Origin of the sequence: Thermoplasma sp. Kam2015, from assembly GCF_003205235.1 — an archaeon.
GTDB lineage: Archaea > Thermoplasmatota > Thermoplasmata > Thermoplasmatales > Thermoplasmataceae > Thermoplasma.
In genome coordinates this window covers 1-54,849 of record NZ_QJSM01000036.1, presented here as the reverse complement: position 1 = coordinate 54,849, position 54,849 = coordinate 1, and the positions used below count along the sequence as shown (strand labels likewise).

Below are 54,849 nucleotides of genomic sequence, written 5' to 3'. Positions count from 1 at the left end.
AAAGCAAGATAGACCATGTTCCATCTCGCGGAACTGGCCAGCTATAATATCTGCAGCAGATGCGCTGGTAGGATCTTCGCCTACCATGGGCATGGCCTGACAAACGTGGAAAGAGGCCGTTATCTGCAGTTTGCGATTGGCTGCGAACTTGGAAATCCTGATTTTTCTTTCTGCGACGAAGATAAATGCAAATTATGCCATGGTATTTTTAAAAAATTTGATGATATTTACAGTCTTGTGATGAAAAAGGTGGGCGATGCACAGTTCAGCACCTTTCTCGTCGGATCGGTATTCCCTGAAGATACTATGATGATGGAAGAAGAGATGCAGAGGAAATTCGGTTCGTCTGGCGAAAGCATAAAGAAGGAATTCAACAGGGAGTTCGGCAAGTTTTTCTCGATGAAGACAGGCACGGAATACAGGCAGGACGATCCTGATCTCTCTATCCTTGTCAATGCAGAGTATCTCTTTGTGGAGATAAAGCTGAGAAGCATTTACGTATATGGAAAATACAGGAAGTTCAGGAGGGATATGCCACAGACCAGATGGATACACAGACCAGACGGCGATACTGTGGAGAGCATCATAGGTTCCGTCATGATCAGGCATTCCGGAGGCACAAATTATTATCTCCATGGATCTGGAAGGGAGGATGTGGACGTCAGGATGCTTGGAAACGGGAGAGAATTTGTGCTTGAACTGGAGAATCCAGCACGAAGGGAATTTGATCTGGATCAGGTGGCCAGAGAAGTGAATGAGTACCATAGGGGTATAGAAATATTCGATCTTTCATTCTCCGACAAGGATACAGTTTCAAGAATAAAACTTGAAAATCACAAAAAGGTGTATGATGCACTCATCGTTTCCGACGGTTTAATAGATGAAGAGAGGATCAGAAAGGCATGCGCCGAACTCAACGGAAAAAATATTTATCAGAGAACACCATTAAGAGTTGCCCAGCGCAGATCTGATCTGATAAGGACAAGACGCATAGATAGCATCGATCTCGTTGGAGTATCTGGAAATGAAGCGGAGATAATCATTTCGGCTGATGCCGGAACGTATATCAAGGAACTCGTGAGCGGGGATGATGGGCGAACAAAGCCGTCTTTGAGCGAGATGTACGGTGCGCCGCTGAATGTGAAGGAGCTGGATGTGATAAAGATCTGCAGAGGTGAAGATTAATGGTTAAGATGTCGCATGGTCCGAGATCCGGATCACGAAGGAAGCTGACAAGATCGGCAGAAGAAAGGAAAAGATCACTGATCGGTAGGTTCATGCAGGAATTCGAACCCGGTGATCGCGTAGCAATAGATATAGAGCCATCCGTTCATTCTGGTATGCCATACCACAGGTTCCAGGGATACACCGGTATCGTTGAGGGAGAACAGGGTGATTGCTACAAGGTTGCGGTGAAGGTAGACAGCCTTACAAAATATGTGATTGCTTCGCCGGTTCACCTCAAAAAGATTAAAGGATGATCATGGAGAAGAGATACATCAGCATACCTGAGGTAATAGACCTTTTATCGAGTAGGGAAGGACTTACGGATCTCGAAAAGGAAAATTTGAGCTATGCGGAAAAATTTGCCAAAATAGATCCGAAGGAGGTAAAGAAGGTCAAAGAGGATATTCTATCGATAGTGGATATTCCTGAGAAGGCTTTGGTGAAGATTCTTGACCTGAAGCCGGAAACTCCCGGCGAACTCACCGCCATTCTGTCGACCTATGGCGTGATGATAACCGACGAAAATTTAAATGCCCTTACCGACTACCTTAAGAAGCTAAGGTTCTGAAGGGAGTGATCTTTTGGAAGAGTATGCATATGTTCTGGATTATTTACCTCAGGGTAGACCTGATGACAGGTCATACAGATCCAGCCCTGTTGTTCTCGCCATAGGTGAGACAGAATTCAAACTTCTAGAGCTGATCCCAAAACCAAACGAGATCATAACTGTGGGCGAGAAGGTTTACATTGGCAAGAATCCTGAGATGAGGAAAAAGATACTCTCTGTCAGAAGGCGCATAATGTATAAGGACCTCACGAGCGCCGCGCAGAGCGAACTGCCCTATGTGCTTGAGGATATAGTCTCGAAGCAGGAGGGCAGGTTCATAGAGTTTTTCAACAAGGCGGAGCCTATCAATGCCAGGCTTCATAGTCTTGAGCTTTTACCCGGTCTGGGTAATAAGACGATGTGGGCAATACTCGAAGAAAGAAAAAAGAAACCTTTTACTTCATTTGCCGATCTCACAGAAAGGGTGAAGAGCATCCACAATCCACAGAAGATGATCGTGAACAGGATCATCGATGAGCTGAAGGATAGATTCGAAAAATACAAGCTCTTTGTTGCAAAATGAGGTACAGCAAAAGGATGGGGCAGGTCTTCCTGCAGAGCAGGCGTATCGCCAGCTATGAGGTTGATCTGCTTGGAGAACCCGGAACGGTTCTTGAGATAGGCCCAGGTCATGGCGTACTGACCAAGATTTTGGTTGAACGTGGGTTTAACGTCACGGCCGTGGAGAAGGATCGTTATATATACGGCGAACTGCAGGCTCTAAAGGCAAACAATCTGAATCTGATAAATATGGATTTTCTTGATATGGCCCCTGGATCCTACGACTACATAATCGGCAACATCCCATACAGCATATCTTCACCGATAATATTCAAGATCTATGAATTCAACTTTAAAAGATCAGTCATAATGGTGCAGAAGGAATTCGCTGAAAAGATAGCATTGCCTGACGACATGTCAAGACTCTATGTCAACGCTTATGTCAGATACAGGATCGAACTGAAGAGATATGTAAGCAAGAGAAATTTCAATCCACAGCCGGAAGTGGATTCTGCCATACTCGTACTGGAAAAGAAAAAATACGAAGAGCCATATCCAATGGACTTTCTGGACGGTGTTCTTATAGAAATGTTCTCAAAGAAGAGGAAAAAATTATCGAATATTTTTGATGTTTATCCGCCTGGAATGGGAGATAAGAGACCATCAAATCTCACTGTTTCTGAGATTCTTGATCTTGTCCGGCTGTTATATGAGTCCGGCTTTTCAACACGTCGTTGATGCCGAACATTGAAAACGTGGAACCAGCAACCGGAACCTCCGAAGGCACCATGATCATGGATGATTTACCCTCGAGGCCAACCTCGTATATGATCTGCATCCACCTCAACTGAAGCCCTATCGGATTTTCCACATATTGGCGAGAAGCCTCAACCATCTTCTGCGCTGCCTCCACCTCAGCCTGAGCAAGCGTAACTCTTGATCTGCGTTCCCTCTCGGCAGAAGCCTGTCTGGACATGGCCTCCTGAAGCTGCGATGGGACGAGCACGTCCCTGATCTCAACCGATGCGACCTTGACGCCCCAGGCCTCAGTCTTCTGATCTATGATCTCTCTGGCCGTTTCACCTATCTTTTCCCTCTCAGACAGAAGTTCATCGAACATGGACTTTCCTATGACCTCCCTAAGAGTGGTCTGCGCAGCATAATTTGTACCCACTGAATAGTTCTCTATGTTCAGCACAGCCTTCTGCGGATCGACCACCTGATAGTACATTATTGCATCTACATTTACAGGCACATTATCTCTGGTAAACGTTGCCTCCGTCTTAAACTGAACAGGCTGAATACGGGTTGAAACATACATTCCTTTACTGACTATGGGCGTTATGAATATTATCCCCGGGCCCCTGATACCTGTATACCTGCCCAGAGTCAAAACTATGGCTCTTTCCCACTCCTTGAGGACATGAATTCCGGAAAGGAGTATTATCAATGCTATTATGATTATTATGATCAGTAATATGTCTAATCCGGTCATGTGTTAGTATATTAAATGTAATATATAGACTTTCGTAATTTTTCAAAGATAATATAAACATTCATAGTATGCCCAGGCTCAAATTTATTAATACATTTATTATTCAGACGTTAAGGGGCCGTGGGGTAGCTTGGTATCCTACGGGCTTTGGGAGCCTGAGACTCCGGTTCAAATCCGGACGGCCCCATAAATAATTCGTTGAGAGGAGAAAGCAGTAAAGTAATGAAACCAAGAAGGAGATATAATATTATGTCATCATGAAAATTGAACGGTATTAGGATCGAATTCACACATCATGGATATGCTGTGTGTTTAAGAGTTATGATTAAGAAGAATCATGGCGTCCTCTCTTCAGGATTCTCTGCAATAGATAAGAGATTTACCGATGATATGGTCAAGGGATTTCCAGTAATACATTCAGATATTGTATTTGAAGGCCCTGGCTATGAGGCCATGTTTGGATGGTTCCAAGTAATATCGCACGATGTGGGCGGTGGTGAGACCGATTTTTCAGTTGACATTGCAAAACAATTCCAGGAATTCTCAAATCCATTCTGTTATTATGGATATAAACCAGAATTTTATGATGCACCTAGCATGAATGATCCACGTATCATAAGATGGAACGCATATACCTTTCTTTGTCCTCTGGCACTATCAAACACTGAAGAATATAGGATGATCATACCATTAGCAGGCTTCAAATGGGGATACGCAATGTCAAGAGGAAGACCCTCCAGCATTATGAATCCAGTGCCTGCCAGCAGAGACGATTGGAATTTAGTTCGAATGAAAGTCTATTCACAATATCCGCAATGGCAATTTATGGATATGTCCAATATGAATCTTTGAAAATATAAAACAATGGATTAGATCGGATAAGAGTATTCATCATAAAAGAGGCTATAAGTCCTGTGTAATGATAATGTAAAAATTGAAAAGATAAGTTCGTGTCCGTGCCATTCTCGATCTGAAAATTCTTGTACAAGATCAGTATATCTTAGTCAGATGAAGACCTGGAGTGGGCATATAATCTTTGACGATAAATTCGAATGGAGCAAACTAGAAAAGGCTTTTCCCGATATTTATTCTATGGTTGTTGAAAATAAGAAAAACCCCGAGGATCAGCAGTTCGATCAGGTTATGCTTCAGTTGAATTTGGAGGAGATGCATAAGAACAAAAAGCCTCTGGGTTATATCAAGGACGATGCAAAGTATAAGCTGGTTTTTCCACTCGACAGGAAGGAAATGATACTTTATCGTGGTGTCGTGAGCGATGAAGTAAGGGAAAAAACAGAAGAAATAGAGAAAATATTGAAATCCAAAAAGATAAGATATACGGTGGATTACGACAAGATGATCCTGTATCAGATCAAGAAGGCTAAGAAATAAAGCCGTATAATTCGATAGAGTTAAATATTCATTTCTGATCTTGAGGAGGATCGCTGATGGCGTCAGATAGGAAAACTGAGGGTTTTCAGTCCGGTGCTGGACTTATTAGATACTTTGAGGAGGAAGAGATAAAGGGTCCTGCACTTGATCCGAAGCTGGTTGTGTATATGGGTATAGCCGTTGCGATCATAGTTGAACTGGCAAAAATATTCTGGCCACCATGATCATGTCTTTGTCCATAGTAACAATCAGTATACGTCTTTGAAAATTTTCATCTTGGATTTTGAAAAGATATGGACGATCATTGTCATCCTTCCATATACGAAATTAATATTGGTCAATCAAAAATTTAGAATTTGTTCATATTTATTCTTACTTTGAAGTGGAAGAGAGATCTGAAAGAATGCTCTCCTCACCCTGGCTCAGATTCAGTTTGTCATTAATGAGATTTCTCAGCGTATCATTCTTCTGATAGATCAGGCTATAGAACCAGAGATAATCCATTGTTCTCTCTGCGCTCATGTGAACCAGAAGTCCAAGCTTAAGTGCGAGAGAAGTCATGTTATGCCTCTTTTCCTTTGTTCTCGACATCTGGCTGATGTAAGACGGGCTTTGATATTTGACGTATTCATGCCTCATGTTCTCTATGTAGTATGCCACTCCACCAGCTATTTCCATTGGAAATGCCATTAGCTCATAATGTCTCTTTCTTTCCATTGCCCACAGTATGTGATCAGCATAAGATATCAGATCATAGGCAGATGCAAGATCTTTCATATCCGCGGTCTTCATCGGCAAATTTTCATCTATCCAGCTTACATAATATGAATCATCGATATCAGATCCATAGATCGATCTAAGTGTTTCATCGTAATTTCTCTTGAAGGCCTTATCTACCATGTAATAAACTATCTCAGGTACATCCCTCGCACTCTGATCACTTATGTTTGTACCGGACACAGCGGAAGCCTCGAGATCATTTATCATGCTACGTATGTCAGGCATGTTTCTATCTATTATTCTGTCAACAACCTGATCTGGAAGTGTATATCCCTCATTCTTCAGTATGAACAGCAATCTTGCCTTTATGTTTCTGCGGAATTCATTGTAATTCCTATCGAGTCTTCTGGCGTACTGTTTCATCTCTATCACAAGGGAATTCGATACAACATCAGACGCATAGTTCTTCTTTCTGAATTCAAAGATATCATTCATCGTTATTACGATCGGATTCGCTGAATTCTTTATTATTCTGGAAAGTTCGTATATGCCTCCGGTATCGCCGCCTCTCTCGAACATGTTGTCTGCTTCATCTATCAGAATCACCTTTGATGGCCTCCTCTCTGAGTCCACGAAAAGATCGCCGTAGAGAGAGGCCATGAGTGCGGTACTCTTCATGCTGTCTCTATTTCTCTGATCAGATGCGTTCATCTCCACCACGGGAACACCCAGTGTACCCGCTATGGCATAGGCTGTTGTTGTCTTGCCGGTACCCTGAGATCCATAGAGTATCAGCGATCTCTTCTTCGGTATGCCCTCTTTCCAGGACTCTATCCAGTCTATTATCTGCTTTCTTATTTCAGAATTAAGTATCAGATCATCTATATTCCTGGGTCTATATTTATCTGCCCACGACATCAGGATACCTTCGATCCGGGTTTTACCTCGCCATCAACTGTCAGCAGTTTCACTCCTTCTTCGTTATCCACTGCCAGAAGCATACCCTGACTTTCAAGGCCCATGAACTTTGCTGGTTTTAAATTGTTCAGTATTATTATCGTCTTACCCACAAGATCTGATGGATTGTAGTAATCTGCTATGCTGGATATTATCTGCTTCTGCTCTCCCCCAAGATCGACGATCAGACGAAGCAGGCTTCTGGATTTTTCCACCTTTTCAGCAGAAACAACCTTAACGGCCCTTATATCGAGCTGTCTGAAATAATTGATATCTATTTCCATTGTGCCCCTAATTTATTATCAATCTTAATTTTTGCTATGGCATATATGAGGCATATAGCATCAAGATAAATATCATCTATCAGCATTATTTAGAACAATCATATTAATATTGTAATAATTGAACTGCCAGTCTATACGTTTCATGTCGAATCAACATTCGGCAATTCTATATACAACCTGATGTTAGCATGATCATGGATATTGAACTAAGAGAGAAGATAGCAGGAGAAATAACGCTTTCTGATTCTCCAGCTGAGACGATCAGGAAATGGCGGGAAGAGTTTAAGATATCCCAGCATGAGCTTTCCAATTTTCTTCACCAGTCTCCATCGGTCATAAGTGATTATGAAACCGGAAGAAGAAAGTTCCCGAGCATCGCCTCTGTGAGGAAGATAGTCGACGCTCTGATAACGATAGATGAACGGAGAGGCGGCTACATCATAAAGAAATACAAGAGTGGGGTGCCTTCAGAGGCACTTATCGATATAAAGGATTATGATAGGGACGTTCCACTGGAGAAGGCGATAAGGACCATAAATGGAACAAATGTATCGCATGTATCGATAGACCGCGATATACGCGGATACACGATAGTGGATGGCGTAAAGGCGATACTTGCCTTTTCTTATTATGAATACAGCAGACTATACGGTTGGTCATCGGAGAGAGCCATATTTTTCACGGACGTAAAATTCGGAAGGAGCCCAATGATAGCCATTAGAGTGCATCCACTGAAGCCGGCAGCCGTAGTTTACATACAGCCAGATAACGTGGATGATCTTGCCATAAAACTTGCAGATATTGAAAATATTCCGCTATTGGTTACTAACATGAGCCCGGAGGCCGTCTCCCACGTAATGGGACAGCTCAGATAGGGCTTCGCCATTATGTAATCATGAACATGAAAAACATGCATTTTTAGGTTATGCTGTATTTAACTAAATATGATACCACATGCACTCACCGTTGCGGGTTCAGATAGCGGTGGTGGCGCTGGGATTCAGGCGGATCTCAAAACATTCAACTCGCTCTCCGTATTTGGAATGTCCGTTATAGTTGCACTCACGGCACAGAACTCATATGAGGTATCCGGAATAATGCCTGTGCCACCAGATTTTGTGAAGCTGCAGTTTGAGACCGTTGCCAAGGACATAAGGGTAGATGGATCCAAAACAGGCATGCTCTTCTCATCCGAAATTATAGAGGTAGTGGCGAAGGAATTTTCTGAATTCGGCGTACCGGTTATAGTCGTTGATCCTGTGATGGTTTCCAAGAGTAATGCCAGGCTTCTGAGGGAGGATGCAATAGAGACGCTCATAAAGAAGCTTCTTCCAATATCAACCATGGTCACACCAAACATACCCGAGGCTGAGATTCTCTCTGGCATCAGCATAAGAGATTCAAACGATATGTATTCTGCAGCAGATAAGATCTACAATGAAACAGGATCTCATGTCTTAGTGAAGGGAGGGCATCTTCAATCAGCGCCTCTGGATGTGCTGTATGATGGAAGCTCTTTCCATGAATTCCCGGGTTCAAGGATTAGAACAAAGAACACGCATGGAACTGGAGATACTCTTTCTTCAGCCATAGTTTCATACATGATCAGGGGCTACAGTGAAATAGAGGCGGTTCGTATGGCAAAGGAATATGTTGAAGGGGCCATAAGAAATTCATTTGAAACAGGACAGGGATACGGTTCACTGTGTCACTGGTGGCAGTACGGGTCAAAATGAAACATCTTTCAGTTGAGGCATTGGATATTTCTACCTAAGCGATATGAACGATGACTTATTCGAGCATTCAATAATTTTTATCCATTCTTATTTATTCATATCGCGAGATTAGATAATGATACGTGGCAACATGTCATATATTTAAGCGCGAGGATATCGATCTGCTCGCATCCATCAGCTTCCTTACGTACTCTGTTTTCGGCTTCCTGAATATGGAATAAGTATCACCGTCTTCTATGATATTCCCATGATCAAAGGCGATGACATGATCGCAGAGATATGCTACTCTGTCTAGATTGTGATCTATGTAGATTACAGTGCTTCCTTTCAGATATTTTTTCATGACGGAGAAGAGCACCATGCTGTTGGGTGGGTCTATCATGGAGAATGGCTCATCAAGTATCAGAACATCAGGGCGTTGCGCCACTACCATTGCAAATGCCAGTCTCTGACGCTGTCCTCCAGACAGCTTTTCTACCTCCATGTTTCCGAATCTTTCAGGATCAAGCCCGACGGTGTAAAGTAAATTTTCCATTATATGCCGATCTGATACTATCTTCGATACGCTTTCTATATACCAATCCACGGAATTCAGAGGGTTAAGAAATTTGAAGGTATCCTGAAAGATATTTCTTATACTTTTGTTTGAATGGCCTGCGGGTTTTCCGAAATAAAGCAGAGATCCAGAATCAGGTTTATCAAAACCAGCAAGAATATTCGCAAGGGTCGTCTTTCCAGATCCGGATGCGCCTATTATTCCATATATTACTCCGGATATGAAATCATAGGAAAAATTCTTTATTATATCCCTTCTCTTCCACCTCATCATCGAAGCTCTATCAAGATATGTTTTGTTTATGCCTTCTGCCGAAATGGCTATCTCTTCCAAATGACGCACCTCACGGACCTTGACTGATATTGAAACATATTTACCGGTGATCTACACTCGTCACGGACATGCGGGCAATAGTTCAAGAATGGGCATCCACCATCACCGCATTCAGAGATGAATCGGAATGAGGTGAGATTTTTGGTGTTCAACGAAGGCCTTCTCCTGAGAATCATCTGGGTATAGGGATGAAGCGGATCACGGGCAAGATCATCTGCCGAAGAATATTCCAAGATCATACCGCACATCATGACGTATATGAAATCGGAAACATAGGTTATCACCTCGGGCGAAGTTCCGGATATGATAAATGATATGTGGTAGTCATGCGCCATTCTCTTAACAATATTCAGAAATTCAAGCGCCTCAACGCTGTCGAGAGAGGTGGTGGGCTCATCCATCATTATAAGGCTGGGGCGCATCATGATCGCCATCAGAAGGACGGAAAGGTGTCTCTCCCCCTGACTGAGAAATTGTGGTTTCTTTTTTAACATGGTGACGTCCTTTCCCATCATGTTAAGATACTGATCCAGAAGATCTTGATCCATTACTATATTCCTCTGCTTCAATACCTTCCCGATCTGATCAATCACGTTGCTTATGGTATCAAGAGAATCGGCTGCTGACTGCGGTACATAGACGAAATTTGGCATTCTTCTGTTCAGAACATCGATGTAGTATCCGCCATTCCATGTCAATTCTCCGTTCCCATGCTTAAGGCCTGCGTTCAAGACCTTAAGCAGCGTTGTCTTACCACATCCAGTTATACCCAGAATTCCATATATACGCCCTTCATGGACGCTGATATTTATATCTCTCAATGAAAAATCAGGATAGGAAAAATTAAGATGTCTTGCATCCAATATGATATTTTCATTTTGCATCGAGTTCCTCTTCTCTTATCAGGTTGATGCGTCTTCCCGCATTTTCTACCACATCGGGATGCTTTCTGGAAAGCCACATTATGTAGAACACCATGAATATTATGTATACGGCCACGGCCGCAACCGCCTGAGTTATTGGAAATACCGGTGGCACAACAGATTCATACAGTACGAATATGAAAACCGCAGTGGCAATAGCCGGTAGTATATAGTGTTCAATTGGATGCGTTATCTTGTGGAAGCCGAAATGGGTCTCCTTTAGCCTTCTGAAGAGCGTCATCACGCTCGTGTTCAGCATCAGGTGAACGGATATCAGACCAACAAGAGCCATCGTAGAGAGCAGATCGAAGGAGTCTTCAAGTATGTTATCAATATTCTGCAAATTCCTGCCGCTTATCAGGTAAAACGGCCCGAATCCCATTGCAATTTCCACAAGAAACGGTGCTAGCAGGCTCATAACGACAGAAATGAACGCAATGAAGATCAGCGAGACGTATGGCGTTCCGAATCTTTTGCTTATCTTTGCAAATGCCTGAGGTATTACCCGGTCGCGTGCCATGGAGAAGTACACTCTACCCGCGTTAGCCTGCATGGCCACCGCATCGGAAAACGCGGAGTTGAAGGCGGTAAGAGATAGGAGCAGTCCGCCAATTATACCTGCATACAGTGTTGCGACGATGACACCAGGGATCTCAGCATTAGCAAAGGAGGCCATGTTGTTTACGCCCCATCCGACTGTGAGCGCATATGCAACCTCAGTGAGCACAGCTCCCACTATCAGCAGCCCCAACACAAGCGATCTGGTTATTGAGCTCTTTACCCTCACCTCTTCTCCCAGTGGTGCAGATCCACCATAGCCTATGAAGCTGGTGAGACCGAAGATCATCCCAAGTCCAAGCCCGGCGAATGGACCGCCATACGGTCTGAACTCAGCATTATATGATGACCAGGCAAATGGATCGAACACCTTGAGCGTATTGTCCGGAGCGTGCATTATTATTATGATACCAAGTATCGCAAGGAATGCAACCTCATAGGCAGCTGCATATCTGACGTATTTCATCTGCGGTCTTATCCCTGCTATGGCCAGTATTATGGGTGCAACTATGAATATAGCCACAAATGGAAGCCATATCCATACTGGTAGCACTATATGGAAGAAGTATTGAACCACGCCTGGAAGCAGAATACCAGCTACGTACACCGGAATCGCCGCAGTGCTTACACCCTGATAGAGGACGTAAAGAAAGCCTGAGAGAATGGCACTCTTGGAACCAAGTGCCGTTGAAATGTAGCCGTAATAACCTCCTGCACTGGCATGATGCTTGGAAAGGTGGTAGAGCGTGTTTACCTCGAGATACATCGTAAGCGTTGCTATGAGAAAGGCCAGAGGGGTCAATACAAATGCGAACATGGCGGCGGACGTCATGAAGGCCACAGTATCACAGGCCGGTGCCATCGCAGATATTTCCTCAGCTATAGCACCCCATGTGCCAACATCTCCGTGCAATCTAATTGCTGTATCGTTTGCGGTTCCATCAATGCCATTCATTGTGCCAGTTATCTTTTAATATTATTTAGTATTTACTGAATACTAAAATTATTAGCATATTGCTAATAATTCAGACAACCGTTTTATCATGGTCTGCAATGTACAGACATGGAACCACCAGGAAAGCTCGATAGGGAATTCTTCACATCAAGGATACTGTCCAGAACTGGTGCAAGGCATGATGTAGACGTTGTTCCGCCAGCGAACGGCGTAGATGTGGGCATAATAAGGATCGGCGATGGCAGGGTTCTCTCGATTACGACGGATCCATTCTATTTCGATCCCATATTCGGTTATGAGGATTCCGCCTGGTTTGCATACCATATCCTGGCATCGGACCTACTGACGTCTGGGGCAAATCCTGATTACATGACCGTGGATCTTAATTTACCGCTTTCCATGACCGACGATGAAATCGAAAGAATGTGGTCAGCATTCACCAGTGAAGCATCAAAATTCGGCACATCTATCATAACGGGCCATACCGCAAGGTATGCTGGAACATCGTTTCCCATGATAGGCGGTATAACAGCCATGGGATTCATAGGCGAAGATGAGTACGTGACAAGCTCAATGGCGGAGCCGGGAGACAGAATAGTGCTGACCAAGTCGCCGGGGATTGAGGCTGCAGCTCTGCTAACAAGGTTGTTCCCGGAAACCATAAAATCCAGACTTGGGGAGGATTCTTACTCATATGGCTTCGGTCTGTTCAGGAAATTAACGACGGTCTACGAAAGTAAGGTTGCCAGAAATGTCGGTCTCAGAAGTAGGGTAACGGCAATGCACGACGTGACTGAAGGAGGCCTTCTCGGTGCACTTTTCGAGATTGCAGATTCATCTGGTAATGGCATCAGAGTATATGAGGAAAGCATACATGTAGACGATTATATAGATGACTTATGTTCAATCTTCGGAATAGATCCCCTGAAGGCGATCAGTGAGGGCGCGCTCCTCATGACCGTAAGGGAAAATTTTGCACAGGATCTGATCTCTGCATTGAAGGGTGAGGGGATCGAAGCAAGCATCATCGGTGAGATGACTGATGATAAAAAGGAGAGGATACTCACAGGCAAGGAGAAGAAGCTGATCGGTCCGCCGGAGAAGGACCCGTTCTGGGCTGCTGTTGAATACGGTATGAAGAAGGGCTGGAAATGAGGGATAAAAGCAAGAAACTGAGCGGTCTATACCTCGTCACTCAGGATTATTTCGGTGAGGAATTCTACAGGATAATAGAGGAAGCCATAATTGGTGGTGTAGATATAGTTCAATACAGGGATAAAACTAATCCAATGGAGCTAAGGAGGAATGTTGCCAGAAAGGTCAAGGATATATGTTCAAGGTATGATATACCATTCTTCATAGATGATGACGTTAGTCTTGCAATCGAGATAGATTCTGATGGCGTTCACATAGGTAAGGATGACATGCCGTTGCCGGAGGCCAGAAGGCTTTTCAGCGGTTTCATAGGTTATTCAACATATGGTGACAGAGAGATGGCCATATACGCTGAGCAGAACGGAGCCGATTATGTGGCGTTCGGACCATTCTTTCACACAGGAACAAAGAAGGATGCAGGTATTTACGATATTGGCGTCCTGAAGGATATTCACAGATACGTTGACATACCCGTGTTCGTAATAGGCGGTATCAGCAGATCGAACGTCTCTGCATTCTCTGGATATGATATTGATGGAATCGCAGTGGTGTCAGCCATTTTTTCATCTCCAGATCCCAGGTCTGCAGCTAGAGATCTGAAGGAGGCGTTTCAAAACTCGGTGATACGATCTAGCAGATCCGATGATCGAACCAATTAGAAATGCTTATATAGAAGTTTATTTTTACTCCATTGGATAGCCATGATAGCTGGACAACCTATATTCATTCTTAAGGAAGGTACTAAGAGAGAAAGCGGAAAAGACGCAATGAAGGAGAATATCGAAGCTGCAATTGCAATTTCAAATTCTGTCAGATCTAGTCTTGGCCCGAGGGGTATGGACAAGATGCTCGTAGACTCGCTCGGTGATATCGTCATCACCAACGATGGTGTAACGATACTAAAGGAGATGGACGTCGAGCACCCAGCCGCCAAGATGATGGTTGAGGTATCAAAGACGCAGGATTCATTCGTTGGTGATGGTACAACCACCGCCGTGATCATAGCGGGCGGCCTGCTCCAGCAGGCTCAGGGTCTGATAAATCAGAACGTTCACCCGACAGTTATATCAGAAGGATACAGGATGGCCTCTGAAGAGGCAAAGAGGGTGATCGATGAGGTATCGACAAAGATCGATAAGGATGAAAAGGCGCTCCTCATCAAGATGGCACAGACCTCACTGAACAGCAAGAGCGCATCAGTGGCCAAGGACAAGCTGGCTGAGATATCGTACGAGGCAGTCAAATCCGTAGCTGAGCTAAGGGACGGAAAATACTATGTGGACTTCGACAACATACAGGTAGTCAAGAAACAGGGTGGCGCAATAGATGACACACAGCTCATAAACGGTATAATAGTCGACAAGGAGAAGGTCCACCCAGGAATGCCTGATGTTGTGAAGGATGCCAAGATAGCACTGCTCGACGCACCTCTCGAGATAAAGAAGCCGGAGTTCGACACAAACCTCAGAATAGAGGACCCATCAATGATTCAGAAGTTCCTGGCTCAGGAAGAGAACATGCTCAGGGAGATGGTCGATAAGATCAAATCAGTTGGCGCAAACGTTGTGATTACCCAGAAGGGAATAGATGACATGGCACAGCACTATCTCTCAAGAGCCGGCATATACGCTGTACGCAGGGTAAAGAAGAGCGATATGGACAAGCTCGCCAAGGCAACGGGTGCATCCATAGTTTCAACCATAGATGAGATATCATCATCCGATCTCGGTTCAGCAGAGAAGGTGGAGCAGGTCAAGGTTGGCGAGGACTACATGACCTTCGTCACAGGCTGCAAGAATCCAAAGGCTGTGAGCATACTGGTAAGGGGAGAGACTGAACATGTCGTTGATGAGATGGAGAGATCCATTACCGACTCTCTGCACGTTGTGGCGAGCGCCCTCGAGGATGGAGCTTACACCGCAGGCGGAGGTGCAACGGCCGCAGAGATAGCTTTCAGGCTTAGATCATATGCGCAGAAGATAGGCGGAAGGCAGCAGCTTGCCATAGAGAAATTTGCAGATGCCATCGAGGAGATACCTAGGGCTCTGGCTGAGAACGCTGGACTTGACCCAATAGACATACTGCTGAAGCTCAGAGCGGAGCACGCCAAGGGTAACAAGACCTACGGTATCAACGTCTTCACCGGAGAGATAGAGGACATGGTGAAGAACGGCGTAATAGAGCCGATAAGGGTCGGAAAGCAGGCCATAGAGTCTGCCACAGAGGCCGCCATAATGATACTGCGCATAGATGATGTTATAGCGACCAAGTCAAGCGGTTCGTCAAGCAATCCGTCAAAGAGCGGAAGCGGCAGCAGTGAGTCATCCGAAGACTGAAAATCTTTAAGATATTTTTAAAAATTATTTATTACGAACGTGTTAAATATCTGTTTTTCATGCGTATTCTGTGCAGAACCTTTATGCGGATATCTATCGTAAGGAACATTACGGGCTCGTGGGCAATCATTCTGCCGTGAAAGTTTGCCACTGGACAAAAGATGAGCTCCTCGGCGGTCCCGGTTGTTATAAGAATACATTCTATGGAATAAAATCACATCAGTGTATACAGATGACACCGGCTTTGAACGCCTGCACCGAAAATTGTGCATTTTGCTGGCGTTTTCAGGGCTTCGACTCAATGCACATATCCAATGAAGACGATCCAGAATACATACTGGAGGAGAGCATCAAGCAGCATCTGAAGCTGATCTCTGGATTCAAGGGCAATCCAAAGGTTTCAAAGGAGATATGGGAGGAAGCAACTCATCCAAAGCATATGGCAATATCGCTGACTGGCGAGCCAACTCTCTACTCGAGATTGGGCGAACTGATAGCTGCAGCCAAAAAGCGTGGCATCAGTACTTTCCTGGTCACCAATGGAACGCTGCCATCCGTACTTGAGAGGCTGGATCCTCTTCCGACGCAGCTTTATGTGACTGTTGCAGCTCCCAATAAGAAGATATTCAATGAACTTCTGAATCCATCGATAGGAAATGGGTGGGAGAATCTGATGAGAACGCTTGAACTTCTGCCAAGCCTTGACACAAGGATCGTCATCAGGCATACCCTCGTACATGGTGTCAATATGCCGTACCTGGATGAATATGAAATGCTTGATAAAAAGGCCGATCCGGATTTCATAGAGGCAAAGGGCTACGTACATGTTGGTTCGTCGATGACAAAACTTATGGCATCCAATATGCCGTCACATACAGAGATCCTTGAATTCTCACACGATCTTGCGGACAGAATGGGATACACCTTTGTTGCAGACAGGGTTGAAAGCAGGGTAGCTATGATCGCAAAGGATCCATCAAAGGCAAAGATAGATTTCAGCAGCGTTTAAGGAAAATCTTTGAATATTTTTGATTTATAAAAAAGTTAGGAGTTTGAGGGAAACAGTAAAACTCTTTCTTCGGACAGGAGATACACGGACTTTTCCCCCATAGAATTATATCTAGGTAGGATCGTTGCGAACCGAATACACGCCTGTGGTTATAGCGATATATGGCTTTTACGTATGTCCGGAAAGGTAGAGACATCTTTGATGAAAGGAAGCTCCGATGCTTCAGCTGAGGAGTAGCTCACTCTATTTATGATCGAAGCCAAAGAGATTTCATCAGGTGTATAGAATTATTTCAGGTGTCTGCATCTAAAGGTCAACAGTGCAGATCACAGGATCCATAGATTGATATGAAAAGATTATTAAAGAAAAATGGGATTCACCTCGGAAGCCCTGTGGTGTAGTGGCCAAGCATTATGGGCTCTGGACCCATCGACGGCAGTTCGAATCTGCCCAGGGCTATTATATTATCCTCGGTATTATGAGCTCCCACATTATGAGGAACAGGACAAGGAAGCTCATCAAATACATCACCTGATTCACTACCTTTTCACTGGACAGGGCTTTGAATCTTCTACCTAAAATTATCAGAGTGTCTTTGAAAAACTGCCCACCATCGAAGAAGGCAAAGGGAAGTGCGTTGGTTATGCCGAGAAGTATGTTTATCCAGAAAAACCAGTAGAATGTATTTACCATTCCCCAGAAGATAAGCGGACTGAAAGGAACAGAAAACAGATCCGCCATTGCTGAGGGCACAGGATTGAATCCGTAGAACGGTAGACCTATGGCTTCTATGAAGCCCTCAACTGGATTCGAATAGAAGCCGCGCATGAAGATCAGATCTCTTATCTCACCCATTTGGTAGCCCGTTATGCCCATATAGGAGATCGAGATCCCGATGAAGCTGTATCCCTTATATGCGGGATTATTGGCACTTGGATCGTACTGTGCGTAATATCTGTATGCCGATGTTGTGGTCATATTATAGGTTTTTACAGTGTGGGAGGGCATCACCAAAACCTTCATCGAGATAGTATTTCCCGGTGGTATGGCGTCCAGAACATCGGCAAGAACGGTTTCATTCCTTATCTCTGTATTGTTTATTGAGAGAAGTATAGAGTTTGATGGTACGCTCACATTTGCTGCTGGATAACCGGGCAGAGTTGAAATTATCACTATACCGGCCATGGCCTGGACATGTTCCACTGTTTTTCCATTGAACAGACTGACTGAGACGTTCGTGCCCGGAGGAAGATTGGAGTTTATGAGAGCGTTGGTAACATTATTTCCTGTATAATTGCCTATGGCTATTATCTCATTGCCAGGGATTATCGATGGATTGACAGTCGTATCTGAGCTCTGCACGTAGACACCCTGATGCATCGGTACAGCAGAGGAGAACATTATGGTGGAGATTATGATGGCCAGCAGGACACCAATTATTATATTTATGCCCGGACCGGCCGCGAATATTCTCCTTCTCACAACCGGATCGGCCTGCATCATCTCTGATTCATCCGGTTCCACAAACGCACCAACCGGGACTATGAAGAATAGTACTCCAACGGAGTCAACCTTGAGCCCATGTCTCTTGGCCGTGACTCCATGCATCAGCTCATGGATGACCACAGAGATAACCAGCGCTACAATACCATATCCTATGGGTATAACAGGGTTTATGCCAGGTATACCAAGAAATTCGGTTACGGGTGGGGCCTGGCTCGGTCTGATGAACGAGGCAAGATATGCGCTATACGCCAGGCTTATGAGCGCAACTATTCCAGCCAAAATCACAATTATAACTGAAACCCTTGAGAACATTTTTGCTGGAAATTTCTTGGATATACTCTCTATAACTCCTCTGTTTTTTACAAATTTCAGCATTATTGCAGGACCAAAGAGAGAAAAATGCTTTGATTTTCTGATATATGGTGAAAGAAAATAAACCGCAGCTATCCATGAGAAGAGGAGTATTACAAATAAGTATATCCCATTCATTCTTGTCTATATTAAATCAGGAGTTATAACATTTCTCCAAAGACTGCATGATCACCCTTTCATCCTTTTTGTTCTGCTGGCTATTATCCTGTTTGCCTTGTTGATCAGGTACGCTATGAGATAGAGCAGTGAAATTACACCCAATATCGCTATGGCCAATCTATGTTCGTAATCAAAGGACGGGGTCAGCACATATATCCCTGAATATCCTATGTATATAAGAAGGCCAAACCTTATGGCGAAACCGGCAAAGTTTGAAAGAAAGAACCAGGGTGCATTCATCTTCAGCGTTCCAGCTGCCAGCGAAGTCACATTTTTGAAATAGGGTATGAAGGTGGCAACGAATATTGAAAAAGGGCCATGATCTTGTATCCATTTATCTGCGGCCTCAAGATCCTTTTCGGTTATCTTGAAATAAGAGAGTGCCTTGAGCAGTATTGCCCTGCCAGCAAGTCTTCCACCAGCATATTCTATACCCATCTCAAAGAGCATTGCGAGAACTGAGACAAAGAATGCCGCAAATATGTTGAACTCGCCTATGGACGACAGGTATCCGTAGAATGGTATTATGAGATAATCTGGAAGAGGGGCAAAGGCCACAACAAAGAACATACCTTCATATCCCGTTAAAGAGAAGGGGGACAGTATCCTTCTCTCATAGGAGTAATAAGACGAGATGTTGACATAATGTATGTATGCGTTGGTTAGAGCCACAACCGATGCAAACAGTATCAGCAGGGAAAAGATAAATCCGTAATAGGCATATTTCCCAAGTTCCTGATCGCCAGTAGGATTGACCTTCAGTATCAAGGATCTCGCACTTACTACAACTTTTTCCTTCAACGCGTCTTTTCTTGTCCTCTCTGTTGTACTCATCGTGGCCTCTTCGTCTCACAATTCAGGACATGGCTGTTATTAATTCTTTCCCTGAAGTTTTCATTGTTAGATCTGGGTTCTGCCCATATTGACAGTTCTATTTAGAAGTATTACAGCATACATCCCTATGCTTTTGCAAAGCGGCGCAGTCCTATTCAACGCTTAAAAAGAGAAATATTTTCATAGCTAAGAAAGTATTTAATAGTGAAAAGACTTGATTCCCTAATGGACATAGTGGTATCAGGTGGCACTGGGCTCATAGGAAAGGCGATAACAGAGATCCCTGGGAATAATTATTTCATAATAACGCGTGGAGGATCCAAAACAGAGGGGAACATAAGCTTTGTGAACTGGAACGAACTCGAAAGGATAAGAAGATGCGATGTGGTGATAAATCTCTCTGGGTTCAACATAGGTTCAAAACGTTGGAATCACAAGATCAAGGAAGAAATAATAAGGAGCAGAATAGAAAGTACAAGGTCCATGGTTAAATTCATAGCATCCCTTGAAGAGAAGCCTGATGTTTTCCTCTCTGGATCGGCTATAGGCTACTATGGATATGATGATAACAGCACATTCGATGAAAGCTCACCGCCGGGAACAGGATTCCTGGCTGAGCTTGCGAATGCATGGGAGGATGAGGCGCTTAAAGCCTCAAAACTAACCAGAACGGTACTGCTGAGGACTTCTAACGTACTGAGCAGTCGTGGAGGATTTTTATCCAGAATAATGAATACACGTTCCAGAAGAGTATACTATTTTGGTTCAGGGGTCCAGCCAGTTTCATGGATTCATCTTGAAGATTATGTCAGCGCAGTCAGCTTCCTTATAGAGAATGAGACCATAAGTGGACCGGTAAATATGGCTTCGCCTTCGCCAGTTTCGTTCAGCGAACTAGCAGGCGTCATATCAAAAGAGAAAGGCTATAAGACCATGCGCATTCCGGATCTGATAGGCCGCATTATCCTTGGATCCGAGATGTACAGGGAATTGATGAGTGGGCAAAAGGTGATCCCGAAGAAGCTTCTGGACTCAGGATTCCAATTCAAATATCCGGATATAGAATCTGCAGTAAGAAATCTCTAGATCAATCCCCGTTAAAGAATAGATCTTAACTGCGTTGATGATGAAACCAAATAAGCCTAGATGTAGAGCCATATTTTTAAGAGATTTTTTCTTTATCTTTTGTTTCTATACCAGTACCGTAGAGAGGAATGTCAGGGGTACCTTGATTTTCACCTTGTTTCAAATGTAATAACTAAACATCTTCAAGAAATATTAATAACCATGTTTGCATTAGGGCTGTAAGTGCTCGATAGAGCTGTCTTTACGGTGCTTTGAAAGCGCCATAAAGCCATACACGTTTGGGCAACTCCTGAGAGAGTCCCAGAGTGGTCGATCTATTATTTTAGATCGGCATACAACGTGTAACGGTATAAGGTGGTGAATTAGATGGCGACGCCTCATCATTCGAGAAGGGGGTCAATGGCATATTACCCCAGAGTAAGAGCGAAGAGTTTAGATCCAAAGATCCGTAGCTGGCCTGAGATAAAGGGAGAGGTAAAGGTACAGGGGTTCGCTGGATTCAAGGTTGGAATGACGCATGTGGAGATGATAGATTACAGGAAGAAGAGCGTCACAGCCGGACAGCCGATCCTTGTGCCTGTAACGGTTGTGGAAGTTCCGCCTCTCGATGTTATCGGTTATCGTCTTTATGACGAAGATCCGGAGGGGAATCTGGTCGTTACCTATGAAACATGGGCCAAGGATCTGGATAAGGAGATATTCAGGAAAATTCCTGAAGTCAAGAAAAATGTTGAAAGAGAACCGCCTGAATCATATGCTGATGTTAGGATAATAGTTGCTACAAGGAACAAGGATGTAGCTGGCATACCATCAAAGAAGCCGGAGATATTCGAATTGAGGATCGGCGGTGGCAATTCACTTAAGGATCGCCTGGACTACGCTAGGAATCATCTGGGTAAACAGATAATTTTCAGCGATTTCTCCAAGGCTGGAAAGTTTGTTGACGTGGTTTCAGTGACGAAAGGCAAGGGATTTACAGGCCACGTTAAGAGATTTGGAGTAAAACTGCTTCCAAGAAAGAACAGAAAGCACAGGAGGATGATAGGTACACTTGGTCCATGGCATCCTGACTGGGTAAGAAACACGGTCCCTCAGGCAGGTCAGATGGGATTCCAGCAGAGAACCATAAGCAACGTAAGAGTCATCAAATATGGGAGCAAGGATGACGTAGATGCTATAAATGTCCGTGGCGGTTTCCTCCATTACGGCATGGTGAAGAATGACTACGTTCTTCTGTTCGGTTCAATACCAGGACCTGCAAAGAGACTAATAAAGATGAGAGACCCAGCAAGGCAGAAGGTGCCAGACATAGAGGAAGTCAAACTTGAGTATGTATCATTGGAATCAAAACAGGGTGATTGAATACGAAGGTACCAATTTATTCAATTTCTGGTGAAACTAAGGGAGAGATCGATCTTCCAGAGATATTCGATACAGAGGTTAGAGAGGATCTCATAAGGAAGGCCTTCAGAGCTATTTCGCTTTCTATGAGGCAACCCTATGGCTCGTCACCTCTAGCTGGAATGAGGAGAGTGGGCCATACCACCAGACCAGGACTTGGCATTTCGAGAATGCCAAGGATAGCAGGTGGATCCAGGGTGGTCGGCATAGCCAGTGCTGTAGGTGGAAAAAGTGCGCATTCACCAAGGGTCACCAAGAATCTCTACGTCAAGATAAATGACAAGGAAAGAAAGATCGCAAAGTATTCTGCAATTGCACTCACAGCATCATCCGAAGCTGTCAAAAGGAGGGGACACAGGTTCAAGGAAGATCTTAAACTTCCAATCGTGGTGGAAGATGGTCTCGAAGGTATAGCAAAAACGAAGGATGCTATAGCACTGCTGAAGAATATAGGGGTGTACGAGGATATTGAAAGATCCAGTGAGGGAAAGCATATCAGAGCGGGTCGTGGAAAGATGAGAGGAAGAAAATACAGGCAGCCGAAGAGTGTGCTTATAGTTGCAAAGAACTCTTCCGCCCTGAAGGCATTCAGATCTCTGCCTGGGGTTGATGTGGCATCTCCGAACTCGCTCAGCATAAGGAAACTTGCCCCGGGTGGCGTGGGCGGCAGGCTTACCATATTCACTGAAGGTGCGATTGAATCACTGAAGGAGGTGAATCCATGAAGGGCGATGTGATAATATCACCTCTTTCCACAGAAAAAACTGCTTTAATGGCTGAAAAGGAGAATAAGCTGACGCTGATAGTCAGGAGAGAAGCAAACAAGGAAATGATAAAGAAAGAGGTAGAGGAAAGGTTCGGAGTGAAGGTTGAAGAGATCAACGTACTCATAACGAAAAAAGGAAAGAAGGCAATAGTAAAGCTGGCAAAGGAGTTCTCGGCTGAAGAGATAGCCGAGCGTATTGGTGTATTCTGAGGTGTATTATGGGTAAACATATAATTCCGCAGAGAAGAGGACATGGAAGCCTGGTTTACAGGAGTCCAAGTCACAGGCATCTAGCAGATATAAAACATGTTGCACCAGGATCATATGTGGTAAGGGACATAGTCCATGCGCCGGGCAGGAACGCCCCCCTCTTGGAATTGATGAGCAACGATGGAAAGAAGGCATACCAGATAGCTTTCACCGGAGCCTATGTTGGGCAGAACATAGTCGCTGGAAATGTGGATAACGTTGCGCCTGGCACAACGACGGTTCTCGCAAATATACCTGATGGAAGCTATGTATACAATATAGAGAGCAGTCCGGGAGATGGGGGAGAATTCTGCAGAAGTGCAGGTACGTTTGCACTAGTTGTTTCACACGGACAGCATGTGACATTGAAGCTGCCGTCCGGTAGAATGAGAGATTTCGATCCAAGATGCAGAGCAACGGTTGGTGTGGTGGCAGCTTCAGGTCTTAAGGATCCACCGATCCTCAAGGCAGGTACGCATGTTCATTACCTTAGGAGCAAGGCGAAGCGTCCGTATACGGTAAGGGGTGTTGCTATGAATGCTGTGAATCATCCGCATGGAGGCGGAAACCACCAGCATGTAGGTAGGCCAAGTACCGTTGGAAGGAACGCTCCGCCAGGAAGGAAGGTAGGAAGGCTTTCACCGAAGAGGAGGAGAGTAAATGGTCGTTAATAAACAGGGCTCTGTTAAATCAATAAAGAGAAAGGCAAGGAAGTCAAGGAAGGTAGTGAGTGGCAGGGCTAAAGAGTTCAGCTATAAGGGTTATTCCCTTGAGGATCTCCAGAAGATGAGTCTAGAGGAACTCATTAAGATCCTGCCAGCAAGAGCAAGGAGAACTCTTTCCAGGGAGCCGAACTACGAGCAGAAGAAACTCATGGAAAAGCTCGAAGGAGACGAGGAGGACATAAAAACCCATGTCAGAGACGTCATAATCCTTCCAAACTATGTTGGCAAGATAGTTGAAGTTTACAACGGGAACAGTTACTTCAAGTTCGAAATTAAGCCAGAGATGATTGGGCACTATCTGGGAGAATTCGTGATGACAAGAAAGGAGGTAAAGCACTCTGGGCCTGGTGTAGGTGCTACTCGTTCGTCTAAATTCATGCCGCTGAAGTGATCAACATGAAAGGATATTCAATGGAAATTGAAGGAAATCATGCAAGGGCAAGGATAAGAGAGGCGGAAATTTCGTTAAAGGATTCCGTCAATATCGCACATCATCTTAGAGGTATGCCACTCTCAAGGGCGAAGGAAATAATCGATGGTGTCATAAATAAAACATATGCAATACCCTATTTCAGATATCTAGACTCGGTTTCCCATAGACCGGGGATCGGCCCTGGGAGATATCCAGTCAAGGCGGCAAAGGCATTCAAGCAGTTGCTGGAAAATGTCGAGAACAACGCTGAGTTCAAGGGAATGAACACGGATAATCTTATCATCCGACACATAGCAGCAAACAAGGGCAGGATGATCAAGAAGTACACGCCAAAAGCCTATGGAAGGGCGGGTGCAAATTTCAAAGATCTAATCAACTTGGAGGTAATAGTCACGGAGGGATCAGAATGAAGGAGAGAAAATTCATCAATGAAGCGGTTAAGAGGCTACTCGTTTACGAGTATGTTGTCAAGGAAACTGAAAACGCTGGCTTCGGAAACATGATAATGAAGAGAACTCCGTTTGGCACAAATATAACGCTTTACGTTAACAGACCAGGCCTTGTTATAGGAAGACGCGGCAGCAAAGTACAGCAGATGACCGAGACTCTTGAAAAGAAGTACGGTATTGAGACGCCTCAGATCGAGGTAAAGGATGTGAAGGACCCTGATCTGAATCCATCAGTCATCGCGAAGAAGATCGCACTTTCTCTCGAGAAAGGTTGGTCCTACAGAAAGGCAGGCAATACGTCTCTGAACAGAACGATACAGGCAGGTGCAAGAGGAGTATTGATAAAGATATCAGGGAAGATATCCGGAGAAAGAGCAAGGTACCAGAAGTTCATATATGGAAACGTTAAATATTCAGGAGAACCGGGAAGCAAGGGTATGATAACGGGATTCTCTACAGCAAAGCTCAAGGTAGGTATATTGGGCGTGACGGTCAAGATACTGAATCCAGATTACAAGCTTCCAGATGTGTTCAGCATAGAAAATATAACAGGAGGTGAAGAGGTTGGAACTGAGAGCAAAGCAGATAAGGCAGATGTCGAAGGAAGAGAGGCAGGAGACGCTGAAGAATCTTAAGGAGAGCCTTCTTCATGAGAGGGCCCTGATATCAATGGGAGGTTCTTCTCCCAGTCCTGGCAAGGTACGTGCAATAAGACGTCAGATAGCCAGGCTATTGACAGTTGAGAGGGAGGAAAAAAGGTAAATGAAGGATAAAAATTTCACCGGCATGCCCAAGGAGTTACAGCCTTGGGAAGGATTCGGAAGAGAAACGCAGGCCGTTAAGATAATGGTTGACAAGAGAAGGTATGGAAAATTCGTCACCATAATAGAAGGCATAGATCCAAAGACAGAGGACATTGAAAAGATAGCCAAAGAGCTAAAGAAGAAGGTAGCCTCAGGCGGTACAGTGAAAGAGGGAAAGATAATTGAACTCCAGGGAGACCATAGGCAAGAGGTCAAAAAATACCTCGAAGACATGGGATTCAAAGCGAGCGTGGAATGAGATGATCTATTTCGACGAATTCACTGGAATGGATATTTCGGTGATCGACAGCCCTAACAGGACTGAAATAGGAAAGAAAGGCCTGGTCAGTTTCGAAACTAAGAACATGTTGGAAATAGATACCGGCGGGAGAAGAATAAAGATAGCGAAGCATCTGAGGAGATTCAAGATTAATGATCGGTATGTTGATGGAGATCTGATAAATATGCGGCCTGAAGACAGGCTGAAGGAATATCGAAGAATATTGAGAGATCTTAGGAGGTAAGAAGATGTATACACGTAATATAGGACTCGACGTCAAAGCGCCAGAAAATGAATGCAACGATCCGCACTGCCCATATCATGGGAAGCTGTCTGTAAGGGGTCAGGTACTAGTAGGCAGAGTTGTGTCAGCAAATATGACCAAGAGTGCGGTCGTTGCCAGGGAATACCAGCAGTACATTCCAAAATATGAAAGAAAGGCAACAAAGATAAAAAAATATCACGTTCATGTTCCTGACTGCATTAAGATCAAACCGGGAGACACCGTGAGGTTTGCCGAATGCAGGAAATTGGCCAAAACGATTTCTTTCGTAATTGTTGAGAAGGTGAACCAATGAAGGGAATAGCAGGCAGACAGACAAGGGGATTGCCGCTTGGTGCGAATATAACATGCGCTGACAATACGGGAGCCAGATCTATAAGCCTTATAGATGTCAAGGCATGGCACGGAAAGGCAAGAAGGATACCTGCAGCTGGTGTGGGCGATATGTTCATGGCTAGCGTTAAGAAGGGCACTCCTGAGATGAGATCAAAGGTTGTGTACGCAGTTGTCATCAGGCAGAAGCGTCCCTATCGGAGACCTGATGGTACGATGGTGCAGTTTGAGGATAATGCGGCTGTTCTGGTGACGCCTGATGGCGAGGTACGTGGTTCTGAGATCAAGGGGCCTGTGGCCAGGGAAGCAGCCGAAAGATGGCCAAGAATAGCGGCCATAGCATCCATTATAGTTTAAGGTGATCGCTAATGTACAGAAAGATGGAGGTATCTCTCAGCAAGGATCTGAGAAAGAAATATGGAATCCGTTCGTTCCCTGTGATTAAGGGCGATGTTGTCAAGGTCATTAGTGGATCAAAGAGGGGGGAGGGCGGCAAGGTCGCAGAGGTGGATCATGCCGCCGGCTTGGTTGTGGTTGAAGGCATAACCATAGCAAAGGCTGATGGAAAACAGAAGGGCTTCGGTATCCAGCCAGAAAAGCTTCAGATCACTCATCTGGATCTGTCTCGCGGTGACAGATTCGATAAGATCAAATCGCTGGCTGCCAGGAAGAACATAGTGGTAGAGACGCCAGAACCGGAACCTGCCGAGACCAAGCAGGAGGAGAAGGCTGAACCGGAGGAAACCGGAGAAGAGCCAGTAGCGGAGGAAAAAGCGGAGGTTGATGAGGATGATAAACAGAACTAAGAGGCTGATGGTATCAAGGCAGGTGAAGATCCCTAGGAAGATCTTCTTCTGGGGTCCAACCCCAAATCCGGGCATGCATCCCAAGGACCAGTCGGTAACCTTGCTATCGATAATTAGAGACTATCTCGGTCTATCAGACAAGGAACGTGAAGCTGCCAGAATACTGGCGAACGGACTTGTCAAGGTGGACGGAAAGGTGGTTAGGCAGAAGAAATTCGCAGTCGGATTCATGGATGTCGTGGAGATCAATAACGAATTCTTCAGAGTGATATACAATGATCAGGGCGCGCTTGTACTGATGAAGGAGGATAAGGAAAGATCTGGAATCAAGCTGCTCAAAGTGAAGACCAAGGTCGTAGCTCCTGGAAACAGGATACAGATAGGAACTCACGATGGAAGGACGATAATGACAGATGATAAGAGCATCAAGGTAGGGGACGTGCTGGTAGTTTCCATTCCGGACATACAGATAAAGGAAATAATAAAGATGCAGCCAGGTAACAAGGCCTATCTTACGGCTGGATCCCATGTCAACCAGATAGGTACAATAAGCAAGATAGAGGTCAAGGAGGGATCTTCTGCGAATCTGGTACACTTCCAGGAAGGCTTCTCCACCATAAAGGATCATGTATTCATGGTGAGCAGTTCGAAGTTCTCCTTCGCAATAAATCCTGAAGAGGTGATCCCATGAATCCTATGGAGGAGATCATCATAGACAAGGTCGTCGTAAACATAGGTGTCGGACAGGCAGGTGATCGCCTTACGAAGGCTGCAAAGGTCCTGGAGATGCTTACAGGCCATAAGGCAACTAACACTCTTGCAAAGAAGAGCGTACGTGATTTCAACATAAGAAAGAGATTGCCCATAGGTGTAAAGGTGACGCTCAGGAAGAAGGATGCAATGGAATTCCTGAACAGGGCTTTCTATGTGAAGGACTACAAGATAACAGATTACTCATTCGACAAACACGGAAATGCGTACTTTGGTATATCTGATTATACTGATTTCAAGGGAATGAAGTACGATCCTGATATAGGTATATTTGGAATGGATGTCGCCATCGTATTCAAGAGACGGGGCGGATACAGAATAGAGAGAAGAAGGATCGCTGCAAGAACGGTACCGAACAGCATAAGGATAAAGAAGGAAGAAGCACAGGAGTTCCTGCAGAAGAACTTCAAGGTTACAGTGGTGAGGTGAAATTTTGTCTCAGGTAAAACTTAAACCAAAGAAAAAGTACGGGCATATTGATGGTTGTGTCAGATGCGGTAGGAAGAGAGGCATTGTAAGAAGGTATGGCCTGCACCTGTGCAGACAGTGCTTTAGGGAGACGGCAAGACAGTTGGGATTTGAGAAATATAGCTGAGGTGTCCAGATGAAAAATGATACATTGAACGATGTCATAAATTCGATAAAGAACGCTTCGAGGCTGGGAAAGAGAGAGATAGTTGCTGAACCCGCAGCGAAGTTGATAGGCAAGGTACTCAAGGTTATGCAGGATTACAACTACATCAAGAGCTTCGAGGTCATAGATGAAAGCAGGGGCGGTAAATTCAGAATTGTTCTGAACACAACTATAAATAACTGTGGTGTCATTAAGCCAAGGTTCCCAGTTAAGAACAAGAATCTTGAGAAGTATGAGGCCAGATACCTACCTGCCGAGGATTTCGGTATACTCATACTCACCACAACCAAAGGTGTGATGAGCAATATCGAGGCAAGAAAGCTTGGAATCGGGGGTAAACTTCTGGCCTACGTATACTGAGGTGTAAAAAATGATAAACTGGAAGGAAGCTAGATCCATAGATATCCCAGAAGGCTTTACGGCAACTGTTTCTGGGACAAACATCACGATGTCTTATGGTGGTAAAACCATTTCGAAAGACTTTGCAAACAATTACGTCAGAATAGCAAAGGAAGGAAATGCCATAAAGATATATTCAAGCAAGGATAATTCAATGGTAAGAGGAATAGTAGGAACATGGGCTTCTGAGATCAAAAACATGATAAAGGGGTTGAAGGATGGCTTCCAGTATGAGATGAAGATCGATTACAGCCATTTCCCTATGAGAGTCTCCGTTAAAGGAAAGACAGTGGTCATAGAAAACTTCTTCGGAGAACGATCTCCGAGAACTGCTGAGATAGTCGGCGACACAACGGTCACGGTCAAAGGAGATCGCGTCTACATTTCAGGAGTATCAAAGAAGGATGTCGGTGAGACAGCAGCAAATATAGAAAGATCAACCATAATCAAGGGTTTTGACCCAAGGGTTTTTCAGGATGGTATATACCTCATTTCCAAGGGTGAATGAGATGAACAGATCACTTGATGAGAATCAGCGCAGATTGCTAAAGATCAAGAATTTGATGGCCAGAAAGAGAGTGGAGTTCCACCGGCAGGAATGGTTCAGGTACAAGAAGCTCGGTGATGCATGGCGGAAACCCAGGGGAAAACACTCAAAATTGAGAGAGCATCTTGCAAGAAGGCCACCCGTCGTTGATGCTGGATTCAGATCTCCCGCTGCAGTCAGGGGCATGCATCCATCAGGATACCATGAGGTGCTGGTGCACAACGTTAAAGAACTGGAGGCCATAGACCCCAAGTATCAGGCAGTAAGGATAGCATCAAGCGTTGGCTCCCGCAAGAGGCAGGAAATAATGAAAAGGTCGGAAGAGCTCAACCTTAAGGTGCTCAACGGAAGGTGAAATTCATGAGATCAGACAGTGTGAAGAGAATTGTGGCCGATATGAAAGGTGTCGGTGTTTCCAGGGTATACATCGATACAAATAAGGTTGACAGAGTGATGGAAGCTGCCACAAGGCAGGATATAATGGCCCTGATGAAGCAGGATGTTATAAAGATCAAGCAGAAGAAAGGAATATCCAATGGAAGACTGAAGAAGAGGATAAAGCAACTATCCAAGGACAGGAGAAGAGGTCCAGGTTCCATCAGGGGAACGAGGTACGCAAGATATCCACGCAAGGAGCGCTGGATAGACACGATAAGGGCCCTCAGGGATGAACTCAGAACCCTCAAGAATGATGGAAAAATAACAAAAGAAACCTACAGGAAGTACTACAGATTCATAAAGAGCGGATCTATAAGATCCAGATCTCAGCTTCTGTCCCATCTTAAAAGTGCAGGTTTAGTTGGTGAGTGATATCCATGGTGTTCAAGAGAAAAGAGGCAGGAATTACAGATTATTCGAAGAGGCTCAAGTTACTCAAATCAAGGGAGAGGAGGTTCATAGTTCGAATAACCGGAAAGGGTGTCATAGCCCAGCTTGCAGAGTATTCTGATGTTGGAGACAGAATACTGTTCACAGTTACAGACAAATCGCTGGCCAAGTACGGTGTCGATCTCAGGGGAAACAATATTCAGGTATGCTACCTGGTCGGTTACATAGCTGGTATTGAAGCTGAGAAGAACGGCGTTGAGACAGCTGTACTGGACACCGGCAGAAGAAAATTCAGAAAAGGTGGAAGGATCTCCGCCTGTCTGAAAGGCTTCATAGACGCAGGCGTAGAGGTTCCGCATGGAGAGGACGTTTTTCCAGACAAGAAGAGGATCGATGGAAAGCACCTCAAGTCTCCGTTGAAGATGTCAGAAGTTGTTAAGAACTTCAAGAAAATGGAGGAAAAAGCATGAGTGATGAATGGATTCCTAAGACACAGCTGGGTAAGCTTGTGGCATCTGGTCAAATAAAGACCATGGGGGAAGCCCTCAGGAGCAAGCTTCCGCTGAAGGAGTACGAGATAGTAGACTATCTGCTCCCTAACCTTAAGGATGAGGTTATAGATATCAAAAGGGCGCAGAGGATGACCGACTCCGGAAGAAGGATGACTTATTCGATAACCGTTGTTGTGGGCAACGGAGATGGATACGTTGGCCTTGGAATAGGAAGGTCCAAGGAGGCTGCTCCGGCAATCAGAAAGGCGCTGATCAATGCGAAGCTCAATATAATGGAGATAAGGAGGGGTTGCGGTTCCTGGGAATGTGGATGCGGTAGAGCGCACACCTTGCCATTTCTGGTTCAGGGCAAATCAGGATCCGTCAGGATAACGCTGAAACCTGCTCCGAGAGGCGTCGGGCTTGCGGTTGGCGATGTTGCAAGAACTATACTCAGCATCGCAGGCATAGAGGACGCATGGGGGTTCGCGTCCGGTCACACCAAGACAACGGTGAATTATGCTCTAGCGGTATATAACGCGCTGAAGGAAACGTCAAAGGTCAGAATCAATCCTGGCATTGTATTGTCGACACCTATATATTCGGGGAGTGTTATAAATGTTAGCGGCCATAAGGATTAGAGGCAGAACTGGAATAAAGCAGGATATTGCCGATACTGCGCATCTGATGCGGCTTAACCGGATAAATCACCTTGTCCTGCTGAATGAGGATGAGGTGGTCAAGGGTATGCTTCAGAAGGTCAAGGATTACGTTACATGGGGCGAGATAGACGTTGATACGCTAGAGATTCTGCTGAAGAACAGACTTCTCTTTAAAGGGCGCAGACATCTCACGGAAGAGGAACTTAAAGAGAAGACTGGATTTGCATCCTACAGGGATCTGGCACAGGCGCTCATAGATGGGAAGGTAAAGCCATCCGATATAGCGGATGCTGTCCCTGTCATCAGATTGAATCCACCAAAGGGTGGATATGAGGCCATAAGGAAGTCATACAGAAGTGGTGGGTCTTCTGGATACAGGGGATCCGATATCAACAGGTTGATCAGAAAGATGATAGTATCAGGGGTGGATCTGAATGGTAAGAGAGAGAACTAAGAAGCTCCGTGGCGGCCATTACGGACGCGGATTCAAGGCAGGTCGTGGAAAGGGAAAGAAGGGAGGAAGCGGAAACGCAGGTATGGGAAAGCATAAATGGATATGGATGGTGAAATACGATCCACTTCACTTTGGAGGAAAGGGTTTCACTAGCCATCACATATCTCAGGTAGAGGTACCAATCAACCTTGGTGACATAGAATACATGTACGAGAGTCTTAAGAGAGACGGTTTCGTCAGGGAAGAAAATGGCGAAGTGATAGTCGATCTTAAGTCCGCAGGTTACGATAAATTGCTTGGTAACGGCAATTTCACGGTCAAGTCAACGATCATCATTGACAAGGCAACCGAAAAAGCAATAAGTAAGCTTTCAGCTATAGGTTCGAAGATCGAAAATGACGGAAGCTCAGCGTAATAACTCAGTTGTTTTCCCCCTCATAGTCGTATATGCGATCATAATGGTCGCATTCTGGTACTTCGGTCATCTGGGGTACATCAAGCTTGCAATAGCTGGATTTATAATAGCACCACTCTTCTATATAACGTATCTGGTTGCAAGCTATACCGGCCCAAAGAAGAGCAAGTTATATGGGCTGGAAGACCTCACCGCAAAGCTACCTGCGGTCAAGAAGGCCAAGGGCCATGTAGAGTTCAAATATAAGATGGCATGGACAGCGCTCATAGTTGTCCTATACTTTGCGTTGAGCAATATATACATATACGGTTTGAACACAGCACAGACTATAGACGTCTTTGCATCATTCAGAGAGATATTTGCCGGAGCTTCTGGTTCTCTGATGGATCTAGGTATTGGCCCGATAGTTACCGCAAGCATAGTGATGCAGCTTTTCGTGGGAGCTAAGATATTCAATCTTGATCTTCAGAATGCCGAGGATAAGGCCATATATCAGGGCGTACAGAAACTCCTTGTAATAATAATGATCTTCGTAGAGGCCATCCCGCAGGCATTTGGTTATCTGGTTCCTGACACAAAGGTAGTGAACTCAATAAACGCCGTGTTCCCGGGATATGGTGAGTTTCTTGCTCAGACCATAATCATACTTCAGCTCTTCTTCGGTTCATACCTTGTATTCCTCATGGATGAGGTCGTTTCCAAATACGGGATAGGATCTGGTATATCGCTCTTCATAGCCGCTGACGTTTCAGAGCAGCTATTCATCGGCGCGTTCAACTGGCAGGCACTTAACAACGCTCTTACATACTCTCTCACCAATCCACCAGCCGGTGCTTTTCCAAAGATGTTCTACATAATAATGCATTCATCCTCATCTTATCTGCTTACAAACGGCGTAGTGCAGATCCTGTTCTCACCTCCGAACCCAATGATAGCTGTTCTGGGCACGCTGCTGATATTCTTCCTAGTGGCCTATTTCCAGAGCAGCAAGATCGAACTTCCGATATCGCATGAGAGGGTCAGGGGAGCAAGAGGAAGATACCCACTTCAGCTTCTCTATGCGTCGAATATACCGGTGATACTTGCTACAGCACTCCTGGCCAACGTATCAATGTGGACCCTGCTGTTCTGGAGCAGCCCGGTACTGAGCAAGGTGCCAATACTTGGTCACAATCCGTTGCTAGGTTCCTATCCTACAACTGCGCAGGCCACTGCGCTGAATATATCGGCAACAACCCCAACGGGTGGGCTTGCATACTATCTCTTCTCGCCTAACGGCCTATCCGACTGGCTGTTTCCAATTCTTCAGCCGTCAGGATATCAGAATATTCTGCTTGGGCACACCCCTCTGCAGGAGGCAATACACATAATAGTGTTCACAGCCTTCATGGTTGGCTTCAGCGTATTGTTTGCCATATTCTGGATCGAAACAACCAATATGGGCGCCTCTTCGGTAGCGAAGCAGATACAGGCCAGCGGTATGCAGATACCTGGGTTCAGAAGGGATCCAAGGGTTATGGAGCGTGTCCTCAAAAAATACATACCCGCTATAACCATATTCAGCGGTGCGGTGGTTGGACTGCTGGCAGCTGGAGCTAACTTGATAGGTACTGTGGGCGACACGAGCGGTACGGGCTTGCTTCTGGCAGTTGGTATAATCATACAGTTCTATGAGGCTATGGGCAGGGAGCAACTCATGGAGATGCATCCTGTGATAAGGCAGTTCTTCGTTGGTGGTTAAATGCGATCAGTAATTACTGGTGTGGCAGGGGTTGGTAAGACCACTGTGCTGGACATAGTGAGCAAGCAAACCGGGATAAAGATAGTGAATTACGGCACCCTCATGTTTGAGCTGGCAAAAAAGAGAGGCCTGGTCGAGAACAGGGATCAGATGCGCAAGCTATCGAGGGAAATTCAGATAGACCTGCAAAAGAATGCTGGTACTGAGATAGGCAAGATGAATGACGTAATAGTTGACACACATATGTCCATCAAAACGCCATTCGGATATCTACCAGGATTACCAGAATGGGTGCTTAGAGAGATAAATGCATCCGTGTATATCATAATTGAGGCACCCCCAGATCTGATCCTTAAGAGAAGACAGAACGATCCAACGAGATCCAGGGACGAAGACTCTCTGGAGAGCATAAGGGAGCATCAGGAGATCAACAGGGCATTTGCTGCAGCATATTCCATCTTCAGCGGAGCTACCGTAAAGATAATCACTAACGAAGAAGGAAAACCAGATAAAGCAGCTCAGGATATAATAAAGGTGATAGCAGTTGACTGAACAGTATCCTAAGGAACAGCAGGAAGCGATGAAGAAGATGATGACCTTCCAGATGATTTACATGGTCGTCATGCTCGGCTCGCTGTTTCTGGTTATAACGCCTTCATCCAGGGATGCTGTCGGAAAACTGTTAAATTTTGCACTCATCCCCTCAATCGGCTTCGGTTACAGATATCCAGTTCTTACGATCATACTCACCGGCGTGATAATAGGTATAATTCTATCCATACCCAGGTATTTCTTCACTGACTGGGTTAAGATGGGCAAGATGCAGAACACTATGAAGGCATTCAACGATGCCATAAGGGAGGCTTACAGAGAGCGTGATATGAAGAAGATAAACAAGCTGAACAGCATGAGGATGCAGATGTCCATGGATCAGTATCAGCTCTCAATGAACACCATGAAGCCCCTCATGGTCATCAGTGTTGTGACGATCCTGTTCTATGCCTGGCTTTTCGTTTTTGTAGGAAACCTTCCCTACAACTACGTTGCCTTTCCCTGGGACTTCAACATAAACATAACTACAGCGCATTTCTGGATAATGCCATACTGGATATTCATGTATTTCCTGACCGAGCTTGTCGTTTCATACTTTGTGACCATGGTCATGAAGTATGTGGACTTCAGCTTCAAGCTCAGAAAGTTAAGCAGAATGGCCCCATCAAAAACGGTAGATTGATCAGTGACGTAGATGAGGATAACAATTGCCGGAAAGATAGGCAGCGGAAAATCAACTGTGAGCAAGGAGCTCTCAAAGATAACCGGTTATACTGTATACTCATCGGGAACATTTTTCAGAGAAACTGCAAAGAAGATGGGCATGAGCATAGAGGACTTCAATATTTATTCAGAAACGCATCCTGAGGCGGATTACTATACAGATGAGACTCAGAAAGCCCTCATGATGCAGAACGATAACATAATTGTGGAGGGGCGTCTGGCAGGCTGGATATCATATATGAACGGTATAACAGCGTTCAGGGTATTTCTCTATGCTACCTATTATACAAGGCTTGTACGCTTTGCCGGGAGAGAAAATATAGATATAGACAGTGCCAGAAGCCTCATGGATAAGCGGGAAAGATCGGAGAAGGAGAGATACAGGAAACTATACGGTATAGACATAGACGATCTATCGATATACGATATAGTGGTGAACACCGAATTTATGAAGCCTAATGAAATAGCCGTTCATATAGCAAATAGGATAGATGAGATGTCAAGGAAGGAGATATTTACTCCAAGGTTAAGCTGATCATCATTCTAACTTAAATACGTAGGTATGATAAGCAGGCGATGTCTTTGGACTTTTCCAAGATCAATGGTTTCATAGTTATCGATAAGCCACAGGGGCCAACCAGTCATCAGGTTGATTACTGGGTTAGGGATCTGATGGGAATAGAGAAGGTTGCCCATATAGGAACGCTGGATCCAAATGTCACCGGTGTACTGACCATGGCCATAGGAAAAGCAGTACGGCTTGTGGATGTGGTGCATGAAAGCCCAAAGGAGTATGTGGGCGTGATGCGTTTCTATGAGGACATAACCGAAGATGAGGTAAAATACTATTTCAGAAAATTTACTGGTAAGATATACCAGCTTCCACCCGTCCGAAGCGCGGTTGCGAGAAATCTGAGGGTGAAGACGATATACTCCCTTGATCTGCTTGAAAAGAAGGAGAAGATAGTACTCTTTCACGTCAAATGCGAGTCTGGGACCTATATACGTACTCTGTGCACCGACATAGGGTATGTTTCGGGCAAAGGAGGACAGATGGTCGATCTGCGCAGAATATCCACAGGACCTTTCACAGAGGACAAATGCATAACCCTGCAGGATCTATCGGCCATGGTCGATCTTGCCAGGAACGGCGAAGACGCGGCCCTACGCGATCATATTCTGGATATGACCTATGCCTTCAGGGATCATCCCAAGATAGTGGTCAAGAGGAGCGCGATGAAGAATATAGCGCATGGTTCAGATCTGTATGCTGGTGGCATAAAGATAATCAATGGAAAATTCAGAAAGGGAGATCGTGTGGCTGTCATCTCCGAGGACAACGATCTGGTTGGAACCGGCATAGCGATGTGTAGCTCTGACAACATCTTTATGAAAGTAGTGGATTTCGATCATATATTTCTGGAGGCTGACGATGGAAAGAATAATGTGGTACGGCAGCGGGAAGAGGCTGTTCAAAGATCTGGATCAGGATTACATAAGGATATTCAAAGAACTGAGAGAGGGAAAAATACCAGAACTGAACGGGACAGGGGAGAAGCCAGATCTGAGAAGGCTGCTGATAGAGTATGGAAAGGAAAGGATAAGGGAAGAGTTCACCCCAGACCAGGCACTGATAAAGGTGGCTTCTATAAGAAACGCTCTGGACGAGATGATAAATAAATATTATGAGAAGTGTCTTCCATTCTCGATACCATACCGGATAAACACATCTGGAGATCCCTGCCAGTTCTTCAGGAACGGATCATCGATCGATGATATATCCACCATATTCAGGAAGGGATCGGATCTCTGCGATTTCAGATCCCAGATCGATGACAGCATCAGGTTGAGAATAAGGGAGATCATGCCTAATACGACGGATCTTGTGGGTCCCAAGTTGGCGATGGATCTTCTTGAGAGATCACGCGGTCTGAGGCGTCTTGCCTTTATGCCGAGCAGTTCCATACAGATGCTTGGAGCAGAGAAGGCACTGTTTCAAGCCCTCGGCCATGGGAGGAAGAATCCAAAGTATGGTGTTATATTCAAATTTCCAGGCCTGTCTGCCATAAATCCTAAGGCGAGGGGAAAGATAGCAAGGATCATAGCCAATAAGGTTGCTATAGCTGCTAGATCGGATCTGCTTGGAACACGGATAGACACAAAATCGATACGCGAGAAGATCGAGGATGAGATAAAAAAGGCGAAGAAATGAATCTAATACTGCGTGATCTTTTCTGCTATCTTCTTTGAGATATCTATTGGATATATGCCTGTTAAGCATCCAAGGCAGAGATGGTTTTCATCCAAACCTATGGCTTTTTTCAGTCCATCGATTGAGAGGAATGCCAAGGAATCTGCTCCTATCTCCCTGTTTATTTCCTCGTCAGTCTTTCCGCGAGCTATGAACTGATCCTTTGTCTTCATATCAACTCCGAAATAGCAAGGCGCAACGATGTGAGGTGAACCTATGCGAACATGAACCTCTCTGGCGCCATACTTCCTCATCAGGCTGACTATGAACCGCATGGTGTTGCCCCTCACTATGCTGTCATCAACCAGCACAACCTTCTTTCCGCTTATGACCTCTCTCACAGGATTCAGCTTCAACCTGACAGCGGACTTTCTGTCGCTTTGCGTCGGCATTATGAACGTCCTCTCGGAGTACCTGTTCTTCATAAGGCCCTCAGCATAAGGGATGCCTGACTGCATGGAATAGCCTATGGCCTGTGATCTTCCAGAATCTGGAACAGGAATTACGAGATCGGCCTGCACCGGGCTTTCCTCAGCAAGCATCATCCCCATCTTCACTCTGGCCATGTACACATTTATTCCGTCTATGGTACTGTCTGGCCTCGAGAAATAGACATATTCGAACATACAGTGCGCTCTTTTCTCTCCGCTATGCAGCGCTATTGTCTTCGGGCCATCTTCGGTGAGCTCTACAACCTCTCCAGGTTCAACATTTCTTATCAGCGTACCCTCAAGAGCGTCGATCGCGCAGCTCTCACTGGCAATTATGTAGCCGTCGGAGTTCTTTCCTATGACAAGGGGCCTTATTCCATTGGGATCTCGCATGGCAAAGAGTCTGTCGTTTATTCCAACTGCGCACGCGTAGGCGCCTCGCAGCGTGTTCATTGATACCTCGAAGCCCTGCTTCAGTCCGTATTTTGATATGTTTCTTGACAGTTCTGCTAGGAGAACTTCTGTATCAGAATCACTCTGGAAATTGACACCTTCCCTTTTCATCTCATCTTTGAGCTCTTCCGCATTGACTATCTCTCCATTGTGAGATAATGAGATGAACCCAACCTGGGAGTTTATCACAAATGGACCGGCGTCTGTCACATCCTTGGAACCTGCGGTCGAATATCTTGTGTGGCCAACACCCACCTTGCCCTGAATGTTATCCATTGAAGGATTGAAAACATCGGTTACTAAACCTCGACCTTTTTTAAGTACAGTTCTCTTTCCATCAAAAACTGCCATACCGGCGGATTCCTGACCTCTATGCTGCAATGTACGAAGCGCAGTTATTATGGGATCATAGGCATTTATCCTGCCCTTGAACCCAACAACTGCACAGTCTTCACTTGGCTTTTGCCCATCTATAGGATCTGATCCTTGGGGCAGGGAATCCACAGTGAGAGCACCTCTTGGTTCTTACATTATACGTGTGGTGACCACACCTTCTGCATCTTATGTGCGTTTTCTTATTATTTATCTTACCCATTACGGCTGTTCCATTGCTCATGAACCATCACCTTTTGAAGGAGAGACGAATATTACGTTGTCGCCTCTGACCAGAACACGATCGTACACACCCTTGTTTTCGCCATTTATGATCTCACTGGCATTGAGAAGAACGATGTTCATATAGACATCGTATCCATCAAGTATCCCTGAGTATTCTCTATTTCCTTTAACATCTATTAATACGTTCCTGGAAAGCGCTGATTTCAATACATCCATTGGTTTAACATTCGTTGGTGTCTTAGGCATTGCAATTCGGCATTGAATTGTTAGTTTATATATAACGTTATTCGTTTCTGGCTTCACCAATCGCCATATATTCTCATGCATTGTGCAAAAGTGCAAGCGCTTTAACCTAAGATGGCTACGTCAGTTTTTAATAGGTTAAAAAAATACAAGAATGTGAAGATAATAGTATTCGGTGGTTCTGGATTTCTTGGTAGTCATCTGGTTAATAAACTGGATGCTGATGAGATAGCATACTTCTCGCTTGATAAGGGCAATTCCATCACCAGGGAGAATGCGGTATGGATCAAGGGCGACGTCACGGATTATGCCAAGGTCGCCGAGGCTGTGAAAGATGCTGACATAGCAATGTTTGCCGTGGAAGACTGGAATGCAGATGAGAAGAGAAATCGCGAAGTCCTGCTTGGAGGAATTAAGAATGTCGTCAACGCTGTTAAGGCGAACAATACTGATCAGAAGGTTGTTTCATTTTCAATAATAAACCAGCCATCGTATCCTCTTGAATTCTTCAGAACGAAGAGGCTTGTCGAAGATAATACGCGCGTTTTGAAGAACGGTCTTGTGATAAGGCTGTCATTTCTCTTTGGCGAAGGGGATCATTTCACCGACAGATTCAGGAAATTATCGGATAAGGTCAGTCATCTTTCACAGGAAGGCAACTTAGCACCAGTGTATGTTGACGACGTGGTTACGGTTGTAAATTCCATCCTGAAGCGTGAAGGTGTTTACGATATATGCAGTAACGATAATCTGCCGCTATTGAAGATACTAAACTACATCAGAAAGATGAATGGAAAGAAGGAGATAGGAGAGACCAAGTTGGAAAAATCTATATCGTCTGTAATTGAAACAGGTCTGTTCTCAGAGTATGAAGCGCACCTGCTCTTTCAGGACTATTACAGGGAAACGAACATACTCGATAGGTACGTCAAGGATCCGTTGTCCTACCTTGATTTCCTGCGCGGGATATCAGTAGCACATACCACATGATCGATCATTGGCCGCATAATTTGATGAATAATCAGATCCATTTTTGAGACCATTGAGAATATACGTGTATTTTCACTTCATTTTTGTTTCTTAGAATCTAATTTAAGTTCTGAACATGGAATTGAATCAAAGCCTTACGTCCCCAAGCGATTCTCTCAGAATGACGAAGCCAGCCTTCATTAGTTTTGATATGACATCGTCTTTTACGATGTCTCTGAATTCATTCGATTCTTTTAGTTTGCAGAGCCAGTATACAGCACTGTCTATGGATCTTCTGGCTAGGAACATGTACATTGACCACTTGTTTCCATTGTTTGCCTTTTCCTTGAGATCATACCAGTCCTCATCGGTGAAATTCAGCCTCTTCTCCTGGAAGTCATTGAGCCTTGATTCCGGATCTGCAAGCGAATTGTATATGGTATCCACCATATCCAGTATTTCTCTGGTCTCCGTTACCTTGATCCCCTCAGATATGGCTAGACCAAGGAATGCTTCAGCAGCCTCTATTTCGCTTCTGAATTTGAAGTAAACGTGATCTACAGGCAATTCAGAATCTGTGACAGGGCAATATCTCTTGATCTCCATATTTTCGCAGTTTGATTTCCAATATAAATTAAAATATTTCTTAGCTTCTGAAGTAAATGGATATTTTAATCTAAACATATGGCATAGGGGTTATATGTATCATTTCAACGTATTTGCCTATGGTGTTGAGGATATACTCCGTGAGATCTCAAAGAAGGGGACGGAGAGCGATATAAGACTTTACAATCGAAAGGAAGAGGACGGAGTCATGACGTTCATAGAACCGATAAAATATCCAGATAAGATCTCCTCACTAACCGATTCCATATACCCAACGGACATCTTTATCATCAACGGGGACAATCTGGACAAGTACTTTGCGGAGACGGTCATCGCTCTTGATCTGTTCGGCAAGAGAAGAGGTATAATAGTTGCACAGGAGGATAAGCAGAACACCATAAGGAAGCTCCTGAAGGATACTCAGCTTCAGCCGGAGTTCTTTTCTGGCAGGCCCATGGAGATAATAGATAAGATAAAGGCCATAAACATAGAAAGAAGTGATCAGGGATCCCTGGTGGTCATCGATCACTACTTCAAGGTTAAGAGCGTTGGCACTGTTGTTCTTGGCTTTGTTCTATCCGGAAAGATAAAAAAGCATCAGGATCTCTATCTGTCAGAGATAAACAGGCAAGTTCAGATAAGATCAATACAGGTCAACGATGTTGATTTCGAAGAAGCCGAGGCAGGCACCAGGGTAGGCCTTGCCCTGAAGAACGTCGAGGTCGAGGAACTGTCAAGGGGGATGTTCCTCTCAGATAAGCCCTTTGAATACACCAATCAGGTTGAAGACAATGTTGTATTTCACAAATCACTAAAGGGGAAGGATACACTCTCTGATCCTTACATATCAGATCTGATGAATTTTGTCAAATGCAATGCGGAAGGAGATTCTTACACCACAAGATTGAAGATACCGATCATAAAGGATTCGCTTATACTTGCCGATCAGAACGGCTTTCCGCGTGTCGTGGGATACAGCAAGATCAGAAGATAATCCATGATCTATGATCTTCTACTTTTACCTATGTGGTGGGCATAATGCCCGTTATTCTGACTTTTTCTTAATTCTCTCATAGATGGTCTCTTTACAGCATTAACCTAAAATGTTAGCTTTCACGGTTAAATAGCGAATCATAATTTTAATAACGATAACAGATGGATGATAAGGTATTCTATGCATTGGTAACAGCGGTAGTCGTGATAGGTGGTATAGGCATAGGCGTTGCCTATTCCTACACAACAAGCCATCCAGTTTCGGTTCCATCAACAGGCCCGTACTATCTTACGATGGTGATAACGCCATCCAATCCCTATGTCTATAACAAAACCTATGAACACAATCAACCCTCCTACTTCATACTGGCAGCCAACAATTCGCTTGAATCTGCTGCAAACATAGTGTTGCCGGCTCACAGGGAGATAGTACTCACAATAATAGATTACGATTCTGGTCCTACCCCGAATATCGGAAACACTAGCACCTCAAACACAACGATCTTCACCAAAGTTATAGGTACGGTGGGCGGAGTTGAATATCAGTACAATACCACGACTTCACTTGCGAGCTACAAAGACAACAACACCAGCCTGCTTAAGCCAGTTGTGATAAGTCAGGTAAACTGGTATGGAAATGCATCAGGAGGATACAATATAACGCACACATTCACCATACTCAACAGTGGTCAAGTCATCGTTAACATACCAACATTTGGTGGTACCACAACACTGGCATACCTCTACCTCAACAACACCGGCACATACACGTGGCAGTGTTATGTCCCGTGTGGCCTCTCAGCTGTTAACGGAGGCTGGAGCGGGGCCATGACCACAGTTGGCTGGATGACCGGTACCGTGGTAGTCGATTAAGCATGCAAAATAGATCAATTTTTATATTTCAATTATCCTCTATATTATTATTTTTTCTGGCATTCGCCATATTCTACAATAGGTATATTTTCATAACGAGCGATTCGCTTTATCTTTCATTTCTGATCCTCTTTATACCGGCGTTCCTTTTTCTATCCACAGAAGCTCTATCAAAATTTTTCAATTCCATAGGCATATATACAGAAACCTTTTACATGTTCTTTCTGTTTGTAATACTTTTCTCTTTTTACGGATACCCTATGTTCTGGATTTTGTTGCTTTCGGCCGTGCCTGCAGCCGTCTCATACTGGAAGATGCTCGATGATTCTAAGGGCATTCTGATCAGGCTACCGGCATTCATAGGTACAATTATATTCATGATCTACCTTGGTGGCCTGATATCTATACCGTTGCCGACTCAGGCTCCAGTGATAATTGAATCGGATGTCAGCGTTTTTAAGGGCCTCGGTATGATACCACTTGGTCTTGATATAGACGGAGTGTTCATACTATCCCAGAATCTGGACATACTCATAAGTCCATTCATAGAGATCGTTTTCTTTGCGGTGGCCTCGCTCGTATCCGAAAACTATTACCAGATAATATCGTACTCCTCTCGGCACGGCAACACCATTGGATCGGCACTTTCTGGCCTGACAAGTGCCTTCAGCTGCCAGTGTGAGAGCTTCATATCGCTTCTACCGGCTGTTGCCGCGCTGATAATAGATGTGATACTTATCCCCGTTCTGTTTCTGAGTCTTACCCTTCTCATACTCACCTACATCTTTGTGTCCAGATACTACAAATCAGGAAGACGCATAAGGAAATTTTTTGTGGTTCCAAACAGAGGATCATATATTCACACACTGATGCTGGTTGCTGGCTCAGTGTTACTTCCAGTCATTCTTGAATACTTAGTTTCACTCGGGCTGGAGAAGAATTTCATATTTTTCTTTATGGGTGGCATGGCCATGGTTCTCTCAGGCTTCATCTTCGTTCTAATGGTTCTGGACTTTATTGATTTCAGTTTCCGCTCTCGGCTGGTTGGTTCGATGCTGTCTCTATCAGGGCTCGCCCTTTCATATGTATGGTTTCTACCTTCATTAACATACAAAGCGTACTCTGTTCCGGCTTATTATGCACTCATGATGATCACTGGATATCTGTCCGGTATCGCAATAGGATCAGGCTATCATGTTATGCCGGATAGAATGAAGTACACATATTTGGAATATGTCACCGTAATTTTCAACGTTATACCTCTGATTATCTTCTATATGTCAGCGATCCTTGAGATACACATATGGAAATTCATGCCCATACTTGATCAGGTATGGTTCAGTCTTGCACTATGGATCTTCATGCTTCCGCTGATGTGGTATACAACGCATCTTTCACTCAACAGCTTCGCTGGATCCGATGCTTTTATTGCAAAACAGGTGATCGCCCATGAACATCCTGATTGATCTGGGCATAGAGCTTTCGATGTCTCTCTTCTTCTTCTATCTGTTCTATAGGATGGCGAAGAAGACCACAAGCGGTGTACTCGAAATATTCCTGGAAGCAATGATGCTTTCCATGTTCGCTGGCCTCACCATATATTATCAGTGGCCGATGACATTCTTAACAGCCTCCGCAGCTGTTGATTCACCCATGGTCATCATGGGGGTCGCAGCCGTATGGGCCTATTCTAAAAGATATTCCACCATAACTCTCACAAGATACCCCGCATTCATAACTCTTCTGATCGCTAACGAGGTTCTTATGGCGTACTTTCTTATGATCGTAACGTACCCGAATCTCTCCGGATACGGATCCTTCTATGTTCTTTCCCACGCCATAAGCAGTTATCTATTCGTTCTGTCCATGGAGATAGAGATGATCCTTTCCATAATTTTCCTTGAAATGGATCGGATCAAGAGGATAATCTTTTCTGGCATCGCGTTTTCAGGCATGTTCAATCCATTCATACTGCCTGGCAGAATCTTTCCCATTTACGGAACAGCGTATATCGCCATTATCATGGTCGTATTCATGGCCATACTCTTCGAATTCATCGCCCTGAAATTCGATACGATGAATCATTTCAGAATCACTATCATAACGATCTTTTTCGGGCTCATGGCGTTTTCATCCTTAGGCCTGTTTCTGTCCCTTATATTGAATTCCCACATTTTCCTGATTATTTTCGGCATTTCAATGCTTGCGCAGATGGCATTCTATTTCCATTATCTCTTTGCCCCGGATAAAAGCAAAGGCAGCATTGGCTGGTCCAACAACAGATACCATATGTTCTATGTGCTTTTGTTCTCGTTCGTTGCCGAGTGGTTCATTTCAGCTGCTCTTGACTCCATCCTTGGAGGGGTTCATGGTGTTCCGGCATTCCTGAACTCATTCGGCACTGGCACCGGTTCCAGCATAATTCAGTCTATATTCAACGTTATACTCATCTTCGGTTCTGTTACAAATTCATACGTATTTCTAATAATAATGGGAATCGAAATGGCTTCACTGGTCATCGTACGCATCGGCAGGCTAAGATGGAGAGAGAAGAGATGGAATTTGACATTCGCACTGATAGCGTATGCTCTGTACACCGTTTATTTTCCTAATTTTGTCGATCCCAAATATTATGAGACAATCCCACTCTGGGGCAATATTGGCAGTCTTGGTCCAGTATATCCTGACATGCTGGCCGCTCTCATAGGCAGCTACGCGCTCTATGCTGTTCTTGCGCTTTTGTTTGGAAGAAGGAGCTACTGCAGCACCCTATGTCCTTCTGCGGTCATGTATGGCGGTACGCTAGGACAGGCCATGATAAAGTACAATTATTCTGCTCCCGCCAGCAGGAAACATATAGGCAGCAAGTTCAAGGAGTCGCTGTACCCCGTCATCGGATCTTCATGGATATTGATACTCATAGCAGCTTATCTCTCATATCTCTCAAGCACAGGTTCGCATAACTTCGATCTGTTTGGAGTGGACCCAGCAATTCTTTATTCAGTGGCTGTATGGAACGTCTTGTGGTACGTATTCTTCATGAGCATACCAATTGTGGGCATGAGTCCATGCAGGAGATACGGCTGGTGCACCACAGGAACATTCGTTGGGTTTTTCAGTAAAATTGGATTTTTCAGGCTCAAGGTACATGATCCATCCCAGTGCGTCAGATGCGAAACGAAGGCCTGCGTCACTGCATGCGAAGTTGGAGCTGGGGATCTGGCCGGGCAGTTCATAAAGCAGGGCTATTTCAAGAGTTCTAAGTGTGTTGGTTCAGGATCGTGCGTACTCGCATGCCCATACGATAACATCTACTTTTATGATGTAAGAAATGCCATGCATGACTTCATAAAGAAATTCAGGAAAAAGTAGAATTTTTTCATGTTGATATTTCAGGATCTGCTGAGGTAATTTTCATAATAGTACAGCTTCTCTAGATTTATGAGTTCAGTTATGTCGTGATATCTCTGTCTCCTTCTTATGGAGTAATTTGTATCATGATCCTTCTTGATGATCTCCTTTGAGGTTTCAAGAAGATTTTCGTGTCTCAGCACGGTGTCAACATTTATACCTTCCAATGGTCCTGATATTTCTGTCTTCTTCATCCTTAGTGAAGTGAAAGAACCTCCTATCTTGAATTCGTAACCCTGATCGAATCCGACCTTTATATCGTCTGCAGCTATTATTCTATCGGCAAGAAGCGCAATCTCATAGCCTTCATCCACAGCGTCTCCATTAAGTATGGCGAAAACTGGTTTCTGAAAGGAATAGATCATCGAGATGAGTGACGAAGAGGACTGCATCATCCTGTAAATTTCACTATTGGTGATGCTGCTGATCAAAAGCTTTTTGGCAAATATGTTATTCATACCAGTCAGCGCTACTGAATGCACGCTCTCATCCATGGCTGCTATGCCAAAGGCTGCGATCATCTCATCAAGCGTGTTTAAATCAAAATTCCCCTTCGTGTCGCTTCTGATAACGATCAGACCGATTCCTTCCTCCTGCCAGAATGAAATACTCTTATATCCTCTCACCCTGATATCATTCATCTTATCTGATTCCTAATAGCAATACTTATATTTGATGGATGCCTAACATGTTAGATTGAAAGCAAACAGTCCATCGATAGAAGCTATTATAGAAGTGGAGAGGGAAGACTGCTGGGTCACGAATCTTGTCCTGGATAGGGATCCCAAAGCTGTGATAGAGAGGCTTCGCATAGGCGAAAACACAACGATACACCTAGTAAAGCCGTCTATAGATCGACGTACGCTCTTCAATGAGATAAAAAAATATCCTGGTTATGTCCTGAAGGCAAACCTGAGCGGCAAAGATTCCATATGGGCTGAGGGAAAAAGCTGTTCGTCCTGCCGCATCCTTGAATCGTTTAATCTGATGGTGATGGGTGGAAAATCCATAGGTTTTGATAAGGTCAGATACAGGATAATCGCCCCTACAAAAGCCGAATTCAATCGGGCGCTCAAAAAATTGAAGGATGAAGAGCTGAACGCTGTTGTTATCACGACGAACGAGTACTCAAAGAATGATCTCACGCCCAGAGAAAGGGAGGTTATAATGAGCGCCCTTAAGCTTGGATATTTTGATATCGATAGGCAGATCTCCATGAAGGATCTGGCCAAGAGCTTCGGAATAAAAACCTCCTCTATCTCCGATGTGATGAGGCGCGGGTTGAAGAAGATAGTGATGGAGTATTTCCGAGATTCTCTGGGATGATCTCCCCTCTGAAGAATGAAAGGAAGATGCTAAGATTTGCCTCAGATCCTATCATCAATCCCGGCTTAAGTGGAGATTGCCATCTCAGCCCAAAATCCTGAGTTCTTATTTTTCCGGTTATTCTGAGTTCTATCTTTTCCCTGTTGACCGATATGATAAGAACATTTAAGGGCACGATCTCTTCAATCTCCTTTATCCTGATGTTGAAGTTGACGGGTTTGCTTGGGAGCTGCTTTAGATCTACTTCTCTGGCTTCGGCTTCTATATATCTGTATTCTGAGGTGTTGAAATAGCCCTTCTTCATCAGGTTCCTGTCCCTAACACTGTTTCCCGTCTGAACGCTGGAGACATCGATCCTGAGCAAAGCTCTATCCACAAACTCCTCATCGTTCAAAGATAGGCAGCCCGAGAAATTCCGGAATTGCCCGGACACCTTTGACAGGACAAGGTGTGTGATCGTGAAATTTATCTGAGATCTTTCTAAGCTAAGAACATAATTGCATGTCCGGGATTCCATATATTTTCAATACGTAATGACATAAAAGGCATTAATCTTAAGTGTTAGGTATTAAGAGATGATCGTCTGGTATTCATGGGAATATTAACCTGAATAGTTAGGTTAAGTGTTTATTTTACCAGCTTGCCTAGAAGAAACAATCAGGCATTATTATGAATCTGGAGGTGTTATAACACGGTAGATACCCCTAAAGATAAGAAATGCAATAATAATCAGGATAAGGAAGTGGTTGATGATCCAGGGCGCAGGAATTTTATAAAAGCAATGGGTATAATTTCCATAGCAGCTGTGGCTGGACTTTCTCTGAGAAGCCTCATTCAAAACATCATACCACCACAGGAGGTAACGTCATCCACGTTCCCCACGTTGACTCTGGTCGATAGCAAGACAGGACAGCCCGTAAAAACAAGCGATCTGACTGTGAATTCGCCAGATATAGTGGTATTCAACTATCCGTTGCAGAATGAACCAAATTTTCTGCTCAGGCTCGGCAATGCAAACGGCCAGGACGTGGCGATAAAGCCAGTCACCGTAAAGATACCCGCTACGGGGCAGACGTATACCTCGCCGGGAGGTGTAGGTCCATACAAATCCGTCGTAGCTTCAAGCGCAATATGCCAGCATCTCGGCTGCGTACCACCAGAGATCCACTACTATCCGCCAGGCACATCTATACCTAATACCAGCATATCTGGATCCTCTAACCATGGCCTCGTACACTGCAATTGCCACGGGAGCACATATGATCCTCTGAACGGTTTTTCTGTCGTCACCGGTCCTACTACTCATCCTCTTCCAAGTGTTGTGCTCTCATATGATGCATCCAGTGACACCTATAAGGCTGTATCCATGGTGGGCCCCACTATTTACGGTCACAGCAGCGACCTCTCAGGGGGAACCGCAATATCTGGAACAAGTACCGATGTTGTGAATGAAGGAGTACCTTCTACATGAGGTGTTTCAATTGCAAGAAAAGAAACCAGAGGATTATGAAAAGATCGTTAACATAATAAATAATCCGGAACCTTTGCCAAGACGCGTACCAGATTACATGCGCAAGAAGGGTGGAGTTTGGTTCTGGACGGGCGCTCTCACGATGTTTGCCTTCATCTATGAGGTGATCACCGGGCTCATAATGCTTTTCTATTATGAACCTTCAAATGCGTATACGAGCACAGAGAATTTTCTGCACACAGTTCCATATGGCGAAATAATTCTCACAACGCACCTCTACGGCGCTTACATAATGATAGCTCTGCTCTATGTGCATCTGCTGAGGAATCTGTTTGTAGGAGCTTATAAGAGACCAAGACGGGATCAGTTTCTCTCTGGAATCCTGCTGCTGTTGCTCACGCTTGGTGTAGGATATTTCGGATATTCGCTGAGCGGCGATGTCCTTTCTGCGGATGCGACTGATGTTGGCAGGGGTATAGCACAGGGATTTCCAGTTATAGGAAATTACATAATGGAGATCATATTTGGAAACGGTACACAGGTCTCTCTCTTCCACCGCCTGCTTGCATGGCATATTCTGTTTGCCGGCCTCATTGCTGTGGTTGTTGCTGCACACTTTTTCCTGGCTGAAGCAAGGACCATAATGCCAAAGAGAAGCGAGACCAATTACATGGCACCGGCGATCGACAAAGAGAAGCCAGATTACAAACCCTGGTACCCATACAATATGGTGTACATGGTTGAACTTGGATTCTTTTCATTTGCGGCCATATTCATCCTTCCAGCCCTTGCCGCACTTTTGCCGGGAGTTCCGACCTTATTCTCTCCATTTCCACAGGTGGCTCCAGGAAATCCAGCAGCATCGTCTGTGCCTGCCTATCCGCCATGGTTCCTGCTCTTCATGTACAAAGAGCTGGATTTCCAGTTTGCGCAGGGTATAGGTCCGTTCTGGGCAACCGTCATATTTGCTGGTTTCCCATTGGTGTATCTTATGATTCTACCCTACATAGATAATACGTTCTCGCTGAAGCTGTCGGACAGACCAATATTTACAGGCTTGGCAGTAACGGGTATCTTTTACCTGATCGGTCTTTCCGTTTGGGGAGCATTGACACCTGGAATACAGATACCAACTGGAGATGCGGTTCTATTCTTTGTAATACCCCTATTGGTTGTTTTACCGATCACCTGGGTCGTAGCGAAATACTTCAGAATGGGAAAGATAAACTACAACCATATAGCTGTCATAGGATCAGCACCAATAATAGGCTTCTTCGCTTTCGAGCTGGGCGTAATACTTCCAGGATACTTCAGAGGAGATGGAGGAATATATCTGGAGGCATCAATATTTCTGGCGGTTTTGATAGTGCTCATACTGCTTATACTTATGAAATCTGCAGGATACTTCACATCAAGCGTCAAGAAGACTGAGACTAACAGATACTTCTATATAGCCATTGCGGCTGTTCTAGGCTTCTTCTCTCTGTTTCTGGCGACCATAGTATCCATAATGAATCCGACATCGATAACTGACGAAGCCTTCTACTCACTTGCGATAGGAATAATAATGATATCACTCGGATCTATAACAAAAATTTACAGAAAAATAACATATAATGAATAAAATTTATATTTTATAGAAAACGTTATCCTCTTTCTCATAATCATAGTAGCCTATGAGATCATAAAATTCTGATCTTCGCATTATTCTGTCAAGGAAATTTCTCTGCGTACCGTCTTTCATAAGGTCTTTGTAGATAGAATCTATGGCTTTGAGCATGCCGCGGAAAGCGGTCAGAGGGAATATGACGATATTGTATCCTATCTCCTTCAGATCAGCTACTGAGAGAAGCGGAGACTTTCCGTCTTCAGTCATATTGGCCATCAGGTTGCCTTTGACCTTTTTTCTCATCTCAACAAATTCTTCTCTGCTCTCCAGCGCTTCGGTGAATATTGCATCTGCCCCGGCCTCAAGATAGGCATTGGCTCGATCTATGGCGTCTTCGATCCCGTTTATCGATCTGGCATCGGTTCTGGCTATTATCATGAAATCGTCATTTTTTCTCGTGGAAACTGCAGCTCTTATCTTACGGACCATGTCATCGCGATCGATAACACGTTTTCCGTTTAGATGGCCGCATTTCTTTGGCTGTTCCTGGTCTTCTATGTGTATCGCAGCCGCACCGGCATCCTCTAACATGCGGACTGTGCGCATTACGTTGACAGTTTCCCCAAAGCCTGTGTCAACATCGACTATGAGTGGCATTCGCGTGACGGTGGTTACCCGGTAGGTCTCTGCTGCAACCTCCGGAAGAGTTGTAACTGAAAGATCCGGCAGTCCCATCGTGCCCGCAACTCCTGATCCCGAAAGGTAGGCCGCTCTGAATCCAGCCCTTTCTGCAACTATTGCGGATATGCCGCTGAACACTCCAGGAGCAACAACGATATCTCTCTTAAGCAACCCTCTCAGCTCCGAGGGACCGCCATTGACGTTATCCTTAAGCCTTGACACTGTTGATCACCTCGAATATTTCCTTAGAATCCATCTTCTCCAAGTTTTTCAGATCATTGACGAGAGCCACAAGATTCTTGTCAACGCGATCCGCCTTTTTCATCACATCTTCCCATGTGTATGGATCTTTGAAGTGACCCTTTGGGACATCTATCTCAAGCTCCTTTCTGCCGTCATCATCCTCTATCTCTATTCTGACAGGTAAGTACTCCGGATACATGGCATTGAATTTTTCAGAGACATTAAACTTCATCCTGTCTATCAGGTTCAAAATTTTTTCGTCCTTCAGATACCTTGCATCATAGGAATTTACATCAGGTTCACCGTAGAGAAGGGTATAGGCGATTATGTAGGGCATGCTGTGATCAGCGGTTTCCTTATTCTCCGGTCTCAGCTTCTCCGGATCCTTAACTATGATGGTGTGGGCGACTTTGAAGGTGTCAACATTTATGGTCTTTATCCTGCCCTTCACCTGTTTCCTCAATTCTGATGCAGCCTGTGCGGCACTCATGGCATGGTATTCCACAGGATAGTTCTTGATCATCGTCTTAAGCACATGTGATGATATACTGAGATCGAATGGACCTGATACCTGTCTTTTGAATCCCATCTCACCATCGAATATATCTGATGGGCCGGTCAGGCCGGATCTGGCGTTCAAAGCTGCCATAAGCGAGGACATGGTCTGATAGGCCACGGTGCAGCCCTTCCACATGCTCAGCTTTCCTGCCCTTGTCTGCCTCATGCTCACGTTGTTTATTATGCCAAGTGAAACAGCATTTTCGAACTTATCATCATCAAGATCCAGTATGGCCGATATCCCGGCAGAGGATGATATGGAATCGTAATTGACATGATCCCAGCCCCGATCTCTTATGGATACGGCATCAGCAAGAGAACACACCACATCATATGCTATCTTCAGGCCCCTTATTATCTCACTTCCGTCAGTCTCAGCAATATGGGAAGCAGCAAGTATTGGCGGCACATTATCTGAAGGGTGGAGGGCCTCCTTTGACAGATAGGTATCATTGTAATCCATGTATCTTGTCATACATCCGTTGATCATCACCGCGTACGGAGAAAATACATCCCTTTTCTTGAAATAAACTGGCGTGTTAACCTTTGACCTGACGTCTCCGAGCACGTCAATGAGAATATTCACAGGCGGCGAATTTCTGGCCGTATAGGCCGTTATTATGGAATCTGCAATTCTCATCTTCAGTGCCTCTACCTCTTCTTTGGGTATCCTGGAATAGGAAACGCTATCTGCATAGTCCTTTATCTGCTTGACCACGGAATCCATGATATGGTTATAGCGTGCAATTATAAATGGGTTGGGAGGCCAGATGATATTCATAAATTTTCAAGAAGTTGGGTCACTAGAAATAGCAAATTCGAAACGTACCATCGTCTTATGGTTAGGCATAATCGTAATTCAGACCATGATATTTATCAAAGATCGTCTGGCATCCGGATTAAGGCTGGAAACTTAGATCTGGGAAATGTGCGTTCAATGGGAGTGTCATGATCACTGATATGTTTTAAAGAGGAGTTATGGGTTTGGGAGAAGCTATAAATCTATCCCTCATACAGTAGATGCATGGGCCTCCCCAAATAGATAGAAGGATCTATAAATTGTCTTTCTATATTTTTGTATCCTCCACCAAAACCAAGTGGGCGATCCTTTAGTAGGATCGGTGCGAACCGAATACACGCCTGTGGTTATAGAGATATATGGCTTGTACGGATGTCCGGAATGGCAGAGGTCTCTTCGATGAAAGGAGAAATCGAAGATTCAGCTGAGAAGTAGCTCACCGCTGTGAAATTATGATACTTGAGTTCTAGAACGGCTGACACTGTACGGATTCTTCAGGAATTCAGGCGGAGTTCTAAAATTGCATCACAGCATTCAATCAGCAGCAACGGAATACACGCCTTCATCACTCTTCTCTACCCGCTTTGCTATAAAAGCGCCAAGAACATAGAGGGCCATCATCGGAAGCGCCATTATCATCATGCTTACACCTAGCACTCCAGGAGAAAATATCAGGCCGAAAATGAGGGATCCCACAACTGCATATCTCCAGTTTCTGAGCCAGAAACTGGCCGGGACGATCTTCAATTTGGTCAGGCCCACCATTATCACGGGCATCTCAAAGGATAGACCGAATGAGGCAATATACATGAAGAAGAATGAGGTATAATTTGCAATACCCATCGTTGGAGAGGATCCAACGGCGAAATCAAAATAGAAAAAGATCCTGAACAATACAGGAAACACGTACCAGAAGCCGAATAAGCTTCCAATTGCGAACAGAATGGCGGCCGGTATCCCAAGACTCTTGATGGCCTGCAGCTCCCTCCTCTTGAGACCAGGTGCTACAAATTTCCCAATCTCTATGACTATAAAGGGCATGCTGAACAGCAGGGCTAGAAACATGACGCTGTAAATATCGGCCACCATTGCGTCAGTTGGCTTAAGTGCAATGAGTTCAACGTTCTTGGGAAGAACATGATATTCAGAAAGTTTCAGAAACTGTGCTCCCGCATTATCGTATGGATCAGGATAAAGGAGTGGAATTCGCATGCCTAGGATGCGATAATATTCCACCTTAAACGTAAAGAATATGAGGAAAAAAACGAAAAAGGCTATAAGGGCTCGTACAGCTCTAACTCGCAACTCGTCGATGTTTTTCTGTATTATATCCAACAATTCACTGGGCATGCTGGAGTTTTTCCTGTATCTCTGCCTTGAGCTCCTCTGTGCTCTTGCCCTCAGTATCTATACCCATGGTTTTTGCCACGGCGATGTAATCTACCCCATTGGCTGGATTAGACTGGGCTGATGGTGTTTTGGAGTACATGGCCTTTCTTATCTCTTCTTCGACCTCCATCTGGCCCCTCTTGAATTCTCCTGTAGCTCTGCCTATATTCTTTGCCAGTTCTGGAACCTTCTTTGCACTTCCAAAAAGAACTAGAATCGCAACGATGACTATTAACCATTCAATGGCTGAATCAAGCATATAATCGATCAATCAATAATTTACCATATTTAATCTTTGTCTCTAAAAGGATAGGTGTCAATAGCGTACTTTTACTTAAAGATCGGTAGAGATCGAATTTTCTATCGTTATGTCTCAAATATCTATTATATTATAAATGTTAAAAATTGACCGGTACCAAATAATATGAAATTACTAAAAATATTTATACTATTGTATAAATGTAGTTAGCACAGGTCAA

Annotated in this window: 72 protein-coding genes and 2 tRNA genes (1 of these 74 only partly in view); 56 read left to right on the top strand and 18 right to left on the bottom strand. The window is 44.5% G+C overall.

Annotated elements, in window-relative coordinates:
- The 6 genes in view from DMB44_RS07615 to DMB44_RS07590 are tightly spaced (at most 13 nt apart) and all read left to right on the top strand, a layout consistent with a single transcriptional unit that may run on beyond the window.
- Positions 1-12 carry the 3' portion of a DNA-directed RNA polymerase subunit P gene (locus DMB44_RS07615; RefSeq protein WP_010901701.1) on the top strand. The gene continues 126 nt to the left of window position 1, outside the view, so only the last 12 of its 138 coding nucleotides appear in the window; its start codon lies beyond the left edge, outside the window; its stop codon occupies positions 10-12.
- A gap of 3 nt (positions 13-15) precedes the next feature.
- Positions 16-1,185, top strand: coding sequence for a tRNA pseudouridine(54/55) synthase Pus10 (locus DMB44_RS07610; RefSeq protein WP_110642411.1), 1,170 nt, complete (start codon positions 16-18; stop codon positions 1,183-1,185).
- Positions 1,185-1,481 carry a 50S ribosomal protein L21e gene (locus tag DMB44_RS07605; RefSeq protein WP_110642409.1) on the top strand — a complete coding sequence of 99 codons (297 nt, stop codon included), beginning with the start codon at positions 1,185-1,187 and terminating at the stop codon, positions 1,479-1,481. The genes DMB44_RS07610 and DMB44_RS07605 overlap by 1 nt, the downstream gene beginning before the upstream one ends.
- A gap of 2 nt (positions 1,482-1,483) precedes the next feature.
- Positions 1,484-1,795, top strand: a complete 312-nt coding sequence (locus tag DMB44_RS07600) for an RNA polymerase Rpb4 family protein (protein ID WP_237265364.1) — start codon at positions 1,484-1,486, stop codon at positions 1,793-1,795.
- Positions 1,796-1,808: 13 nt separating this feature from the next.
- Positions 1,809-2,357 (top strand): DUF655 domain-containing protein, encoded by a 549-nt coding sequence (locus tag DMB44_RS07595; RefSeq protein WP_110642405.1) that lies wholly within the window; start codon positions 1,809-1,811, stop codon positions 2,355-2,357.
- Positions 2,354-3,073, top strand: coding sequence for an rRNA adenine dimethyltransferase family protein (locus DMB44_RS07590; RefSeq protein ID WP_110642403.1), 720 nt, complete (start codon positions 2,354-2,356; stop codon positions 3,071-3,073). Before DMB44_RS07595 ends, DMB44_RS07590 begins: the two co-directional genes overlap by 4 nt.
- Here the strand turns inward: DMB44_RS07590 and DMB44_RS07585 are convergent.
- Positions 3,006-3,830 carry an SPFH domain-containing protein gene (locus DMB44_RS07585; RefSeq protein WP_110642401.1) on the bottom strand — a complete coding sequence of 275 codons (825 nt, stop codon included), beginning with the start codon at positions 3,828-3,830 and terminating at the stop codon, positions 3,006-3,008. The genes DMB44_RS07590 and DMB44_RS07585 overlap by 68 nt on opposite strands.
- Before the next feature lie 114 nt (positions 3,831-3,944).
- Between DMB44_RS07585 and DMB44_RS07580 the strand changes: the two genes are divergently transcribed.
- From DMB44_RS07580 to DMB44_RS07565, 4 genes are all read left to right on the top strand, one after another.
- Positions 3,945-4,017: transfer RNA gene (locus DMB44_RS07580), tRNA-Pro, on the top strand.
- A gap of 77 nt (positions 4,018-4,094) precedes the next feature.
- The gene (locus tag DMB44_RS07575; RefSeq protein ID WP_153280194.1) at positions 4,095-4,682 is read left to right on the top strand and encodes a hypothetical protein; all 588 of its coding nucleotides are present in this window, start codon (positions 4,095-4,097) and stop codon (positions 4,680-4,682) included.
- Between the two features lie 156 nt (positions 4,683-4,838).
- Positions 4,839-5,222 carry a hypothetical protein gene (locus DMB44_RS07570; protein WP_110642397.1) on the top strand — a complete coding sequence of 128 codons (384 nt, stop codon included), beginning with the start codon at positions 4,839-4,841 and terminating at the stop codon, positions 5,220-5,222.
- A 56-nt stretch (positions 5,223-5,278) separates the two neighbouring features.
- Positions 5,279-5,446, top strand: coding sequence for a preprotein translocase subunit Sec61beta (locus tag DMB44_RS07565; protein ID WP_110642395.1), 168 nt, complete (start codon positions 5,279-5,281; stop codon positions 5,444-5,446).
- 148 nt (positions 5,447-5,594) lie between these two features.
- On the opposite strand, the gene DMB44_RS07560 is transcribed toward DMB44_RS07565, so the two are convergent.
- A complete protein-coding gene (locus tag DMB44_RS07560; protein ID WP_237265363.1) occupies positions 5,595-6,860 on the bottom strand; it encodes a replication factor C large subunit in 1,266 nt (421 codons plus the stop codon).
- Positions 6,860-7,183, bottom strand: a complete 324-nt coding sequence (metG, locus tag DMB44_RS07555; protein WP_110642391.1) for a methionine--tRNA ligase subunit beta — start codon at positions 7,181-7,183, stop codon at positions 6,860-6,862. The genes DMB44_RS07560 and metG overlap by 1 nt, the downstream gene beginning before the upstream one ends.
- Before the next feature lie 194 nt (positions 7,184-7,377).
- On the opposite strand from metG, the gene DMB44_RS07550 reads away from it, so the two are divergent.
- Together DMB44_RS07550 and thiD are read left to right on the top strand one after the other, a co-directional pair.
- Entirely contained in the window at positions 7,378-8,058 is a 681-nt protein-coding gene (locus tag DMB44_RS07550; protein WP_110642521.1) for a helix-turn-helix domain-containing protein, read from the top strand.
- A gap of 69 nt (positions 8,059-8,127) precedes the next feature.
- A complete protein-coding gene (thiD, locus tag DMB44_RS07545) occupies positions 8,128-8,919 on the top strand; it encodes a bifunctional hydroxymethylpyrimidine kinase/phosphomethylpyrimidine kinase (RefSeq protein ID WP_110642390.1) in 792 nt (263 codons plus the stop codon).
- Between the two features lie 133 nt (positions 8,920-9,052).
- On the opposite strand, the gene DMB44_RS07540 is transcribed toward thiD, so the two are convergent.
- The 3 genes from DMB44_RS07540 to DMB44_RS07530 are packed head-to-tail and all read right to left on the bottom strand — an operon-like array spanning position 9,053 to position 12,244.
- Positions 9,053-9,808 carry an ABC transporter ATP-binding protein gene (locus tag DMB44_RS07540; protein ID WP_110642388.1) on the bottom strand — a complete coding sequence of 252 codons (756 nt, stop codon included), beginning with the start codon at positions 9,806-9,808 and terminating at the stop codon, positions 9,053-9,055.
- Complete coding sequence (locus DMB44_RS07535; RefSeq protein ID WP_110642386.1) at positions 9,796-10,692, bottom strand: ATP-binding cassette domain-containing protein; 897 nt, start codon at positions 10,690-10,692, stop codon at positions 9,796-9,798. The genes DMB44_RS07540 and DMB44_RS07535 overlap by 13 nt, the downstream gene beginning before the upstream one ends.
- Positions 10,682-12,244, bottom strand: a complete 1,563-nt coding sequence (locus DMB44_RS07530; protein WP_110642383.1) for an APC family permease — start codon at positions 12,242-12,244, stop codon at positions 10,682-10,684. The genes DMB44_RS07535 and DMB44_RS07530 overlap by 11 nt, the downstream gene beginning before the upstream one ends.
- A gap of 108 nt (positions 12,245-12,352) precedes the next feature.
- Here DMB44_RS07530 and DMB44_RS07525 point away from each other — a divergent pair, with 108 nt between their 5' ends.
- From DMB44_RS07525 to DMB44_RS07505, 5 genes are all read left to right on the top strand, one after another.
- Positions 12,353-13,399, top strand: a complete 1,047-nt coding sequence (locus DMB44_RS07525) for an AIR synthase family protein (protein WP_110642381.1) — start codon at positions 12,353-12,355, stop codon at positions 13,397-13,399.
- Positions 13,396-14,058 (top strand): thiamine phosphate synthase, encoded by a 663-nt coding sequence (thiE, locus tag DMB44_RS07520; RefSeq protein WP_110642379.1) that lies wholly within the window; start codon positions 13,396-13,398, stop codon positions 14,056-14,058. The genes DMB44_RS07525 and thiE overlap by 4 nt, the downstream gene beginning before the upstream one ends.
- Before the next feature lie 42 nt (positions 14,059-14,100).
- Positions 14,101-15,735 (top strand): thermosome subunit beta, encoded by a 1,635-nt coding sequence (gene thsB, locus DMB44_RS07515; protein WP_110642377.1) that lies wholly within the window; start codon positions 14,101-14,103, stop codon positions 15,733-15,735.
- A 70-nt stretch (positions 15,736-15,805) separates the two neighbouring features.
- Positions 15,806-16,744, top strand: a complete 939-nt coding sequence (gene twy1, locus DMB44_RS07510) for a 4-demethylwyosine synthase TYW1 (RefSeq protein ID WP_110642375.1) — start codon at positions 15,806-15,808, stop codon at positions 16,742-16,744.
- A 386-nt stretch (positions 16,745-17,130) separates the two neighbouring features.
- Positions 17,131-17,203: transfer RNA gene (locus DMB44_RS07505), tRNA-Gln, on the top strand.
- Here the strand turns inward: DMB44_RS07505 and DMB44_RS07500 are convergent.
- Complete coding sequence (locus DMB44_RS07500) at positions 17,204-18,739, bottom strand: site-2 protease family protein (protein ID WP_110642373.1); 1,536 nt, start codon at positions 18,737-18,739, stop codon at positions 17,204-17,206.
- 51 nt (positions 18,740-18,790) lie between these two features.
- Positions 18,791-19,615, bottom strand: a complete 825-nt coding sequence (locus tag DMB44_RS07495; protein ID WP_110642371.1) for a DedA family protein — start codon at positions 19,613-19,615, stop codon at positions 18,791-18,793.
- 225 nt (positions 19,616-19,840) lie between these two features.
- Between DMB44_RS07495 and DMB44_RS07490 the strand changes: the two genes are divergently transcribed.
- From DMB44_RS07490 to DMB44_RS07340, 31 genes are all read left to right on the top strand, one after another.
- Positions 19,841-20,701: a TIGR01777 family oxidoreductase gene (locus tag DMB44_RS07490; protein ID WP_110642369.1), complete on the top strand. Its 861-nt coding sequence runs from the start codon at positions 19,841-19,843 to the stop codon at positions 20,699-20,701.
- A 366-nt stretch (positions 20,702-21,067) separates the two neighbouring features.
- The gene (rpl3p, locus tag DMB44_RS07485; protein WP_110642367.1) at positions 21,068-22,063 is read left to right on the top strand and encodes a 50S ribosomal protein L3; all 996 of its coding nucleotides are present in this window, start codon (positions 21,068-21,070) and stop codon (positions 22,061-22,063) included.
- Complete coding sequence (gene rpl4p, locus DMB44_RS07480; RefSeq protein ID WP_110642365.1) at positions 22,060-22,827, top strand: 50S ribosomal protein L4; 768 nt, start codon at positions 22,060-22,062, stop codon at positions 22,825-22,827. The genes rpl3p and rpl4p overlap by 4 nt, the downstream gene beginning before the upstream one ends.
- The gene (locus tag DMB44_RS07475; RefSeq protein WP_110642363.1) at positions 22,824-23,078 is read left to right on the top strand and encodes a 50S ribosomal protein L23; all 255 of its coding nucleotides are present in this window, start codon (positions 22,824-22,826) and stop codon (positions 23,076-23,078) included. The genes rpl4p and DMB44_RS07475 overlap by 4 nt, the downstream gene beginning before the upstream one ends.
- A gap of 8 nt (positions 23,079-23,086) precedes the next feature.
- Entirely contained in the window at positions 23,087-23,788 is a 702-nt protein-coding gene (locus tag DMB44_RS07470) for a 50S ribosomal protein L2 (RefSeq protein ID WP_110642361.1), read from the top strand.
- Entirely contained in the window at positions 23,778-24,233 is a 456-nt protein-coding gene (locus tag DMB44_RS07465; protein WP_110642359.1) for a 30S ribosomal protein S19, read from the top strand. Before DMB44_RS07470 ends, DMB44_RS07465 begins: the two co-directional genes overlap by 11 nt.
- A gap of 5 nt (positions 24,234-24,238) precedes the next feature.
- Positions 24,239-24,685 (top strand): 50S ribosomal protein L22, encoded by a 447-nt coding sequence (locus tag DMB44_RS07460; protein ID WP_201796954.1) that lies wholly within the window; start codon positions 24,239-24,241, stop codon positions 24,683-24,685.
- On the top strand, positions 24,682-25,359 hold the full coding sequence (locus DMB44_RS07455; protein WP_110642355.1) for a 30S ribosomal protein S3: 678 nt from the start codon (positions 24,682-24,684) through the stop codon (positions 25,357-25,359). The genes DMB44_RS07460 and DMB44_RS07455 overlap by 4 nt, the downstream gene beginning before the upstream one ends.
- A complete protein-coding gene (rpmC, locus tag DMB44_RS07450) occupies positions 25,319-25,486 on the top strand; it encodes a 50S ribosomal protein L29 (RefSeq protein WP_110642353.1) in 168 nt (55 codons plus the stop codon). The genes DMB44_RS07455 and rpmC overlap by 41 nt, the downstream gene beginning before the upstream one ends.
- Complete coding sequence (locus DMB44_RS07445) at positions 25,487-25,786, top strand: translation initiation factor (RefSeq protein WP_110642351.1); 300 nt, start codon at positions 25,487-25,489, stop codon at positions 25,784-25,786. It begins immediately after the preceding gene.
- Position 25,787: 1 nt separating this feature from the next.
- Positions 25,788-26,051 (top strand): ribonuclease P protein component 1, encoded by a 264-nt coding sequence (locus DMB44_RS07440; protein WP_110642349.1) that lies wholly within the window; start codon positions 25,788-25,790, stop codon positions 26,049-26,051.
- A gap of 4 nt (positions 26,052-26,055) precedes the next feature.
- Entirely contained in the window at positions 26,056-26,385 is a 330-nt protein-coding gene (locus DMB44_RS07435) for a 30S ribosomal protein S17 (protein ID WP_110642347.1), read from the top strand.
- The gene (locus DMB44_RS07430) at positions 26,382-26,780 is read left to right on the top strand and encodes a 50S ribosomal protein L14 (protein ID WP_010901668.1); all 399 of its coding nucleotides are present in this window, start codon (positions 26,382-26,384) and stop codon (positions 26,778-26,780) included. The genes DMB44_RS07435 and DMB44_RS07430 overlap by 4 nt, the downstream gene beginning before the upstream one ends.
- A gap of 11 nt (positions 26,781-26,791) precedes the next feature.
- A complete protein-coding gene (rplX, locus tag DMB44_RS07425) occupies positions 26,792-27,229 on the top strand; it encodes a 50S ribosomal protein L24 (RefSeq protein ID WP_110642345.1) in 438 nt (145 codons plus the stop codon).
- Entirely contained in the window at positions 27,207-27,920 is a 714-nt protein-coding gene (locus DMB44_RS07420) for a 30S ribosomal protein S4e (RefSeq protein WP_237265361.1), read from the top strand. Before rplX ends, DMB44_RS07420 begins: the two co-directional genes overlap by 23 nt.
- Positions 27,917-28,429 carry a 50S ribosomal protein L5 gene (locus DMB44_RS07415; protein ID WP_110642341.1) on the top strand — a complete coding sequence of 171 codons (513 nt, stop codon included), beginning with the start codon at positions 27,917-27,919 and terminating at the stop codon, positions 28,427-28,429. Before DMB44_RS07420 ends, DMB44_RS07415 begins: the two co-directional genes overlap by 4 nt.
- Before the next feature lie 4 nt (positions 28,430-28,433).
- Complete coding sequence (locus tag DMB44_RS07410; RefSeq protein ID WP_010901664.1) at positions 28,434-28,595, top strand: 30S ribosomal protein S14; 162 nt, start codon at positions 28,434-28,436, stop codon at positions 28,593-28,595.
- Between the two features lie 9 nt (positions 28,596-28,604).
- On the top strand, positions 28,605-28,994 hold the full coding sequence (locus tag DMB44_RS07405) for a 30S ribosomal protein S8 (RefSeq protein WP_110642339.1): 390 nt from the start codon (positions 28,605-28,607) through the stop codon (positions 28,992-28,994).
- Between the two features lie 10 nt (positions 28,995-29,004).
- Positions 29,005-29,541: a 50S ribosomal protein L6 gene (locus DMB44_RS07400; protein WP_110642337.1), complete on the top strand. Its 537-nt coding sequence runs from the start codon at positions 29,005-29,007 to the stop codon at positions 29,539-29,541.
- 1 nt (position 29,542) lies between these two features.
- On the top strand, positions 29,543-29,935 hold the full coding sequence (locus tag DMB44_RS07395; RefSeq protein WP_110642335.1) for a 50S ribosomal protein L32e: 393 nt from the start codon (positions 29,543-29,545) through the stop codon (positions 29,933-29,935).
- Between the two features lie 5 nt (positions 29,936-29,940).
- Positions 29,941-30,390 carry a 50S ribosomal protein L19e gene (locus DMB44_RS07390; RefSeq protein WP_110642333.1) on the top strand — a complete coding sequence of 150 codons (450 nt, stop codon included), beginning with the start codon at positions 29,941-29,943 and terminating at the stop codon, positions 30,388-30,390.
- A gap of 5 nt (positions 30,391-30,395) precedes the next feature.
- Positions 30,396-30,878 carry a 50S ribosomal protein L18 gene (locus tag DMB44_RS07385; RefSeq protein WP_110642331.1) on the top strand — a complete coding sequence of 161 codons (483 nt, stop codon included), beginning with the start codon at positions 30,396-30,398 and terminating at the stop codon, positions 30,876-30,878.
- The gene (locus DMB44_RS07380) at positions 30,875-31,540 is read left to right on the top strand and encodes a 30S ribosomal protein S5 (protein ID WP_110642330.1); all 666 of its coding nucleotides are present in this window, start codon (positions 30,875-30,877) and stop codon (positions 31,538-31,540) included. Before DMB44_RS07385 ends, DMB44_RS07380 begins: the two co-directional genes overlap by 4 nt.
- Positions 31,518-32,015, top strand: a complete 498-nt coding sequence (locus tag DMB44_RS07375; protein WP_110642328.1) for a 50S ribosomal protein L30 — start codon at positions 31,518-31,520, stop codon at positions 32,013-32,015. Before DMB44_RS07380 ends, DMB44_RS07375 begins: the two co-directional genes overlap by 23 nt.
- Positions 31,996-32,430: an uL15m family ribosomal protein gene (locus DMB44_RS07370; RefSeq protein WP_110642326.1), complete on the top strand. Its 435-nt coding sequence runs from the start codon at positions 31,996-31,998 to the stop codon at positions 32,428-32,430. Before DMB44_RS07375 ends, DMB44_RS07370 begins: the two co-directional genes overlap by 20 nt.
- The gene (gene secY / locus DMB44_RS07365; protein WP_110642324.1) at positions 32,411-34,171 is read left to right on the top strand and encodes a preprotein translocase subunit SecY; all 1,761 of its coding nucleotides are present in this window, start codon (positions 32,411-32,413) and stop codon (positions 34,169-34,171) included. The genes DMB44_RS07370 and secY overlap by 20 nt, the downstream gene beginning before the upstream one ends.
- Positions 34,172-34,723 carry an adenylate kinase gene (locus tag DMB44_RS07360; RefSeq protein ID WP_110642322.1) on the top strand — a complete coding sequence of 184 codons (552 nt, stop codon included), beginning with the start codon at positions 34,172-34,174 and terminating at the stop codon, positions 34,721-34,723.
- Positions 34,716-35,405 carry a DUF106 domain-containing protein gene (locus DMB44_RS07355; RefSeq protein WP_237265360.1) on the top strand — a complete coding sequence of 230 codons (690 nt, stop codon included), beginning with the start codon at positions 34,716-34,718 and terminating at the stop codon, positions 35,403-35,405. The genes DMB44_RS07360 and DMB44_RS07355 overlap by 8 nt, the downstream gene beginning before the upstream one ends.
- A 12-nt stretch (positions 35,406-35,417) precedes the next feature.
- Positions 35,418-35,981 carry a (d)CMP kinase gene (gene cmk, locus DMB44_RS07350; RefSeq protein ID WP_110642320.1) on the top strand — a complete coding sequence of 188 codons (564 nt, stop codon included), beginning with the start codon at positions 35,418-35,420 and terminating at the stop codon, positions 35,979-35,981.
- 41 nt (positions 35,982-36,022) lie between these two features.
- A complete protein-coding gene (locus DMB44_RS07345; RefSeq protein ID WP_237265359.1) occupies positions 36,023-37,126 on the top strand; it encodes an RNA-guided pseudouridylation complex pseudouridine synthase subunit Cbf5 in 1,104 nt (367 codons plus the stop codon).
- A complete protein-coding gene (locus tag DMB44_RS07340) occupies positions 37,086-37,658 on the top strand; it encodes an NOP5/NOP56 family protein (protein ID WP_237265358.1) in 573 nt (190 codons plus the stop codon). The genes DMB44_RS07345 and DMB44_RS07340 overlap by 41 nt, the downstream gene beginning before the upstream one ends.
- Before the next feature lie 2 nt (positions 37,659-37,660).
- Here the strand turns inward: DMB44_RS07340 and purF are convergent, their stop codons facing one another.
- The 3 genes from purF to DMB44_RS07325 are packed head-to-tail and all read right to left on the bottom strand — an operon-like array spanning position 37,661 to position 39,445.
- Positions 37,661-39,085 (bottom strand): amidophosphoribosyltransferase, encoded by a 1,425-nt coding sequence (purF, locus tag DMB44_RS07335; RefSeq protein WP_110642318.1) that lies wholly within the window; start codon positions 39,083-39,085, stop codon positions 37,661-37,663.
- Entirely contained in the window at positions 39,033-39,197 is a 165-nt protein-coding gene (locus tag DMB44_RS07330; RefSeq protein ID WP_010901648.1) for a 50S ribosomal protein L37e, read from the bottom strand. Before DMB44_RS07330 ends, purF begins: the two co-directional genes overlap by 53 nt.
- Positions 39,194-39,445, bottom strand: coding sequence for an LSM domain-containing protein (locus DMB44_RS07325; RefSeq protein ID WP_110642316.1), 252 nt, complete (start codon positions 39,443-39,445; stop codon positions 39,194-39,196). Before DMB44_RS07325 ends, DMB44_RS07330 begins: the two co-directional genes overlap by 4 nt.
- 153 nt (positions 39,446-39,598) lie before the next feature.
- On the opposite strand from DMB44_RS07325, the gene DMB44_RS07320 reads away from it, so the two are divergent.
- Entirely contained in the window at positions 39,599-40,432 is an 834-nt protein-coding gene (locus tag DMB44_RS07320; protein ID WP_237265357.1) for an SDR family oxidoreductase, read from the top strand.
- A 126-nt stretch (positions 40,433-40,558) separates the two neighbouring features.
- Here DMB44_RS07320 and DMB44_RS07315 read toward each other — a convergent pair whose 3' ends face one another.
- Positions 40,559-41,017, bottom strand: a complete 459-nt coding sequence (locus tag DMB44_RS07315; protein ID WP_110642312.1) for a DUF1940 domain-containing protein — start codon at positions 41,015-41,017, stop codon at positions 40,559-40,561.
- A gap of 94 nt (positions 41,018-41,111) precedes the next feature.
- On the opposite strand from DMB44_RS07315, the gene DMB44_RS07310 reads away from it, so the two are divergent.
- From DMB44_RS07310 to DMB44_RS07295, 4 genes are all read left to right on the top strand, one after another.
- Positions 41,112-42,011, top strand: coding sequence for an EF-Tu/IF-2/RF-3 family GTPase (locus DMB44_RS07310; RefSeq protein WP_110642310.1), 900 nt, complete (start codon positions 41,112-41,114; stop codon positions 42,009-42,011).
- Between the two features lie 161 nt (positions 42,012-42,172).
- The gene (locus tag DMB44_RS07305; RefSeq protein WP_110642308.1) at positions 42,173-42,883 is read left to right on the top strand and encodes a hypothetical protein; all 711 of its coding nucleotides are present in this window, start codon (positions 42,173-42,175) and stop codon (positions 42,881-42,883) included.
- 260 nt (positions 42,884-43,143) lie between these two features.
- The gene (locus DMB44_RS07300; RefSeq protein ID WP_153280193.1) at positions 43,144-44,349 is read left to right on the top strand and encodes a hypothetical protein; all 1,206 of its coding nucleotides are present in this window, start codon (positions 43,144-43,146) and stop codon (positions 44,347-44,349) included.
- Positions 44,333-46,255 (top strand): 4Fe-4S binding protein, encoded by a 1,923-nt coding sequence (locus DMB44_RS07295; RefSeq protein WP_110642304.1) that lies wholly within the window; start codon positions 44,333-44,335, stop codon positions 46,253-46,255. Before DMB44_RS07300 ends, DMB44_RS07295 begins: the two co-directional genes overlap by 17 nt.
- A 20-nt stretch (positions 46,256-46,275) precedes the next feature.
- Here DMB44_RS07295 and DMB44_RS07290 read toward each other — a convergent pair whose 3' ends face one another.
- The gene (locus tag DMB44_RS07290) at positions 46,276-46,935 is read right to left on the bottom strand and encodes an enoyl-CoA hydratase/isomerase family protein (RefSeq protein ID WP_110642302.1); all 660 of its coding nucleotides are present in this window, start codon (positions 46,933-46,935) and stop codon (positions 46,276-46,278) included.
- Between the two features lie 55 nt (positions 46,936-46,990).
- Here DMB44_RS07290 and DMB44_RS07285 point away from each other — a divergent pair, with 55 nt between their 5' ends.
- Positions 46,991-47,620 (top strand): helix-turn-helix domain-containing protein, encoded by a 630-nt coding sequence (locus DMB44_RS07285; protein ID WP_237265356.1) that lies wholly within the window; start codon positions 46,991-46,993, stop codon positions 47,618-47,620.
- Here DMB44_RS07285 and DMB44_RS07280 read toward each other — a convergent pair.
- On the bottom strand, positions 47,550-48,137 hold the full coding sequence (locus tag DMB44_RS07280; protein ID WP_110642300.1) for a YceI family protein: 588 nt from the start codon (positions 48,135-48,137) through the stop codon (positions 47,550-47,552). The genes DMB44_RS07285 and DMB44_RS07280 overlap by 71 nt on opposite strands.
- Positions 48,138-48,362: 225 nt before the next feature.
- On the opposite strand from DMB44_RS07280, the gene DMB44_RS07275 reads away from it, so the two are divergent.
- Entirely contained in the window at positions 48,363-49,091 is a 729-nt protein-coding gene (locus DMB44_RS07275; protein ID WP_110642298.1) for a Rieske 2Fe-2S domain-containing protein, read from the top strand.
- Positions 49,092-49,101: 10 nt separating this feature from the next.
- A complete protein-coding gene (locus DMB44_RS07270) occupies positions 49,102-50,715 on the top strand; it encodes a cytochrome bc complex cytochrome b subunit (RefSeq protein WP_110642511.1) in 1,614 nt (537 codons plus the stop codon).
- A 3-nt stretch (positions 50,716-50,718) separates the two neighbouring features.
- Here the strand turns inward: DMB44_RS07270 and prpB are convergent, their stop codons facing one another.
- The 4 genes from prpB to DMB44_RS07250 all read right to left on the bottom strand — a co-directional run bounded on the left by prpB (position 50,719) and on the right by DMB44_RS07250 (position 54,629).
- A complete protein-coding gene (gene prpB, locus DMB44_RS07265; RefSeq protein WP_110642296.1) occupies positions 50,719-51,603 on the bottom strand; it encodes a methylisocitrate lyase in 885 nt (294 codons plus the stop codon).
- Positions 51,590-52,909 carry an MmgE/PrpD family protein gene (locus DMB44_RS07260; protein ID WP_110642294.1) on the bottom strand — a complete coding sequence of 440 codons (1,320 nt, stop codon included), beginning with the start codon at positions 52,907-52,909 and terminating at the stop codon, positions 51,590-51,592. The genes prpB and DMB44_RS07260 overlap by 14 nt, the downstream gene beginning before the upstream one ends.
- A 606-nt stretch (positions 52,910-53,515) precedes the next feature.
- Entirely contained in the window at positions 53,516-54,316 is an 801-nt protein-coding gene (tatC, locus tag DMB44_RS07255) for a Sec-independent protein translocase TatC (protein ID WP_237265355.1), read from the bottom strand.
- Positions 54,317-54,320: 4 nt separating this feature from the next.
- Entirely contained in the window at positions 54,321-54,629 is a 309-nt protein-coding gene (locus DMB44_RS07250) for a twin-arginine translocase TatA/TatE family subunit (protein WP_110642290.1), read from the bottom strand.
- Between the last annotated feature and the right edge of the window lie 220 nt (positions 54,630-54,849).

What these genes read in the sequence shown, in the direction of transcription:
- DMB44_RS07610 (WP_110642411.1), top strand. Translation starts at nt 16, where the DNA reads ATGTTCCATCTCGCGGAACTGGCCAGCTATAATATCTGCAGCAGATGC.
- DMB44_RS07605 (WP_110642409.1), top strand. Translation starts at nt 1,185, where the DNA reads ATGGTTAAGATGTCGCATGGTCCGAGATCCGGATCACGAAGGAAGCTG.
- DMB44_RS07600 (WP_237265364.1), top strand. Translation starts at nt 1,484, where the DNA reads ATGGAGAAGAGATACATCAGCATACCTGAGGTAATAGACCTTTTATCG.
- DMB44_RS07590 (WP_110642403.1), top strand. Translation starts at nt 2,354, where the DNA reads ATGAGGTACAGCAAAAGGATGGGGCAGGTCTTCCTGCAGAGCAGGCGT.
- DMB44_RS07585 (WP_110642401.1), bottom strand. Translation starts at nt 3,830, where the DNA reads ATGACCGGATTAGACATATTACTGATCATAATAATCATAATAGCATTG.
- DMB44_RS07570 (WP_110642397.1), top strand. Translation starts at nt 4,839, where the DNA reads ATGAAGACCTGGAGTGGGCATATAATCTTTGACGATAAATTCGAATGG.
- DMB44_RS07565 (WP_110642395.1), top strand. Translation starts at nt 5,279, where the DNA reads ATGGCGTCAGATAGGAAAACTGAGGGTTTTCAGTCCGGTGCTGGACTT.
- DMB44_RS07560 (WP_237265363.1), bottom strand. Translation starts at nt 6,860, where the DNA reads ATGTCGTGGGCAGATAAATATAGACCCAGGAATATAGATGATCTGATA.
- metG (WP_110642391.1), bottom strand. Translation starts at nt 7,183, where the DNA reads ATGGAAATAGATATCAATTATTTCAGACAGCTCGATATAAGGGCCGTT.
- DMB44_RS07550 (WP_110642521.1), top strand. Translation starts at nt 7,378, where the DNA reads ATGGATATTGAACTAAGAGAGAAGATAGCAGGAGAAATAACGCTTTCT.
- thiD (WP_110642390.1), top strand. Translation starts at nt 8,128, where the DNA reads ATGATACCACATGCACTCACCGTTGCGGGTTCAGATAGCGGTGGTGGC.
- DMB44_RS07535 (WP_110642386.1), bottom strand. Translation starts at nt 10,692, where the DNA reads ATGCAAAATGAAAATATCATATTGGATGCAAGACATCTTAATTTTTCC.
- DMB44_RS07530 (WP_110642383.1), bottom strand. Translation starts at nt 12,244, where the DNA reads ATGAATGGCATTGATGGAACCGCAAACGATACAGCAATTAGATTGCAC.
- DMB44_RS07525 (WP_110642381.1), top strand. Translation starts at nt 12,353, where the DNA reads ATGGAACCACCAGGAAAGCTCGATAGGGAATTCTTCACATCAAGGATA.
- thiE (WP_110642379.1), top strand. Translation starts at nt 13,396, where the DNA reads ATGAGGGATAAAAGCAAGAAACTGAGCGGTCTATACCTCGTCACTCAG.
- thsB (WP_110642377.1), top strand. Translation starts at nt 14,101, where the DNA reads ATGATAGCTGGACAACCTATATTCATTCTTAAGGAAGGTACTAAGAGA.
- DMB44_RS07500 (WP_110642373.1), bottom strand. Translation starts at nt 18,739, where the DNA reads ATGAATGGGATATACTTATTTGTAATACTCCTCTTCTCATGGATAGCT.
- DMB44_RS07495 (WP_110642371.1), bottom strand. Translation starts at nt 19,615, where the DNA reads ATGAGTACAACAGAGAGGACAAGAAAAGACGCGTTGAAGGAAAAAGTT.
- DMB44_RS07490 (WP_110642369.1), top strand. Translation starts at nt 19,841, where the DNA reads ATGGACATAGTGGTATCAGGTGGCACTGGGCTCATAGGAAAGGCGATA.
- rpl3p (WP_110642367.1), top strand. Translation starts at nt 21,068, where the DNA reads ATGGCGACGCCTCATCATTCGAGAAGGGGGTCAATGGCATATTACCCC.
- DMB44_RS07475 (WP_110642363.1), top strand. Translation starts at nt 22,824, where the DNA reads ATGAAGGGCGATGTGATAATATCACCTCTTTCCACAGAAAAAACTGCT.
- DMB44_RS07470 (WP_110642361.1), top strand. Translation starts at nt 23,087, where the DNA reads ATGGGTAAACATATAATTCCGCAGAGAAGAGGACATGGAAGCCTGGTT.
- DMB44_RS07465 (WP_110642359.1), top strand. Translation starts at nt 23,778, where the DNA reads ATGGTCGTTAATAAACAGGGCTCTGTTAAATCAATAAAGAGAAAGGCA.
- DMB44_RS07460 (WP_201796954.1), top strand. Translation starts at nt 24,239, where the DNA reads ATGAAAGGATATTCAATGGAAATTGAAGGAAATCATGCAAGGGCAAGG.
- DMB44_RS07455 (WP_110642355.1), top strand. Translation starts at nt 24,682, where the DNA reads ATGAAGGAGAGAAAATTCATCAATGAAGCGGTTAAGAGGCTACTCGTT.
- rpmC (WP_110642353.1), top strand. Translation starts at nt 25,319, where the DNA reads ATGTCGAAGGAAGAGAGGCAGGAGACGCTGAAGAATCTTAAGGAGAGC.
- DMB44_RS07445 (WP_110642351.1), top strand. Translation starts at nt 25,487, where the DNA reads ATGAAGGATAAAAATTTCACCGGCATGCCCAAGGAGTTACAGCCTTGG.
- DMB44_RS07440 (WP_110642349.1), top strand. Translation starts at nt 25,788, where the DNA reads ATGATCTATTTCGACGAATTCACTGGAATGGATATTTCGGTGATCGAC.
- DMB44_RS07435 (WP_110642347.1), top strand. Translation starts at nt 26,056, where the DNA reads ATGTATACACGTAATATAGGACTCGACGTCAAAGCGCCAGAAAATGAA.
- DMB44_RS07430 (WP_010901668.1), top strand. Translation starts at nt 26,382, where the DNA reads ATGAAGGGAATAGCAGGCAGACAGACAAGGGGATTGCCGCTTGGTGCG.
- rplX (WP_110642345.1), top strand. Translation starts at nt 26,792, where the DNA reads ATGTACAGAAAGATGGAGGTATCTCTCAGCAAGGATCTGAGAAAGAAA.
- DMB44_RS07420 (WP_237265361.1), top strand. Translation starts at nt 27,207, where the DNA reads ATGAGGATGATAAACAGAACTAAGAGGCTGATGGTATCAAGGCAGGTG.
- DMB44_RS07415 (WP_110642341.1), top strand. Translation starts at nt 27,917, where the DNA reads ATGAATCCTATGGAGGAGATCATCATAGACAAGGTCGTCGTAAACATA.
- DMB44_RS07405 (WP_110642339.1), top strand. Translation starts at nt 28,605, where the DNA reads ATGAAAAATGATACATTGAACGATGTCATAAATTCGATAAAGAACGCT.
- DMB44_RS07400 (WP_110642337.1), top strand. Translation starts at nt 29,005, where the DNA reads ATGATAAACTGGAAGGAAGCTAGATCCATAGATATCCCAGAAGGCTTT.
- DMB44_RS07395 (WP_110642335.1), top strand. Translation starts at nt 29,543, where the DNA reads ATGAACAGATCACTTGATGAGAATCAGCGCAGATTGCTAAAGATCAAG.
- DMB44_RS07390 (WP_110642333.1), top strand. Translation starts at nt 29,941, where the DNA reads ATGAGATCAGACAGTGTGAAGAGAATTGTGGCCGATATGAAAGGTGTC.
- DMB44_RS07385 (WP_110642331.1), top strand. Translation starts at nt 30,396, where the DNA reads ATGGTGTTCAAGAGAAAAGAGGCAGGAATTACAGATTATTCGAAGAGG.
- DMB44_RS07380 (WP_110642330.1), top strand. Translation starts at nt 30,875, where the DNA reads ATGAGTGATGAATGGATTCCTAAGACACAGCTGGGTAAGCTTGTGGCA.
- DMB44_RS07375 (WP_110642328.1), top strand. Translation starts at nt 31,518, where the DNA reads ATGTTAGCGGCCATAAGGATTAGAGGCAGAACTGGAATAAAGCAGGAT.
- DMB44_RS07370 (WP_110642326.1), top strand. Translation starts at nt 31,996, where the DNA reads ATGGTAAGAGAGAGAACTAAGAAGCTCCGTGGCGGCCATTACGGACGC.
- secY (WP_110642324.1), top strand. Translation starts at nt 32,411, where the DNA reads ATGACGGAAGCTCAGCGTAATAACTCAGTTGTTTTCCCCCTCATAGTC.
- DMB44_RS07360 (WP_110642322.1), top strand. Translation starts at nt 34,172, where the DNA reads ATGCGATCAGTAATTACTGGTGTGGCAGGGGTTGGTAAGACCACTGTG.
- cmk (WP_110642320.1), top strand. Translation starts at nt 35,418, where the DNA reads ATGAGGATAACAATTGCCGGAAAGATAGGCAGCGGAAAATCAACTGTG.
- DMB44_RS07345 (WP_237265359.1), top strand. Translation starts at nt 36,023, where the DNA reads ATGTCTTTGGACTTTTCCAAGATCAATGGTTTCATAGTTATCGATAAG.
- DMB44_RS07330 (WP_010901648.1), bottom strand. Translation starts at nt 39,197, where the DNA reads ATGAGCAATGGAACAGCCGTAATGGGTAAGATAAATAATAAGAAAACG.
- DMB44_RS07325 (WP_110642316.1), bottom strand. Translation starts at nt 39,445, where the DNA reads ATGCCTAAGACACCAACGAATGTTAAACCAATGGATGTATTGAAATCA.
- DMB44_RS07315 (WP_110642312.1), bottom strand. Translation starts at nt 41,017, where the DNA reads ATGGAGATCAAGAGATATTGCCCTGTCACAGATTCTGAATTGCCTGTA.
- DMB44_RS07310 (WP_110642310.1), top strand. Translation starts at nt 41,112, where the DNA reads ATGTATCATTTCAACGTATTTGCCTATGGTGTTGAGGATATACTCCGT.
- DMB44_RS07305 (WP_110642308.1), top strand. Translation starts at nt 42,173, where the DNA reads ATGGATGATAAGGTATTCTATGCATTGGTAACAGCGGTAGTCGTGATA.
- DMB44_RS07300 (WP_153280193.1), top strand. Translation starts at nt 43,144, where the DNA reads ATGTTCTGGATTTTGTTGCTTTCGGCCGTGCCTGCAGCCGTCTCATAC.
- DMB44_RS07295 (WP_110642304.1), top strand. Translation starts at nt 44,333, where the DNA reads ATGAACATCCTGATTGATCTGGGCATAGAGCTTTCGATGTCTCTCTTC.
- DMB44_RS07290 (WP_110642302.1), bottom strand. Translation starts at nt 46,935, where the DNA reads ATGAATGATATCAGGGTGAGAGGATATAAGAGTATTTCATTCTGGCAG.
- DMB44_RS07280 (WP_110642300.1), bottom strand. Translation starts at nt 48,137, where the DNA reads ATGGAATCCCGGACATGCAATTATGTTCTTAGCTTAGAAAGATCTCAG.
- DMB44_RS07260 (WP_110642294.1), bottom strand. Translation starts at nt 52,909, where the DNA reads ATGGATTCCGTGGTCAAGCAGATAAAGGACTATGCAGATAGCGTTTCC.
- DMB44_RS07250 (WP_110642290.1), bottom strand. Translation starts at nt 54,629, where the DNA reads ATGCTTGATTCAGCCATTGAATGGTTAATAGTCATCGTTGCGATTCTA.